The organism is Ilumatobacteraceae bacterium (assembly GCA_033344875.1).
In the GTDB taxonomy this organism is placed as follows: Bacteria; Actinomycetota; Acidimicrobiia; order Acidimicrobiales; family Ilumatobacteraceae; genus Ilumatobacter.
Map to the genome: position 1 here is coordinate 687,631 of JAWPMO010000001.1, position 57,671 is coordinate 745,301.

Sequence of the window (57,671 nt, forward strand, 5' to 3'; positions counted from 1 at the left end):
TGCCGAGTACACGGTGCTGCGCCCGACCCTCGAGGACTATGTCCTCGAGATGCCGCGGGGCGCCCAGGTGATCTACCCGAAAGACCTGGCGCCGATCTGCATGCTCGCCGACATCGGACCCGGCATGAAGGTGTTCGAGACCGGCGTCGGCTCGGGTGCGCTGTCGATGACGATGCTGCGGTGGGGTGCCGACATCGTCGGGTACGAGGTGCGCGAGGACTTCGCGAACCGTGCCAAGGCGAACGTCCGCGAGTTCCTGGGCGAATCGGCCATGGAACGGTTCGACGTCCACATCGCCGACAGCTACGAGGGCATCGACGAATCCCACGGACCGTTCGACCGGGCCGTGCTCGACCTGCCGGAGCCCTGGCAGGTCATCCCGCATCTCGAGTCGGTGCTCGCGCCCGGCGGGGTCTGTCTCGCCTACACGCCGTCGATCACACAGGCGATGCAGGTCAGCGAGCAGTTCAAGGGCCGCTGGATCGATGTGCGCACCGTCGAGGTGCTGCACCGTGGCTGGAAGGTCGACGGTCAGGCGGTTCGGCCCGATCACCGAATGGTCGCCCACACGGCGTTCCTGACGGTGGCACGGTTCCTCGGCCAGGGCAACCGGGCGATGCGTACCGACCGCAAGATCGAACGCGTCCGTTGACCGGGCGCGCCAGGCGCGAAGTCAGCTCGGTGTGCGTCGGCGATAGGTGAGCGCGTGCTCGACGCACAGCCGGAGGCGGTCGAGTTGGAGGTCGTCGCCCGGCCGGAACAGGATGCCGCGGTTGCCGTCGTAGTCGAAGTCGTCGGGGAACGCCGCCCGGAAGTCGGGCACGACCGACGACTGGCAGTGGCAGAACAACCCGAACCGTTCGTCGTCATTGACCATCGCCAGTCGGACCGGCGTGCTCTCGTGCCGGTGCGCAGCGGTGTAGCTCGGTTGGCCCCACTTCAGTTCTTCGCGAACCGGTGCAGCACCCACCTCGTCGGCGACGTCGAAGACCAGCTGTCGCAGCCGGCGGAGCGCTGTGCGCTGGGGCTCTGGAGCAGCGTCGAAGGCCGCCTGGACCTCGGGAGCCGGCGAGTGTGCGGCTCCGGCACTCATGTGCCGCAGAACGTTCGGTAGCCGCGGTTGAAACCGTCGGGGGCCGGCTGCTCGTACTCGTCGCTGTCGGGCTGCGGTGTGTACGGGTCGGACACCACGTCGAGCAGTCGCTCGAACGGGGCGAGGTCACCGTCGGACACCGCCGCTTCGAGCGCGCGTTCGACCAGGTGGTTCCGCGGCACGTAGATCGGGTTGGCGCTGCGCATCGTGGTGGCGGCGTCGGGGGTGAGCCGGGCGCTCCAGCGATCGAGCCAGTCGGTGATCGAGCCGTCGAACAGGGCGGTGACGCCGACGCGGTGTTCCAGCGTGCCGTCGGCGGCCTCGGCCAGTCGGCGGAACGCCGTCGTGTGGTCGACGTGGTCGGCCTCCAGGAGTGCGAGCCACTCGGTGGCCAGGCGATGGTCGCCGTCGTGGGCTCCGGCGAGGCCGAGCTTCCGGCGCATGCCCGCGAGCCAGGCGTCGTCGTATCGGCCCTGGTAACGATCGAGCGCCTCGGTCGCGAGTCCGACCGCCCGGTCCTGATCGGCGTCGATCAGGGGGAGCAGGGCCTCGGCGAGACGGGCCATGTTCCACAGTCCGATCGTCGGCTGGTTGCCGTATGCGTATCGGCCGGCGTGGTCGATCGAGCTGAACACCGTGCGCGGATCGTGCGCATCCATGAACGCGCACGGTCCGTAGTCGATCGTCTCGCCGGAGATCGTGACGTTGTCGGTGTTCATCACGCCGTGGATGAACCCGAGATGCATCCACTGTGCGATCAGTGCCGCCTGTCGCCCGATGACCGCGTCGAGCAGCGCCAGCGGCGGGTTGGGAGCGTCGGAGAGATCGGGGTCGTGCCGGGCGATCGTGTAGTCGACGAGCCGACGCAGGCGATCGACGTCGCCGCGGGAGGAGAAGAACTGGAACGTGCCGACCCGGAGATGGCTGGATGCCACCCGTGCGAGGACCGAACCCGGCAGCATGCCGTCGCGTCGTACGAGATCGCCGGTGGTGGTGGCGGCGAGCGCTCGTGTGGTCGGCACCCCGAGTGCATGCATGGCCTCGCCCATCAGATACTCGCGGAGGATCGGGCCGAGCGCCGCCTTGCCGTCGCCGCCCCGCGAAAACGGCGTGCGGCCCGAACCCTTCAGGCTCAGGTCGTAGCGGTGGCCGGCCGGATCGACGATCTCGCCCAGCAGCACGGCGCGGCCGTCGCCGAGCTGCGGATTGAAGTTGCCGAACTGGTGCCCGGCGTACACCTGGGCGATCGGCTGCGCGTCGGTCGGTGCCGCTGCGCCGGCGAGCACCCGGACGGCATCGTCGGACCGGAGCCGTTCGGGGTCGAGGCCGAGTTCGGTCGCCAGCGCGGTGTTGAGCTGCACGAGTTCCGGCGCAGGAGCCTTGGTGGGTTCCCACGGCGCGCCGAATCCGACGAGTTCGTCGGCGTACGTGTGCTCCAACGGCAACCAGGCCATCTCGACCTCGGGCCGTGTCCGCTCGCTCGTCATGGCGTCACCCGCTCGGCCGCCGCCGTCCGTGTCGCTGAGAAGTGCGTGGTGAGCCCGAATTCGCGACACGGAGCCGTGTCGCATCGGCGAGCGTCGGCGGGCGCGCAACGGCCCGACGTCGCGGGACGTCGGGCCGTCGACATGAGATGGTTCAGCGAGCGCTCAGGGCTCGATGAAGATGCACTCGCCGGGGCACTCCTCGGCGGACTCGATGACGGCATCGAGCTGGCTGTCGGGGAACTCGGCGAGCCCCTCGGCGCCCTCGGGGTTGCCCTTCGCCTTGGCGAAGATCTTGTCGCCCTCGACCACATAGGCGAGGCCGTCGTCGAGCAGGGTGAACACGTCGGGGGCGATTTCTTCGCACAGACCGTCGCCGGTGCAGAGATCCTGGTCGATCCAGACCTTCATGTGATTTCGTGTCTCCTTGTGAGGGGATCGTGATACCCGGGCAGTTTACCCGGTGTCGTTCGTGGAAACATAGATGCTGGGAACGAGCCGAAGTCTCCGTGTAAGTTCCCGGACAACGGCACGACCACCCCGGGGAGGGCCTGTGGCAGATCCGACTCCAGACGACAGCGGCGACACCGGCGAGGCGCCGATCGGCGCGGACGTGGCAGCGCTCGAGGCGCAGGTCGCCGTGATGGTCGAAGAGGTCTCGCACCTCCGGTCACGGCTGGCCGACACACCCAATCGTGTGCGCTCGCTCGAGGAACGACTCCTCGAGACCAAGGGGCAGCTCGCCCAGGCGACCGCCCAGAACGAGAAGCTCAGCTACACGCTTCGCGAAGCGCGTGAGCACATCGCGTCACTCCGCGACGAGGTCGACAAGCTCACCCAGCCACCGAACGCCTACGGCGTCGTCGTCGGCAAGAACGACGACGGCACGGTCGACGTGCTCGCGAGCGGCCGCAAGATGAAGGTGCAGCTGCACCCCGACGTCGACCACGAGATGCTGGAGCTGGGCGCCGAGGTAGCGTTGAACGAGAGCTTCGCGGTGATCGAGGCTCGGCGACCCGAGTCGATCGGCGAGGTCGTCACCCTGAAGGAGGTGATGGACGACGGCATCCGCGCCATCGTCGTCGGCCGCGCCGACGAGGAGCGCGTGTGCGAGCTCGCCACCGTCCTGCGTGGTCACCGGCTCCGCAACGGCGACATGATGCGGCTCGACCCGCGCTCGAACATGCTGCTCGAGAAGCTGCCGCGGCCCGAGGTCGAAGATCTCCTGCTCGAGGAGGTGCCCGACATCTCCTACGAGGACATCGGAGGTCTCGACACCCAGATCGAGGCGATCGCCGACGCGGTCGAGCTGCCGTTCCTGCACCAGGAACTCTTCGCCGAACACCGGCTGCCGGCACCGAAGGGCATCTTGCTGTACGGGCCGCCCGGGTGCGGTAAGACCCTGATCGCGAAGGCCGTCGCGAACAGCCTGGCCAAGAAGGTCGCCGAGACGATGGGCGAAGGCAAAGGGCGCTCGTACTTCATCAACATCAAGGGCCCTGAGCTGCTCAACAAGTACGTCGGCGAGACCGAGCGCCAGATCCGGCTGGTCTTTCAGCGGGCGCGCGAGAAGAGCGAGGAGGGCTGGCCGGTCATCGTCTTCTTCGACGAGATGGACTCGATGTTCCGGACCCGCGGCTCGGGCATCAGTTCCGACATGGAGTCGACCATCGTGCCGCAGTTGCTGGCCGAGATCGACGGGGTCGAGGGCCTCCGCAACGTGATCGTGATCGGTGCGACCAACCGCGAAGATCTGATCGACCCCGCCATCCTGCGGCCCGGTCGACTCGACGTCAAGATCAAGATCGAGCGTCCGAATGCGGTGGCCGCACGGCAGATCTTCGCGAGGTATCTCACCGACGAGATCCCGATCGCCGCCGCGGAGTCGGTGCCCGAGATGATCGATGCGACGGTCGACGAGATGTATCGCGACGACGACGCGAACCGGTTCCTCGAAGTGACCTACCAGAACGGCGACAAGGAGGTCCTGTATTACAAGGACTTCTCGTCGGGGGCCATGATCGAGAACATCGTGCGCCGTGCCAAGAAGCTGGCGATCAAGCGGGTCATCGGCGGCGGCGATCGAGGCGTGTGCACCGCCGACCTGGTCGCGTCGATCAAGCAGGAGTACAAGGAGCACGAGGACCTGCCGAACACGACGAACCCCGACGACTGGGCCAAGATCTCCGGCAAGAAGGGCGAGCGGATCGTGTTCATCCGCACGCTCGTCTCCGAAGAGACCGATTCGGGTCCGATGGGCGGTCGCACGATCGAGCGCACCCAGACCGGCCAGTACCTCTGATCAGCGGTGCCGCCGATCACCCTGAGGTTGTCCTGGCGGAGTTGGGTGAAGGCCGCCGTCGCGTCCGTCGCGACGTTCGCCGCCGGGGCGACGAGCCTGACCGCCGGCGTCGCGTGGGCGGTTCGGCTCCCCGCGACCGTCCTGTTCGTGGTCGGCCTCTACTGGTTGCTCGACCTGATCATCTTCACCTCGTCCTGGCGGGTCACCGCCGATGCGGTCAAGATCCCCACGCTCGCACAGCGTCGGCGACAGGTGTCCGGGGCCGACCTCACCGTCGAGTTCGTCGCTCGGAGGTTCTCGGCGGTCCGGATCAGCGGCTCGAACGGTGAGCGCGACCTGATGACGAACCCGATCGTCAGCGACCGCGACGTCCGCCGGTGGTTCGAACGAATGGCCGACTGATCAGCGCAGCGCCGCGTCGATGAGTTCGAGGCTGCGCACACGATCGGCGACGTCGTAGGTCGCTGCGGTGAGCATGAACTCGTCGGCCTTGGTGCGGGTCCGGAGTGCACGGAGACCCTCGGCGACCCGCTCGGCCGACCCGATCAGCTGGTCGGTCGGCATTCGACGCGCCGCATCGGCGTCGGGATGCTCGGCGGCGGCCTCCGGCGTGACGAGGGGGTGCCGGCGGTTGGTCCGAATCCCCAGGCGGAGGATCCGTCCGGGCAACCCGATCCGCTCGGCCTCGACGTCGGTGTCGGCGGCCAGGGCCCCGACGCCCACGATCAGGTACGGCTCGTCGAGGACGGGCGACGGTGTGAAGTGGTCGCGATACAGCTGCGTGGCGACGTCGGTCGCTCCCGTGTCGAAGTGATGGGCGTACGCGAACGGCAGGCCGAGCATGCCGGCGAGCTGGGCGCTGAACCCCGACGAACCGAGCAGCGCGATCATCGGCGACGACGTCAGCACCGGTGTGGCCCGGAACCGGGTCCACATCCCGTCCTCACGGCGACGGTCGCCGAGCATGCCCATCACCTCGATCAGATCTTGCGGGAACTGCTCGACGCTCTGGTGCGGCGGCCGCCCGAAGGCCGAGGCGGTCATCGGGTCGGTCCCCGGAGCGCGTCCGATGCCGAGGTCGATGCGGTCGGGATGGAGCGCCTCGAGCAGCCCGAACTGTTCGGCGATCGCCAGGGGAGCGTGGTTGGGCAGCATGACGCCACCCGAGCCCACCCGGATCTGCTGGGTGGAGGCGGCGAGGTGGGCGATCAGCACGCTCGGTGACGTGCTCGCGACCGTGGCCATGTTGTGGTGTTCGGCCACCCAGAACCGGACGAAGCCGAGCCGGTCGGCCGCACGGGCGAGTTCGGTCGTGTCGTGCAGTGCCTCGCCGGACGTACCACCTTCGCGGACGACGGAGAGATCGAGGACGGACAGGGGGATCACGGGATCCACGTTACGGCGACGCCGTTCAGAACTCGCCGGTGGGCACCATGTCGGTCGGCACACCGGGGGCGCCCTCGCTGAGGATCCAATCGCCGCCGTCGGAGGCGAGCAGGTATTGCGAGTAGCGCGACGGGCAGCAATTCGGCTCGTCGGGATCGGACACCGCGGTGTAGATCCACACGCCGAGGTTCGCTTCGGTGGAGGCGATGCCCCGGTCGGCCCCGGGCACGTGGGCGACGACCGACGGGTTGCCACCGATCGCGTCGATGACGTCGATGTCGAGGTAGCCGCCGGTTCCCTCGGAGCGGATGCCCGAGATCAGTTCTTCGTTCGGACCGCCGTCGATGTCGGCGGCCCGCAGGACGACCGACGACCAGGTGCCGGCGGACGGTTCGAGCAGGCGGAGACGGGGGACCCACTGGGACGAGCCGGTCTCCTGCCACACCACGGCGAAGAAGCGGTCGGTGGCGCCCTTGGTGACGGTCCAGATGCGGCGACCGCCGAGGGCGTTCCACTCTCCGCACGCCGAGTAGCCGGTGGCGCCCATCGCCTCGTAGAAACCCAGGCAGTTCACGCCGTCGCTGGTGACCTCGGGGTCACCTTCCTCGACACCCTCGATCCACGCCGAGGCGCTCGGATCGGTCGCCGACGCAGGTGCCGCGGTCGTGGTCGTCGTCGTGGCGGGTGGTGCCACGGTGGTCGCGGCCGTGGTGGTGGTCGTGGTGGTGGTCGTGGTGGCGGTCGTGGTGGCGGTCGTGGTGGTGGATTCCGGGGCGGCGGTCGTGGTCGGGACGATGGTGGTCGTGGGCGGGGGAACGGTGGTCGCCTCCGACGTCGTCGGATCGGCTGCGGCCGTCGTGGGGGTCGCGACGATCGTCGTCGTGGTCGCCTCGGGCACCGTCGGGAGCGCGGCCGGTTCGGACGCTCGGGCGCACGCCGAGAGTGTCACGGCGGCGGCGAGGCCGACGAGCGTGGTGCGGCGTGTGAACGAGAACGGTGATGGCATGTCGATGGCTCCTCGGTGTGTGTCGATGCCGGTCCAGAGCACGATGCGACGACCTTCTCACAGTTTTTTGCGGATCGCCTCGGTTTTCGGGACGCCGGCGCACCACGCTGCCGGGCCGGGCGGCAGTAGGGTCGCGTCATGGCGATCCGGAAGGTTTGCGGCATCGAGACCGAGTACGGCATCGTCGTGCGCGGCGCCGACAACAACCCGGTCACCGCCTCGTCGCTCCTCATTAACGCCTACGTGAGCGCCACGTCGAAGAAGGTCGGGTGGGACTTCGAGGACGAGTCACCCGCCAACGACGCCCGGGGATTCAACCTCGACGACGTGTTCCCGCCCGAGATCGAATCGTCGCTGGTCAACGCGGTGTTGCCCAACGGTGCCCGCTACTACGTCGATCACGCCCACCCCGAGATCTCGTTGCCCGAGGTCACCACGGCGCTCGACGTCGTGCGGTGGGATCGGGCCGCCGACGAGATCATCCGCTCGTCGATGACCCACGCGAACGAGATCCTCGGCCCCGGTGCCGAGATGGTGATCTACAAGAACAATTCCGACGGCAAGGGCAACAGCTACGGATGCCACGAGAACTACCTGATGAACCGCGAGACCCCGTTCGGGCGGATCGCGAGCCAGATCACCTCCCACTTCGTCACACGGCAGGTCTTCTGCGGTGCCGGCAAGGTGGGCTGCGAGGAGCCGAACCGCACCGCCGGTGAGGTGCCGTACCAGCTGAGCCAGCGCGCCGACTTCTTCGAGGAGGAGATCGGTCTCGAGACCACGCTCAAACGACCGATCGTCAACACCCGTGACGAGCCGCATTGCGACCCGCAGAAGTATCGCCGGCTGCACGTGATCGTCGGCGACGCGAACATGAGCGAGGTCGCCACCTATCTCAAGGTGGGCACAACCCTGATCGTCCTGGCCATGATCGAGGACGACCAACTGGGCGACGACCTGCTCATCGCCAACCCGGTGTCGTCGATCCGTCGCATCAGCCACGATCCGACGCTCACCCGGACGGTCACGATGCGTGACGGACGCCGGGCCACGGCGCTCGAGATCCAGTGGGGGCTCCTCGAGCGGGCCCGCAAGTACGAGCAGACGCACGGCCTCGAGTCGGTCGATGCCGAGACCGGCGCCGACGTGCTCGAACGGTGGGAGACGGTGTTGACCGGCCTCGAGTCCGACCCGTCGTCGGTCGGCCACTGGGTCGACTGGGTCGCCAAGCGACGCCTGGTCGACGGGTTCCGCGAACGCCACGGGCTCGACGCCGACTCGCCGAGACTCAAGGCGATCGACATCCAGTACCACGACCTGCGCGCCGACCGCTGTCTGGCCAACCGGGTCGGTCTCGACACCCTGGTGTCGGCCGCCGACGTCGAGTCGGCGATGACGCAGCCGCCCACGACCACGCGCGCCTACTTCCGAGGGCGATGCCTCCAGAAGTTCCCCGACGACGTGGTCGCCGCCAACTGGGACTCGCTCGTGTTCGACGTCGGCCGCGACCCGCTCAGGCGGGTGCCGATGATGGAGCCGTTGCGTGGCACCGCCCATCACGTGGGTAACTTGATCGACGAGTGCGATACTGCTGCAGAACTGCTCGATCGACTCGGGCAGTGATGCCCGACCAAGGGGAGGATTCGACATGGCTGAACGAACACATCGACAGAAACCGACCGGCGATCGTGATGCCGAGGTGGTCGACGAAGCCGCCCCGGCCACCAGCGAGTCGGGCGAGAAGCTCAAGGCCGAACTCGACGATCTACTCGACGAGATCGACGAGGTGTTGGAGACCAACGCCGAAGACTTCGTGAAGTCCTACGTGCAGAAGGGCGGTCAGTGACGGTGGCGATGCCGTTCTTCGACCCGACCACCGACCCCGGCTCGAACTTCCCGGAGCTCCTCCGGCGCAGCGGCTTCGGCGCCGCCGCCGACGTGCATGGCCCGATCGACGTCCCCCACGCCACCACCTGCGTCGCGCTGCGCTACGCCGACGGCGTGGTCATGGCGGGCGATCGTCGAGCCACGTCGGGCAACCTGATCTCGCACCGCACGATGGAGAAGGTCGTCCAGGCCGACCGGTACAGCGGCGTCGCGATCGCCGGAGCCGCCGGCCCGGCGATGGAGATGATCCGGCTGTTCCAGCTGCAACTCGAGCACTACGAGAAGGTCGAGGGCACCACCCTCAGCCTCGAGGGCAAGGCCAACCAACTCTCCGGCATGGTCCGCGGCAACCTGCCGGCGGCGATGCAGGGCATGGTCGTCGTGCCGATCTTCGCCGGCTACGACCTCCGACGTCGGATCGGGCGCCTGTTCGCCTACGACGTGACCGGTGGTCGCTACGAGGAGCGTGAGTACGTCGCCACCGGATCCGGCAGCCTGCACGCCAGCACCGTGATCAAGGTCGGTTTCAGCTCGTCGATGACCCGTGATCAGGCGATTTCCCTGGTCGCTCGGAGCCTCTGGGAGGCCGCCGACGCCGACTCCGCCACCGGTGGGCCCGACGCGCTGCGCGGGATCTACCCGGTGGTGGCCACGGTCACCGCCGAGGGCTGGACCCGCGTCGACGACACCGAGTTGACGACCACGTTCGAGGACATCGCCTCCGAGGTGCTGGCCCGATCCGAACCGATCGCCCCGGTGATCGCCGACGGAGACGAATCATGAGTACCCCGTTCTACGTCGCCCCCGAACAGGTGATGAAGGATCGCGCCGACTACGCGCGCAAGGGCATCGCCCGGGGCCGTGCGCTCGTCGCGATCCGGTACGTCGACGGCATCGTGGTCATCGGGGAGAACCCGTCCGAGACCTTGCGCAAGATCAGCGAGATCTACGACCGGATCGCATTCGCCGGAGTCGGGAAGTACAACGAGTACGACCAACTCAGGGTGGCCGGCATCCGCGCGGCCGATCTCAAGGGGTTCCAGTACTCGCGCGACGACGTCGATGCGCGCACGCTGGCCAACCAGTACGCCCAGATCCTCGGCAACATCTTCACGCACGAGATGAAGCCGATGGAGGTCGAGATCCTGGTGGCCGAAGTGGGACACGAGGCGCCCGGCGACCAGATGTTCCACATCCTCTACGACGGGACGGTGGTCGACCAGCGCGACACCGCGGTGCTCGGTGGCGACACCGACGTGATCGGTGAACGTCTGACCGAGGGTTTCGCCGACGGCATGTCGCTCGACGCGGCCGTGCAACTCGGCGTCGCCGCGCTCGCCACACCCGATCGTGAGATCCCCGCCGGTGACCTCGAGGTCGGGGTGCTCGCCCGGGGCAACGGGCGTCGCTGCTTCCAGCGCTTGTCCGACGGCGAGATCGCCGACCGACTGGCCACCTGACCGCACCAGATCGTGGCGGACGACCAGACCTTCCACGATGACATCGAGGGGTACTGCACGCCACTGAGCACCGCCGGCGAGCCGGTCGGGCTGCGCGTGTCGACGCGAGCCGAGCGGTACGACGTCGTCGTCGAACGGTGGGGAGGCCGACGCGAGACGGTGTGGCGCCACGCCGACCTGCCGGGGTCGTACACCGCTCCGCCGCCCGACGCCGACGCCGCCGGTTGTCGCTGGTCCGTCTCGGTGGAGATCCCCGTCGACGCGTCGTGGCGCTCCGGCTTCTACCTCGTCACCCTGACCGCCGCCGATGCCCCCGCCGGTCGTGACGTCGCGCACGCCTGCTTCGTCGTGCGGGGCGGCGCCACGGCCCGGTCGCGAGCGTTGTACGTGCTCGACACCAACACCTGGAACGCGTACAACACGTGGGGTGGCCGGAGCCTCTACACGGGCGGGTCGACGGTGTCGTTCGACCGGCCGTTCGCGCGCGGGATGCTGTGCCGCAGGGAGGTCGAACGCGACGATCGGAAGTCACGACCGGTCCGGCGCGGCGAAACCCCCGACGCCGACGGGCTGATCTTCCAGGAGTACCGAACGACCAATGCGTTCCCGTCGGCGATCGGCTCGGCCGGTTGGTTCACCCACGGCCGCCGGTTCGTCGAATGGGCCGAGCTCGCCGGCTACCAGTTCGACTACGCCGTCTCGGCCGACCTCGACGACGATCCGAGCCTGCTCGACGACCGAGACGTGGTCATCAGCATCGGCCACGACGAGTACTGGTCCGCCGGCCAGCGAAACGCCGTCGAGACGCACCTTGCCGCCGGCGGCGGCTTCGTCAGCTGCTCCGGCAACACGATGTTCTGGCAGGTCCGTCTCGAGCGCGCGGGCGGCGCCACGAACATGGTCTGCCACAAGTACCGGGCGCACCGCGACGATCCGGTGATCGCCGACGGTCGCCCCGATCTGACGTCGGGTATGTGGGCCGACCCGGTGGTCGGCCGACCCGAGTGGAGCGTGCTCGGCGCCGGCTCGGCCTTCGGGTTGTACCACCGGTTCGGCAACGCCACGGCTCGCGGCGTCGGCGGCTTCATCGTGTACCGGCCCGATCACTGGCTGGTCGAGGGCACGGGGCTCGGTTACGGCGACGTGCTCGGTGCGGACCACGGCGTCGTCGGGTACGAGACCGTCGGATGCCCGATCCAGCTGGACGAGTTCCAGCGGCCGATCGTAGCGCCGGGGCACGACCTGCCGACCGACATCGAGATCGTCGGTCACGTCCCGTCGAGCAACCTCGGCGTCGGCGACTACCCGACCTCGATCGCGGCGCTGAGCGACCAGGGCGACCTGGAGTTCATCGCCGAGCGGATCCACGGGCGCAACGACGAACCGAACCGGCGCAAGGTCCGACACGGCAACGCCGTCATGCTCACGTGTCGACCGTTCGGTCCCGACGGTGGAGAGGTCGTCACGATCGGGACCACCGACTGGGTGTTCGGGCTGGCCGACGACGCTTCGGTCGCACGGGTGACCGCGAACGCCCTCGACCGCTTCGTCCGCTGATCGTGGGACGCGACGGACGTCGCACCCGTTTGTCGGATCGTGGTCCTGGGTAGGCCCTTGGGTGACGAACCAACACGAAAGGGAAGTTCGATGCGACACCGACACCCGCAGCCCCGACACTCAGCCGACGATCAGCGCGATGCCACGGAGCCGGCGCTGGACGAACTCCGCGATCAGGTCGCCGCCCTACGCGAGGAGCTCGCGTCGATGCGGAGCGGGAGCTCGGTGCCCGACCGCCCGGACGACGAACCCGCAGCCGTGATGGGTTCTCGACGCCAGTTGTTGCGGGTCGCTGCAGGAACCGCCGCCGGACTCGTCGCCGGGACGGCCGTCGGCGGCGGGCAACGCGTCGCCGCCGCGGATCCCGACGACGTCGTCAAGAATCTCTCCAACGCCGTGACCGACACCACCACCCTCGACGGCTCGTTCCCCGGCCCCACGTTCAGCCTGTTCAACGACGGCACCTCCGGCAACTCGTCGGCGCTCTACGGGTCGAGCCGCACCGGGACGCCGACGGTCCGGGCCGACAACGACGCGACCGACGGTCTCGGCGGCGTCGGCGTCGCCGGAAACGCCCCGGGCGGACGTGACCTCCTGGCGCTCGGCTCGGGTCGTATCGCCATGAACGACCATACGTTCGGCAACGCCGAGGCCTACTCGTCCGGTGAGATCCACCAGACGGGCGGCACCGTCTACGCCATGGTCAGCCCGACCGATCGCCGGGAGATCGCCGGTCCGGCATCGGCCGGAGCGCTCCACCCCGTCACGCCGACGCGCGTGTACGACAGCCGTGTCCCCGTGGCGCCGTTCGGCCGACTCGACCCCGGCCAGGCGCGAGCGATCTCGGTCGCCGACGGTCGAGACGTCGTCACCGGTGCGGTCACGGTGCCCGGGCTCGTGCCCGAGGGAGCGACCGCGATCCTGTACAACCTCACCGTCGACCAGACGGTCGGACCCGGCTACCTCCAGGTGACGCCGGGTGCGGAAACCGGCATCACGGCCTCGACGATCAACTGGACCGAGACCGGCACGACCTTGGCCAACTCATCGATGGTGGGGATCGGTGCCGATCGCCTCATCCGCGTCTACTGCGCCCCTTCGGCTTCGACCCACTTCATCGTCGACGTGCTCGGGTACTACGCCTGAGTCACGGCCGTCAGGGGAGCGGCCGCGAATCGTACACCCGGCCCGACCGTTGGTTGATGAGCCAGAACCCGACGAAGAACGGACGGAATCGGCGCGGTCGCACCGCGAGCGCGTCGCCGGCTGCGGCCAAGGTGGACCGGACCGAGGGTCCGGTCAGGGCGATCGCGGCCCGATGGGGGAGTTCGACGATTGCGGTCATGGTGCCGACCGGGCGGATCAGCGAGATCTGTTCGAACGACAGGACCAGATCCTCGACGCCCAGGCGACGGGCGTACGCCGACACCTCCACCACTGCCGGCGTGCAGATCCGCAGGTGGGTTCGGTGCACCTCGAGCGACGCTCGCACCGTCCGGACCGCGCTGGCCAGGAACGCCGCCCGACATCCGGCCAGGAGGTCGCCCGGCAGCGGTGAGGGAGGCAGGGGAGGGAGCGCCGCCGGTGGTTCGGACACGTTCGCCATCTTGGCACCCGGCCGTCGACCGGTCCGAGCGACCGTCGCCGTCGATGCACCTCGTCTACGCTCGGCTGCGTGCCAGCGATCGACCTCAACTCGGACCTCGGTGAATCGTTCGGTACCTGGAAACTCGGCGATGACGAGGCGATGCTCGACCTCGTGACGAGCGCCAACGTGGCATGCGGCTTCCACGCCGGCGACCCGTCGACACTCCGACGTGTGTGCCAGGCGGCCGCCGATCGCAACGTGACGATCGGCGCTCAGGTCTCGTATCCGGACCTGGTCGGCTTCGGGCGCCGATTCATCGACATGGACCCGGCCGAACTGCGCGACGCCGTGCTCTACCAGCTCGGTGCACTCGACGGGTTCGCCCAGGTCGCCGGTACCGGCGTCGGCTACGTGAAGCCGCACGGCGCGCTCTACCACGCCTGTATCACCCACCCCGAGCAGGCCGAGGCCGTCGTCGCTGCAGCGCACGAATACGACCCGTCGATGGCCGTGCTCGGTGCTCCGGGTTCGCCGCTCCTCGCCGTCGCCGACGCGATGGGCATGGAGCCGGTTGCCGAGGCGTTCGCCGACCGTGGGTACCTCGCCGACGGTCGCCTCGTGCCGCGCTCGGCGGACGGCGCCGTCCTGACCGATCCGGCCACCGTCGCAGCCCGTGCCGTCTCGATCGCGGTCGACCATCGCGTCGAGGCGATCGACGGCACCGCGGTCGAGGTCCATGCTCGTTCGATCTGTATCCACGGCGACACGCCCGGAGCCGTCGAGATGGCCCGGGCCGTCCGCGCCGGTCTCGAGGTCGCCTCGGTCGGTCTCCATTCGTTCGTGATCTGACGGGGGCGAACGTAATGCGGATCCTGCCGATGGGGCTCGCCGCCGTCATCGTCGAGGACCTGCCGGCGCCGCCGGCTGCGTGGGCACTCGGTCTGCGAGCGCTCGACGTGCCGGGAGTCGTCGACGTCGTCCCGGCGGCGACGACCGTGCTGATCGAATGCGCCGACCCCGTCGCGTTGGACGCCGCCGTCGCCCGGCTCGACGAGGTCGTTCCCCTGTCGACGGTGGCCGACGCAGCGACGGTCACGATCGACGTGGTGTACGACGGTGCCGACCTCGCCGAGGTCGCGACGGCGTCGGGCCTGACCATCGACGAGGTCGTCGAACTGCACGCCGCCGGCGAGTACCGCGTGGCGTTCTGTGGGTTCGCTCCCGGGTTCGGCTACCTCGAGGGTCTCCCGGCGGCGCTGCACCTGCCGCGTCGGGCATCTCCCCGCGCCCGGGTGCCGTCCGGCGCGGTGGCGATCGCCGCCGAGTACACCGCGGTGTACCCGCGCCCGTCGCCCGGCGGCTGGCACCTCATCGGCACGACCGATCGGCCGATGTTCGATGTCGACCGCGACCCTCCGGCCGTGCTGCAACCCGGCGTCGTCGTGCGATTCCGGCGGGCGACATGAGCGCGCCCGCGTTCGAGGTCGTACGACCCGGGATCGCCACCACGTTCCAGGACCGGGGCCGACCCGGTCTCGCCCACCTCGGGGTGGGGGCCGCGGGCGCCGTCGACCGCGGCCTGGCGGCACTGGTCAACCGCCTGGTCGGCAACGATCCCGCATCGGTCGTGATCGAGACCTGTGGTGGTCTCGAACTCGAGGCCACGGCAGCCGTCGTCGTGGCGACCAGCGCCGACCTCGCACCGACGACGCTGGCAGCGGGGGAGCGGATCGTCGTGCGCCCGGGGGCACGCGGCCGGCTGTGGCACTACGTCGCGGTGAGCGGAGGATTCGACGTCGAGACCGTGCTGGGTTCCGCCTCTCGCGACACGCTGGCCGGGCTCGGGCCTGCACCGCTGACCGAAGGGCAGGGCCTCGAGCGGCGGCTGGCGTCCCGTGCGTACACCGCGGTCGACCACGTGCCACTCCGCGAGCTCGACCTCGTCGTCCGCGTGGCACCGGGCCCGCGGCGGGACTGGTTCTCCGATCGCTCGTGGGACCATCTGGTCTCGACCGAGTGGACGGTGACGACCACGAGCCGGATCGGCGTCCGGCTGGCCGGTGACGGAATCGAGCGCATCGTGGAGCGCGAGCTGCCGAGCGAAGGGCTGGTCAGCGGAGCGATCCAGGTCCCGCCCGGCGGTGAGCCGGTCGTGATGCTCGCCGATCACCCCACGACCGGTGGGTACCCCGTGATCGCGGTCGTGCACCCCGACGACGTGTCGACGGTCGGGCAGCACTCCGCTGGGAGTCGGATCAGGTTGCATCGCTACGGTTGAGATGTCCGTCGAATCACTGGGGGTGTTCGTATGTCAGACCGTCTGCGCTTCGGAATATTCATGGCGCCGTTCCATCAGGCCGGCGAGAACCCGACCTTGGCGATCGAGCGTGATCTCGAACTGGTCGCGCACCTCGACAAACTCGGTTGGGACGAGGCGTGGATCGGCGAGCACCACTCGGCCGGCACCGAGATCATCGCCTCGCCGGAGATCTTCATCGCTGCCGCTGCCGAGCGGACCAAGCACATCAGGCTCGGAACCGGTGTCGTGTCGCTGGCGTACCACAACCCCTTCATGATCGCCGAGCGAGCGGTCCAGCTCGACCACATGACCCGTGGGCGATTCATGCTCGGGCTCGGCCCCGGCTCGTTGCCGACCGATGCGATCATGCTCGGTCTCGACCCGACCGAGACGCGTCCCCTGCTCGAAGAGGGACTCGACGTGATCATGCAGTTGCTCACGACCGACGAACCGGTGACGAGCCAGACGAAGACCTGGAACCTCGTCGATGCCCGTCTGCACCTGCGGCCCTACTCGGATCCGCTGTTCGACATGGCGGTGCCGGCGGTGGCGTCGCCGACGGGTCCCCGACTCGCCGGCAAGCACGGCATCGGGCTGTTGAGCATCGGGGCGACGATGGAGGCCGGTTTCGACGTCCTCGCGTTGCACTGGGACGTGATGGAGGAACGAGCGGCGACGTTCGGCACGGTCGCCGATCGTGCCAAGTGGCGTCTCGTCGGCATGATGCACATCGCCGAGAGTCGCGAGCAGGCCTATCGCGATGTCGAGCACGGCATCGTCCCGTGGTTCGACTACTTCCAGCACACCGCCGCGTTCCCGCAGATGGACGTGGGCGACGCCGGAGCGGTCCGGGAGGCGATCGACTTCGTCAACAACTCGGGGCTCGGCTCGATCGGGACGGCTGACGATGCGGTGGCACAGATCGAGCGGCTGCAGAAGCAGTCGGGTGGCTTCGGGTGCTACATGACGTTGGCCCACGAATGGGCGAACCCGGAGGCGACCAAGCGCAGTTACGAACTGATCGCGCAGCGTGTGTTCCCGCACTTCCAGGGGCAGGCCTCCAGCACGCTCGACGCCAAGGCCCGGGCGCGTGAGGGCCGGACCCATCTCGCCGAGCGCAACATGCAGGCGGTCACCGACATGACCGAGAAGCACGCCGCCGAACTGGCCGCCAAGGAATCCTGACCGGAGGGGGACCGACCGCTCCGGCTGTTACGGTTCGCGCATGGACCGCCGGATCTTCGGCATCGAGAGCGAATACGGCGTCACCTGCACTCTCCGTGGGCAGCGCCGCCTGAGTCCTGACGAGGTCGCGCGATACCTGTTCCGCCGGGTGGTTTCGTGGGGGCGCTCGTCCAACGTCTTCCTGCAGAACGGCGCTCGGCTGTACCTCGACGTCGGGTCGCATCCCGAGTACGCGACGCCCGAGTGCGACTCGCTCTACGACCTCGTCGTCCACGACAAGGCGGGGGAGCGGATCCTCGAGTCGCTCGTCGAGTCGGCCGAGCAGCGGCTCGAGGAAGAATCGATCCGCGGCACGATCTACCTGTTCAAGAACAACACCGATTCGGCCGGCAACAGTTACGGCTGTCATGAGAACTACCTCACGCGGCGTGACGACGACATGGCGCACTACGCCGAGGTGTTGATCCCGTTCTTCGTCAGCCGGCAGATCTACGCCGGTGCCGGCAAGGTGCTGCAGACCGCTCGGGGTGCGACGTTCTCGATCGCGCAGCGGGCCGAGCACATCTGGGAGGGGGTCAGCTCCGCCACGACCCGGAGCCGGCCGATCATCAACACCCGCGACGAGCCGCATGCCGACGCCGAGAAGTATCGGCGACTCCACGTGATCGTCGGCGACTCCAACATGAGCGAGTACGCCACGTTCCTCAAGGTCGGCGCCGCGGCGTGCATGCTGCGCATGCTGGAGGACAGCAACGTCGTGCTGCGCGACATGACCCTGGAGAACCCGATCAGGGCGATCCGCGAGATCAGCCACGACATCACGTGCCGCCGAACGGTCCGCCTGATGAACGGGCGGGAGGTCAGCGCGCTCGACATCCAGCGGGAGTATCTCGATCGGGCACTCCGGTACGCCGACAGCCACGGATTCCCGCCGCTCGAACAGCGGGCGCTCGAGATGTGGGAACACTGCATGACCCAGCTGGAGAACGATCCGCTCAAGCTCGACCGGGAGGTCGACTGGGTGATCAAGTACAAGCTGCTCGAAGCGTTCCGCGAACGTCATGGCCTGTCGCTCGGGCACGCCAGGGTGCAGCTGCTCGACCTGCAGTACCACGACGTGTCGCGGGTGCGCAGCCCCTTCTACAAGCTGCAGCAACGAGGTCTGGTCGAACGTGTCTGTGTCGACGCCGACATCGACACGGCGATCGACCTGCCGCCGCAGACGACGCGGGCGAGGTTGCGCGGCGAGTTCGTCAAGCGGGCCAAGGAGCGCCGACGCGACTACACCGTCGACTGGGTGCACCTGAAGCTCAACGATCAGGCGCAACGGACGGTCTTGTGCAAGGACCCGTTCAAGAGTCGTGACGAGCGGGTCGAAAAGCTCATCGAATCCCTGTAGCGGTGATGACGCCGAACCGGCGTTCGCCTCGGGTACCGTGACGGCTCCGTGACCGAACTCTCCGACGCCCCCTCCGACCGTCCGGTCGCCACGGCGAGGGATACCGACGTTCCCGTGAACGAGCCCCGGAGCACCGGCCTCCCGCCCGGCGCTCGGGCATTCTTCGACTGGGTCGTCGTCGTCGGCGTGGCGCTGCTCGTGGCGGTGCTGGTCCGTACGTTCCTGCTCGCACACTTCGTCGTCGAGGGCACGTCGATGTACTCGACGCTCGACACCGGCGACCGTGTGTTCGTGAACAAGATGTCGTATCGCCTCCGCGACCCCAACCGCGGCGACGTCGTCGTGCTCCACGAACTGACGGGGACCACCGAACGCGACCTGATCAAGCGTGTGATCGCCCTGCCGGGCGAAGAGATCCGGATGGAGAACTGCGAGGTCTTCATCGACGAGGACCCCAGCGACTCGGTGCCGGCGCAACGGCTCAACGAGCCCTACCTCGACCCGACGGTCGTGACCCCGGGCAACTGCGGCTTGTCGGTCCAGCCGCTGATCGTCGAAGAGGGGCACGTCTTCGTCATGGGCGACAACCGACCCGGATCGCAAGACAGTCGGGCGCTCGGCACGATCTCCTACGACGACCTCGTCGGGCGGGCGTTCGTCGTGTTCTGGCCGCGTTCGTCGTGGCAGTGGCTCTGAGCCGTCAGCCGACGTCGCCCGAGCCGATCTCCGCGTCGAACGCGTCGACCATGCGGTCGACGTAGTCGCTGTACACCGCATCGATCCCCATACGGAACGCCGGGCGCAACACGTGCTCGTGCTGGAGGTCCCACGAGAACGCCGTGCGACCGAAGCGGTGGAACAGGGCGACGAGACCGCCGTTCCAATCGGCCTTGCGGAGGTTGATGCCGTCGATGCCGATCTCGGCCAGGCGGGCGGCCCGGCGCTCGGGGCCCTCGTCGATCCGGTGCAGGCGGGTCGAGTCGACGAGCTTGACGTCGTCGTCGAGCCCGCGCAGCTCGGCCAGGGCATCGAGTTCGTGGTGACACAGCCACACTCGGGGGAGCAGCTCGGGAGCGTGCTCCCGGACGGTCCGGATGACCTCGTGACCCGTGCCGGGCCCCTTCAGATCGAGTGAGAGGTGGTAGTCGGTGCCGCAGGCCTCGAACAGCTCGGTCAGCGTGGGAATGTGCTCGGGGAGTTCGGCGCGGCGGAGCTCGCCGATCGGCCGCTTCTTGAAACGACCGACGCGGATTTCACCGTCGTGGTCGAGCACCGCGATGCCGTCGGCGGTGATCCAGACGTCGCTCTCCAGACCGGTCGCTCCGAGCTTGAGCGCGAGCGCGAACGACTCGATCGTGTTCTCCGGCGCGTACGCCTTCGCGCCCCGGTGGGCGAAGGTGATCGGCGGGTCGAGGAGGGAGGGGAGTCGCTGCTGCACGCGTTCCTATCCTGCCAGCCTCATAGACTGCGCTCCGTGTTCAACCTCCAGGGCAGCGAAATCATCATCGTGCTGCTGCTCGCACTCGTGGTGCTGGGCCCGGAGAAGTTGCCCGACGCGATGCGCAAGATGGGGCAGGCGTACGCCGAACTGAAGAAGATGTCGTCGGGGTTCCAGAGCGAGTTCCGGGCGGCGGTCGACGAGCCGATGCGCGAGATCCGAGACACGGCGAACGTGCTGCGCGACTCGGCCGACTTCACGAAGCTGCAGGACGGCGAACGCCCCGAGAAGCCCAAGTCCGGTGAGATGGCAGACCTCGCACCCGCCGACGCCGACCAGGTACCGACCGACGACACGCCGACGTTCGACACGCCGAGGGCCGAGGCGGCCAACGGGCCGGGCCCAGCGACCGATTCGAAGCCGTCGCCGTTCGCCGACACGGAGCAGGACGAGGCGCCGAGCGCCGAGCGGCCACCGACCGGACGGACACCGATCCCGGCGCCGCCGCCGCCCTTCAGCGGCATGCGTGCGCCCGTCGACCCGGATGCGGCACCGGCCGAGCCGGATGAGGCCGCGGTCGACCCGACCACGACCACGGCAGCGGAGCCGGCCGCACCGGAGGCGGCCGGCGACGTGGCCGACCCCGACGGAGCCTCGACCCTCGACGACGAGGCCGACACGACTCGATGAGCAGATTTCGTCGGTCGGCCAAGCCCGACCCCACGGCGCCCATGAGCTTGTTCGAGCACCTTGCCGAACTGCGTATGCGCATCATCCGCTCCGGTCTCGCCGTGCTGATCGGCGCCGTGATCGTCGTCGCGTTCTACGACACCGTGCTCGGATGGCTCATCAAGCCGTACCTCGACCTCTGCCGACGCCGCGAGCCCGGCTACTGCGGCGATTCGTACGACCCGGCGGCCGACCAGGTCGACCTGTTCATCCTCGACCCGGTGGAGGGCCTGACCACCCGGCTCCGGGTGGCGTTCTACGGCGGCATCATCCTCGCGCTGCCGGTGCTGCTCTGGCAGCTGTGGAAGTTCGTCGTCCCGGCCTTGCACAAGTCGGAGCGGCGGTACGCAGTCGGATTCGTCGCCTCGTCCGTCCTGCTGTTCCTCACCGGTGGAGCGATCGCGTTCAGCACGTTGGGTCGTGCGCTCGAATTCCTGATCGACTGGGCCGGGAGCGACGTCGACCAGGTGTTCCAGGTGACGGCCTACATCCGACTGGTCACGTTGATGGTCGTGGCGTTCGGCGTCGGTTTCACGATCCCGGTCATGCTGGTGTTCCTGCAGCTCCTCGGCGTCCTCACGCCGCAGGTGCTGCTGGGAGCTTGGCGGTACGCAATCGTCGGCACGTTCCTCGTCGCAGCCGCGATCACCCCGTCGGGCGACCCGATCTCGCTGCTCGCCCTGTCGGTGCCCATGGTGGTGCTGTACTTCGTCGCCATCCTGATCGGCCGCATCGTGCAGCGTCGCCGAGCACGCAACGAAGCCACCTGAGCGATGGCAGGCCTGGCACACTGACGTGGTGCGGCCCGACCGGGACGACATCCTCGCCCGCTACTCCTTCGATCTCGACCAGTTCCAGCTCGACGCGCTCGACGCGCTCGACGACGGGGAACACGTCATCGTCGCGGCGCCGACCGGCAGCGGCAAGACGGTCGTCGCCGAGTACGGCGTCGAGGTGGCGCTGCGAACGGGTCGCCGTGCGTTCTACACCGCGCCGATCAAGGCGCTGTCGAACCAGAAGTTCCGGGACCTGACCGAGATCCACGGTGAGGATCGTGTCGGTCTGCTGACGGGCGACAACTCGATCAATGGCGATGCCGCCGCGGTCGTGATGACGACCGAGGTGCTGCGGAACATGATCTACGGAGGCCGCGACCTCGACGACCTCGCCGTCGTCGTGCTCGACGAGGTCCACTTCCTCCAGGACACCTACCGCGGCCCGGTGTGGGAAGAGGTGATCATCCATCTGCCCCAGCACGTGCAGCTCGTCTGTCTGTCGGCGACGGTGAGCAACGCCGACGAACTCTCCGAGTGGATCAGCACCGTCCGTGGACCGACGACCGCGGTCGTCGAGACCAAGCGGCCGGTGCAACTCGACAACATGTACTTCGTGGCCGATCGCACCAACGACCGGCTCCGACTGCTCCCGACGATCGTCGACGGGCGTCCGAACAACGACGCCCTGCGGCTCGACGCCAGCGGCGTCCGGCACGGCCGCAGTCGGCGTCACGAGCGCAACGTCAAGGGGAGCGGCACGCGCAAGCTGTCGACACCGACGCGGATCGAGACCGTCGAGACCCTGCACGAGCACGACCTGCTGCCGGCGATCTTCTTCATCTTCAGCCGTGCACAGTGTGACGAGGCGGCTCGATCTTGTGTCGATGCCGGCTTGCGGTTGACCGACGACACCGCTCGCTCCCGGGTGCGGGAGATCGCGGCCGAGCGGCTCGGGAGCCTGCTGACGGCGGATCTCGACGTGCTGGGCTACGACCAGTTCATGACCCAGCTCGAAGCCGGGGTGGCCGCCCACCACGCCGGCATGGTGCCGCCGTTCAAAGAGGTCGTCGAGCGCTGTTTCATCGAGGGGCTGATCCGCGTGGTCTTCGCCACCGAGACGCTCGCCGTCGGCGTCAACATGCCGGCCCGCAGCGTCGTGATCGAGAAGCTGACGAAGTTCACCGGCGACCATCATGAGTCGCTCTCGCCGGCGCAGTACACGCAGTTGACCGGTCGCGCCGGGCGGCGCGGCATCGACGAACTCGGGAGCGCCGTCGTGCTGTGGAGCCCCTTCGTGCGCTTCGACCAGGCGGCCGACCTGGCGATGAGCCGGAGCTTCCACCTCCGGTCGGCGTTCCGGCCCACCTACAACATGGCCGCCAACCTCGTGCGTACGTACGACGCCCAGACCGCTCGCCAGTTGCTGACGCTGTCGTTCGCTCAGTTCCAGGCCGATCGTGAGGTCGTACGGACCGAGCGTCGGCTCCAGCGTCAGCGAGACCGACTCGAGTCGCTCCGGGCGACCGCGGCGAGCCCGTTCGGTGACATCGACGAGTACCGCAGCCTCATGAACGCCGCCGAGGCGCCGCGTCGGCTCGACGACCCGATCGAGGTCGCGATGGCGGCGTTGCGGCCGGGAGCCGTGATCCACGCGTCGAAGGGAAAGGCCCACGGACCGGTTGCAGTGGTCGCCACCGCGCACCGTTCGAGCGGCCTCCGGCTCACGGCGATCACCCCGTCGGGTCGGTCGATCCACCTGGTCGCCGGCGATTTCGACCAACCGCCGCAGCAGCTCGGCACCGTGGTCCTGCCCGGCACCTACTCACCCAACCGCAAGGACTACCTCGCCGAGGTCGGGCTCCGGGTGAAACGCGCCAAGCTGCGGCCGAGAGCACCGCAGCGCCCGGCCGAGCTGCACCGCGACGGTTCGACGGAACATCCGATCGAGCGCGACCCCGATCTGCGCGAGCGACTCAAGGCAGCGAGCCAGGCCGATCGTGTCGCCCGCGAGGTCGCCGAGCTCGAGCGGAGGATGGATCACCAGAACGCGACCCTCGCCAGGGAGTTCGACGGAGTGCTCGCCGTCCTGGCCGAACGCGGCCTCCTCGACATCGACGCCTGGACACTGACCGACGGCGGCGAGATGCTCGCCCGGGTCTTCCACGAGAGCGACCTGCTCGTGACCGAGACGATCCGGACCGGGTTGCTCGACGGCGTCGATGCCGCCACCCTGGCCGGTCTGGTCTCCACGTTCGTGTACGAACATCGCTCGCCCGACGACCCGCCGATGCCGTGGTTCCCCGACAGCGCCATCCGCCGCCGCTGGCGGTCGATCCAGCGGCTGAGCGAGGAGTTGTCCCACCTCGAACTGGTGCAGGGCATCTCGCAGCATCGCCCGCCCGACCCGACCTTCTTCGCCGTGGCGTACGCCTGGGTGGCGGGGGAGGGGTTCGCCGAGGTGGTCGCCGAGGAGGAGCTGACCGGCGGCGATTTCGTCCGGACGATCAAGCAACTCATCGACGTGCTCCGTCAGGTCGCGATCGTCGCGCCCGACCCGAAGACGCGAGCCGCGGCCCGGACGGCTTCGGAGTCGGCATTCCGCGGGGTGGTCGAGGACGCATCAGCGGTGGAACCCGGGTGACGATCGAGAAGGGACAGCCGTGGGGCGAGCCGGTCGACCGTCCCGACGACCTGCTCGTGGTCGATTCCGACGCGGCCGTCGCGTCGGCGATCATCGACGACCCTGCGCACCCGATCGGTGTCTCGGGCGGTGATCTCCACCGATCGCTCGGCAGTCCGGCGCCACGGCGGGAGATGCAGCGCCTGCCGATCGACCTGCTCTCCTGCAGGTTCGACGGCCGGTCCACCGTTGCGGTCGCCCACGTCGTCATCAGGGGGAGCTGGTGGCGCGGGCCGATCGTCGCGGTGATGAACGTCGACCATGTCGGCGACTGGAATGTCGCCCCGCGAGCCCACCCCAACGACGGTCGCTGTGACGTGGTCGAGGTGGCCGCGACGATGACCGTGCGCGAGCGTTGGCAGGCCGCTCGCCGGCTCGCCGGGGGGACGCACGTGCCACACCCGGCGATCACGACGGCAGCGGTCCGCGAGCGCTCGTGGGAGTTCGAGCGGCCGATGACCGTGTGGGTCGACGGGGTGCGAGCAGGAACCGCACGAACCGCGTCGATCGAGGTCGTGTCGGACGCCGGAGCGGTCTACGTCTGAGCGCTCACCGGGTGGTCCCCGACTGATCGCCGTCCGCCTCCTACGATGACGGCTCGTGAGCGTGTACGTGCCCGAGGAATTCACTTCCAGCGAGGAAGATGTCCTTCGTCGGTATTTCACCAACCTCGACGGCCCGGTGTTCGCACTGGTCAACCTGCCCGAGGTCGTGAAGGGTGCGCTGTTCGCCCGCTACAGCCGTAGCGCCAAGAGCCTCCGGCGCCTGTTCCTCGACGAGTTCGTGAACGACCTCGACATCGAAGGCGACGAATCGATCGACGCCACGATCGGTCTGGAGCGGGCCGAGGACCTCTACGAGAAGGTGTTCCTCGAGTACGGCGACGACTCGGTCGCCCAGCTCGGTGGAGTACACCTCGCCTGCGAACAGGCGTCCAACCTGCTGACCAAGATCCTGGAGTGGGGTCGCCTGATGAGCTATCTCGAGCAGAGCACGAGGTACATCTCGTACGACGCCCGGCTCGGTGGCCGTTACCGCTTCTTCCGTGACCCGGCCGTGCTGGCGAGTTCGCTCGGCACCCGCTACGTGGGCGACATGGACCGAATGTTCGACGCGTACTCGACCGCGGTCAACGCGGTGACCAACCACGTGCGCGACACGATCCCGCGCGACCCCGACGACAGCGAGTTCATCTACCGTCAGGCCACCCGGGCCAAGGCGCTCGATGCGACGCGCGGCATGCTCCCGGCGGCGTCGCTGTCGAACCTCGGCATGTACGGCACCGGACAGGCGTACGAGGCGCTGCTGCTGCGCATGCGGGCGCACCCGCTGCCCGAGGCACAGCACTACTCGACGCTGATGCTGCACGAGCTCCGTAAGGTGATCCCGAGTTTCCTGCGCCGCGTCGACCTCCCCGATCGCGGCGGGCGGTGGATCGACTACCTCTCGACCACGCGCACCGAGACCAGCGAACTCGTCGAGCAGCTGTTCGGTGGCGTGCCGGTCGAGACGGTGCCCGAGGTGCAACTCGTCGACTTCGACCCCGACGGTGAAGACAAGCTCCTCGCAGCGATCTGTTACAGCCGTTCGACACTGCCCGAGTCGATGCTGATCGAGCGGGTCCGGCAGCTCGGCGTCGACGAGCGGGTGGCGCTGCTGCGGGCGTACGTGGGGGAGCGCGAGAATCGCCGTCATCGCCCCGGACGCGCCTTCGAGCGGGTCGACTACCGATTCGACGTCCTGTCCGACTACGGGGCGTTCAGGGACCTCCAGCGGCATCGCCTCCTGACGATCGAGTGGCAGTCGCTCACGCCGAACCACGGTTTCACCCGCCCGGAACTCGTCGAGGAGGCCGGCATCGGCCCGTTGTTCGACGAGACGATGGACCGGTCGGCGCGATTGTTCGACGCGATGCGCGAGCCGTTTCCCGAGCAGGCGTCGTACGCGGTGTCGATGGCGTATCGATTGCGGTACGTCATGCAGTTCAACGCCCGCGAAGCGATGCACATGCTCGAGTTGCGATCTGCACCGCAGGGGCACCCGTCGTACCGGCGGGTCGCGCTGGAGATGCATCGTTTGATCGGTGAGCAGGCCGGGCACCATGCCATCGCCGGAGCGATGAGCCACATGACGACCGAGGCGCCCGAACTCGAGCGCCTCGCGTCCGAGCGGCAGGCGGAGTCGAGACGTCACACCTGACCATCTCGAGCTGTAGTGTGACGGTTGTCACACATGCGGCCCAAGGCGGCATGGCACAATCCCCCTAGTATCCGGCGCGACCAGCGCATCGAGGATGGACACATGGCAGACGACGACAACGAGATCGAGGAAGAGACCGACGAGGAAGTCGAGGACGGTGACGACGTCGATCCCGACGCGGATCTCGACGACGACGATCTCGACGGCGATCTCGATGACGACGACAGCGACGACGACGACGACGATGACGACGACGATGACGACGATGACGATGACGACGACTCGTCGGCGCGAGCCCGCAAGCGCAAGGGTTCCGACGACGAGGACGATGACGACGACGACATGGTCGCTCCCGACGACGTCGAAGCCGATCTCGACACCATCCTGAAAGACCGGATGGTCACGGCCGACGACGATGACGACGACGACGATGACGACGACGGTCCGGCTGCGGCTCCCGCCGAACGGGGCGAAGCGGTCGACGGCATCCAGCCGAAGCGAGCCGACGAGACACTCTGCACCAGCTGTTTCCTGCTCGTGCGACCCAACGCTCCCGGCTGCCCGGTCGAGGACGACGACTGCCCGATCTTCACCTGACATGGCTGGGCGACGAGCACCGATCGATCGGCTCGTCGACCTTGCCGTCGCGGTTCCGACCTGCACCCTCGTCGCCGCGCGGCGCGCCGTGCCACTCGCAGCACGCCTCGGCACACTCGGTACGGCCCGGCTCATCGGCCGCGTCAGCGAGGCGGTGCACGAACGCCGCAGCGAACACGAGGTCGATGCGATGCTGTCGGCCGTGGTCGACGAGGCCGACACCGGCGTCGATGACGCCCGTCCCCCGGAGACCGTCTCACTCGACGAGCTGCCGATCGACGGCTACGACGACCTCGCGGCCCGGCAGGTGGTCGATCGGCTCGACGACCTCGATCTCGCCGATCTCGGTCGGATCGAGACCTACGAGCGCGAGCACCGGAACCGCAGCACCGTGCTCGGCAAGATCGCCATCCTGACCGCATGATCGACCCCGACGTCCGGCCGGCCGGCCCGCACGACGTCTCACAACTCGCCTGGCTGGAGGCCGAGGCGCGGTCGGTCCTGATCGAGCAGCGGGGCGGCCCTCGCTGGCTCGACACACATCCGGCACGGGGCGACGCCTGGTCGGCAGCCATCGGTGCCGACGCCGTCTTCGTGGCGCACATCGGCGACGTGGTCGTCGGTTACCTGGTGTTGGTCACGACCGGGCCGATCGCCGTCGTCGACGATGTGTACGTCACACTGCAGGCTCGTGAACTCGGCTTCGGCGACGCGATGCTGGCGGCCGCGATCGATCGCGCTCGGGCGGCCGGTTGCGAACTCCTCGAGGGGTCGTCGCTGCCCGGTGACCGCGACACGAAGAACCTCTACGAGCGTGCGGGGATCAAGGCTCGCCTGATCACGGTGTCAACGCCGCTCTGAAGCTCAGCGGCCCTGCCAGTCGGGCGTCCGCTTCTCGATGAAGGCTGCGAGGCCCTCCTTGGTGTCGTCCGATCGCATGATCCGTCCGAACGCCTCGTTGGTCATCCGGATGAGCGTCTCGTCGTCTTCCGTGGCGGCAGCCCGCACGATCGCTCGTGATTCCCACACCGCCAGGGGAGCGCAGGCGGTGATCTGTTCGGCGAGGCGGAGCGCTTCGTCGACGGCCGCTCCCGGCTCGACCAGACGGGAGAGCAGGCCCAGCGCATGCGCTCGCTCGGCCGGGATCGGTTCGCCCGTGAGGATCGCCTCCATGGCCGCCGCCTGGCCGATGGCGCGTGGGAGTCGGAAGAGGCCGCCGGCACCGGCGGTCAGGTTGCGTTTGGCCTCGGCGAGGCCGAAGGCGGAGCGCGTCGTCGCCACGACCAAGTCGGCCGCGAGCACGATCTCACAGCCTCCTGCGGTCGCCAGGCCGTCGACCGCGGCGATGATCGGTTTGGTGCGCTCGCGATAGACGAAGCCGGCGAACCCGCCGCGTTCGGTCGCGAGCGATGCCGCGTCGCCGCTGTTGATCGCCTTGAGATCGGCACCTGCGCAGAACACCGGTCGTTCCTGGCCTTCGGTGTTCGCTGCGAGGACACCGACCCACACGTCGTCGAACGGCCTCGAGCCGGTCGATCGCCGCCTCGAGGCCGTTCGCGACGTCACCGTTGACGGCGTTGCGGGCCTCGGGGCGATTCAGGGTGATGACGGCGACGCGGCCGACCGCGTCGTAGGTGACGATCTCGGACATGTCCGTGATCGTAGGAGTGGGCCCCTCGGCCCGACGAAGTCAGGTGTTCTGCTGCTCGTCGGTCGGCGTGTCGCCGTCGTCGCCGGTCGCCTCGGGAGCCGGTGCTTCGGCTGCGGGCGACTCGGTGGTGGCCTCGGGTGCCGGTGCTTCGGCTGCGGGCGTCTCGGCAGCCGTTGCCTCGGTCGGCGTGACGTCGTCGGTTGGGGAGTCGTCGATCGGCGCTGCCTCCGGCGCAGGAGCCTCGACGGCCACGTCGGCCGCGGGAGCATCGGCCACATCGGGAGCCGGTGTCGTCTCGGCGTCGGCGACAGGAGCCTCGGTGGCCTCGGCCGGCGTCGGAGCCGCCTCGGTCGGTGCGTCGGCCTTGGTGCCCGGCGATCGATCCTGGTCGGACGCCTCACGCTTCGGGCCGCCCTTGCCCTTGCCGTCACCCTTGCCGTCTCCCTTGCCGTCTCCCTGGCGCTGACGGCTCGGACGTTGGCTCTGATCGCCGTCGCGGCCGCCCTTCTTGCCTCGGGGGCCCGGCCGGAGTGGCTTGGGCATCGGTGCCTTGGGGTCGACCTCGATCTCGAACAGCGCTGCAACCTGCGGGAGTGCCGGCGCGAGCCGCTTGACCGTGGCCAGCAGTTCGTCGTTGACCACATCGGGCTTGCGGGCCGGGACGATCGCGCTCCGGACGGGCGAGAAGGCCGCCGCTTCGAGCATCGCGATCCAACGCTCGGGACTGTCCATCGGCGCCAGCGACGCGTTGGCGCTGTCGACGAGCCGCTGAGCGATGTCGGCGGGGAACGGCACGCCGGCCTTCGGCGGCTGGGACGACAGACGCAGCGCGCGGATCACCCGCCCGACGGCAAGGGCGGCATCGACGTCGCCGAACCAGAGGAGAAGCTCCTGCTCCTGTTTGGCGACGAGCGCGGCGCTCAACTCGCCGGCGAGTGCCGAGGTGGTCTCGTCACGAGCCACGGCGGGATCGCCGGCGGCGGCCACGACGCTGCGCAGGTCGCGCAGGTCCAGATGCTCCATCTGGCGCTGGGCGGCTTCGGCGCGGTCGCGCCACTCGGCGACCCGGAGCTTCGGGATCAGGTCTTCGGCCAGCTTGAGCACCGATGCCTCGGGCATCGGTGAACGGCCTTCCTTGGCGGCCTTCTCGTTCTCTTCGCGGAGACGTTGCCGAACGGCACCCATTCCCTGGAGCGCGAGCTCGGCGATCGGACGCTGCTCCTCGGGCAGCTCGGCGAGCACCGCGTTGCGATTGCCCTTGCCCGGCTTGAGCCGCTTCGGCTTCGGGCGCTGCGGGATCTCGGGCGGGGGAGTGAACGACGGGCCGCCTCGACGTCCGCGCCCGCGACCGTCGCCGCGACCGCCTTCGCCCCGTCCGCCTCGGTCGTCGCGCCCACCGCGGTCGTCGCGTCCACCGCGGTCGCTTCGGCCACCCCGGTCGTCGCGATCGCGCCGGGGCCGGCGATCGCGGTCGCCGCGTCCACCGCGGTCGCCGCGGCCACCGCGGTCGTTGCGGTCGCGCTTCGCCTTGGTCTCGATGACCGGCTTGAACTCCTTCTCCGACGGCAGCAACTCGAGGAGGTCGTTGCGTTCCTCCTTGGCGCGGCCACCGACGACGGACAGCACCGTGATGCTGTCGATCCCCTGCTCGACCTCGACCTTGATGACGTCGCCGACACCGGCGCCCGGCGACAGGATCGATCCGTCGAGGGTTCCCTTCGGTTGCTTCGCGCCAGCGGCGCGCCACGTCCAAGAGTTGTCAGCGAGCGCGCTGGTGAGTTCGATGTCGATCCGGCGAGACATGGGACGAAACCGTACCGTCTCCGAAGCCCGGCGCACCATTGTGTTGTGGTGAGCTCGTGTTCCCCGCCGGGCCCGTGCAACGGCTACCGTCGCTCGACGTGCCCATCTACGCCCTCGGTCAACAGGAACCCGACATCGCCGGCGATGCCTTCATCCACCCGGACGCGGTCATCATCGGATCGGTCATCATCGGATCGGAGAGTTCGGTCTGGCCGTGCGCGGTGCTGCGCGGCGACGAGGGGGAGATCCGGATCGGCGACCGGACGAGCGTGCAGGACGGGTCGGTCCTGCACACCACACCCGAGGTTCCGACGATCGTCGGCAGCCGCTGCGTGATCGGCCACATCGTGCATCTCGAAGCGTGCACGATCGAGGACGACGTGCTCGTCGGCAACGGATCGATCGTCTTGCACCGAGCGATCGCCCGGTCGTGGTCGATCATCGCGGCCAACTCGGTCGTGCTCGACGGCACCGAGATCCCGTCGGGCGCGATCGCTGCCGGGTCGCCGGCGGTGATCAAACCCGACCGCGCCAAGCCCGCTCTCGTCCAGATGGGGGCGCAGGCGTACATCGACCGCGCCAAACGTTTCCGGACCGACCTGCGGCGGCTCGACTGAATGCGGATCATCGCACTGACCGTTCCCGTCGCCGCGGCCGAGCTCGCGGCCGACCGGCTGTGGACGGCCGGTGGGCAGGCCGTCGAGCAACGTGATCTGCCCGATGGGCGCGTCGAACTCCGCACGTCGCTCGGGAGCGACGACGACGTGGCCGCAGCTCGCCTCGGTGAGGTGCCGCCTGGCTGGTCCGTCGGCTTCGTCGAGCTCGATGCCCGGCCGGCGGAGACCTGGCGGGAGTTCGCGCGTCCGATCGTCGTCAGTGACCGGTTGGTCATCCGGCCCGCCTGGCAGCCGGGTGGGGAGGTACCGGGGGTGTTGGATGTCGCGATCGAGCCCGGCGGATCGTTCGGGCTCGGTGACCACCCGACCACACGTTCGACCGCGGCGGTGCTCGACGAGTTGATCGTCCCCGGTCAGCGTGTGCTCGACGTGGGCTGCGGATCAGGGGTGCTCGCGATCATCGCAGCGCTCCGTGGTGCCGCTCGGGTGGTCGCGATCGACATCGCCGAGCCGGCGCGCGAGGCGACCGACGACAACGCCCGGCGCAACGGTGTCGCCGAGGTCGTCGAGGCGTCGACGACGCCGCTCGACTCGGTCGAGGGACGGTTCGACCTCGTCGTGGCGAACATCCTGGCGCCCACCTTGGTGGCCTTGGCACCCGATCTCCGTCGGGTGACGGCGATCGGAGGTCGCCTCGTGATCTCCGGGGTGCTGACCGACGGGTACGACCACGTCGTGGCGGCCTTGGCTCCGATGCGCGTGGTCGCGGCCGAGCAGGTCGACGGGTGGTCAGCGGTGACGCTGGCTCACCCGGAGGCGAGCGACTGAGTTCGGACCGACGAGGTCAGCCGGCCGACCGGGCGCGGACGCCGATCGGGGCGATCAGGCGGAACCCGGCGGCGTGACGCTCGTCTTCGCTCTCGCCACCCCAGAACCCGTACTCGTGCTCGCCGCGCGCGAAGTCACGACACATCGTTCGCACGGAGCAGCTGCCGCACACCTCGCGGGCGGTGGCCTCACGTCGTTCTCGAGCCTGCGGCCGCTCGGCTGGGCTGGGGAAGAACAGGTGGGTGAGGCCCTTGCACGCCGCTCGGCGCATCCAGTCCTCCTCATCTGCCGGTGCTGCTGACGTGATGATGTCGACGTTCGCCACGAATGATCCCCTCACACTGGTTGGCTCGGCCCGAGGTGTCCTCGGCGCTGAGGGTCGCCCCTACACGACCTTCGGCAGCAGGCAGCGTACGGCCACCTGATCGGCCAGTCAATTGCATCCTGCAAGTAGTGTGGGCGGGTTGCTCGATCCTGTTCGATGGCGGCGCGTGGCGACGGGTACGCTGGGCGGCGTGGACGTCGCCGAGCGGATCAGGGAGCGCGGGGCCGACCTGACGGCGGCCGAGCGACGCATTGCGGAGGTGGTCCTCGACGCTCCGCAATCGATCGGATTCGGCACGGTCGCCGATTTGGCGAAGGCCGCCCAGGTCGGGGCAGCATCGGTCGTCCGCCTGGCCACCAAGCTCGGGTTCGACGGCTACTCCGAGCTCCAGCAGGCGGTGCAGGCCGAGCTGATGCAGCAGCTGCGACCGGCCGTCGAGCGGATCCAGACCGCCGACCTCGGTTCGCGTTCGGGTCACGTGGCGGCCGAGTTGGGCAATGTCGAGACCACCCTCACCGCCGCCGATGACGCGACGCTGGCGGCGCTGGTCGACCGGCTCACCGATCTCGACCGCCCCGTGATGGTGCTGTCGAGCGACGCGTCGGCCGGTGTCGCCCAACAGTTCGTGACACAGCTCCACCAGCTCCGCCCCCACGTCGCGATCCTCGGCGGAAGCGACGTCGAGGTCCGTCGCGAGCTCGCCGTCGCCGACCAGCGGGCGACGCTCGTCGTGATCGACCTGCGGCGCTACGAGCAATGGGTGCTCGACGCACACCAGATGGCCGTCGAACGCGGCATCTGGTCGGCTGGGCTCACCGACAGCATGCTGTCGCCGATCGCCTCGGCGGCCGACGTGACGTTCGTCGTCGGTGCGGCGTCGACCGGACCGTTCGACAGCTACGTGGGCATGCTCGCGCTGCTCAATCTGGTGGCGATCGACGTCGCCGCGCAACTCAAGGACTCGGCGACCGAACGCCTGGCGGCGATCGAGGCGTCGTGGACGGAGCGGGCGAGTCTCACCACCGGCCGCTGAGCGGGCTCACCGTCGAGCAGGGGGGCGTTCGTTCGGCGTCGCCATCGGTAGCCTGCCGCTATGTCCGTCACCTCAGAAGCTGCTCGTCGACGGACGTTCGCGATCATCAGCCATCCCGACGCCGGCAAGACGACCCTCACCGAGAAGTTCCTGCTCTATGCGGGCGTGCTCGCCGACGCCGGCTCGGTCAAGGCCCGTTCGGGTCGCCGATCGGCCACGAGCGACTGGATGGAGATGGAGCAGAAGCGCGGTATCTCGATCAGTTCGACCGCGCTGTCGTTCGAATACCGCGATCATCAGCTGAATCTGCTCGACACGCCCGGCCACCGTGACTTCTCCGAAGACACCTACCGCGTGCTGTCCGCCGTCGATGCCGTCGTGATGGTGCTCGACAGCGCCAAGGGCATCGAGCCGCAGACCCTCAAGCTCTTCGAGGTCTGCCGGTCGCGCAACCTGCCGGTGATCACGTTCCTCAACAAGTACGACCGTCCCGGTCGTGACCCGCTCGAACTCCTCGACGAGATCGAGGACCAGATCGGTCTCCGCCCGACGCCGGCCACGTGGCCGGTCGGCATCTCCGGCGACTTCCGCGGCGTGGTGGACCGGAGCACGGGCGAGTTCACGCGGTTCACACGGACGACCCGGGGGAGCGCGATCGCTCCTGAGGAGATCGTCGATGCCGATCGCGCGGCAGTCGAGGAAGGGAACGCGTGGACGCACGCGCTCGACGAGAGCGGCCTCCTCGATGCGGTCGAGGCCAACGTCGATCTGCCGTCGTTCCTGGCGGGGGAGTCGACGCCGCTGTTCGTCGGGTCGGCGCTCACCAACTTCGGCGTGCGGCATGTGCTCGACGCGATCGTCGACCTCGCGCCGGCACCGAGTCCGCGCCTCGACGCAGAAGACGTCGCACGACCACTCGACGCGGACTGTTCGGCGTTCGTGTTCAAGGTGCAGGCCAACATGGATCGGTCCCACCGCGACCGGATCGCGTTCGTCCGGGTCTGCTCCGGTCGGTTCGAGCGCGGGATGGTGCTGACGAACGCCCGGACCGAGAAGCCGTTCGCGACGAAGTACGCATCGACGGTGTTCGGCGCGGAGCGTACGACCGTCGACGAGGCATATCCCGGCGACGTCGTCGGCCTCGTCAACGCGACCGGCCTCAACATCGGCGACTCGCTCTACGAATCGACGCCGGTGACCTTCCCGCCGATCCCACGCTTCTCGCCCGAGGTGTTCGCCAGCGCACGCCCGCTCGACTCGGGCAAGTCGAAACAGTTCCGCAAGGGACTCGCCCAACTCGACGAAGAGGGCGTCGTCCAGGTGCTGCGCGACCCCGACATGGGTGACAGCGCGCCGATCCTGGCGGCGGTCGGCCAACTCCAGTTCGACGTGTTCGCGGATCGGCTCGACGTCGAGTTCAACTCGCCGATCGAGATCCTCTCCAGCCCCTACGAGTCGATCCGTCTGACCGACGAGCAGTCGGCGAAGCGGCTGCGTGAAATCGGTGGCATCCGTGTGATGGAGCGTGGCGACGGCCACCTCGTGGCGCTGTTCGAGAGTCGCTACCGGCTGCAGCGGATCGAGAGCGACGAACCCGATCTGATGCTCGCCCACATCGTCGCCGGCTGATCGCTCGCGATGTCGTAGTGTTTCGTCATGACGGAAATGCGGCGGTGCCGATGGTGTAGGAGAGTGTTGCCCGAGCGGGCGGGGCCGGGCCGCCCTCGCGAGTTCTGTTCGCAGCGGTGCCGGCAGTGGGACTGGGTGTCGCGTCAACGTGCGGCCGAACTCGAGTTGAGTGAGAACGAGTTGGTGATCGCTCGCGACGAGCTCGACGCGCTGCACGACGATCTGTACGTGTTGGCCTGCGCGGTCGGCGATGCGGAGGCCGATGTCGATTCGGCCGGAGCCCGCCCGAGCGTCCGCGAACTGCAACTCGTCATCGATCACCTGCTCGCGGCCGCGAAACCGCTCCGTGACCGCGAACTCTCCGCACCCGTCGTACCACCCGACAAAACGTCATGACGGAATTGCGCCTGGGCGGGCGGGGACCCGGAGTCGGGCGCGGCGTGCGGTGGTGCGTGGCGACGATCGAGTCGTAGCCGGATGCCCTGATCTCCAGAGCGCCGAGCCGACGCAGCGCAGCGCCGGGCGAAGGTGGAAGCAAGTCGTGGGGCGAGCTCGGGGCCGAGTGACGCGAGGGCGTTCATCGCAGCGCCGGCGGGAGCGGACGCGTGCCGCGGTCGAGGCGGCCCAGCCACGCTCGGGCGCAACGCCCATAATGTCGGTTATGTCAACCCGAAGTCACCCGACTGTCATGGTCTCTGGAAATCGTCAAGACTGCGGAAGCCGGAACCATACGGTTCTGACGTCGAGTGCTCCCGTTCGCCGTCATCGGCGATTCGAGGGGCGCTGCGGGCGGGCCGATAGCCAACTGTCCCTGTTGGAGGAGGAACCGCAGTCATGCACAACACGTCACGCTCACGCCGCCATGTGATCGCTTCGATCTCGATCGGAGCGCTGTTGGCGTTGGGGCCCATGTTGCCGTCGTCCGCGCCGGTGAGCGCCGATGCGCCGGCCGTGTCGGTCACCGGTCTGTCGCGTGGCTCGCGTGGTGATGCGGTCAAGTCGGTTCAGCAGGCGCTCGTGGGTCAGGGCCTCGAGGTGACGGGTGGTGTCGATGGCATCTTCGGCCCCGGGACCGAGTCGGCGTTGAAGTCGTTCCAGCAGCAGCAGGGTCTGAGTGCCTCGGGTGTCGTCGACGACGCCACCGCGCTCGCGCTCGGGCTCACCTCCAGTTCGCTCCTCGGCCTCACACAGGGCAACCGTGGCAAGGCCGTCACGAAACTCCAGCAGCGGCTCGTCAATGCGGGGATCGACGTCGCCGGCGGCGTCGACGGCATCTTCGGCCAGGGCACACAACGTGCGGTGAAGTCGTTCCAGAGCAAGCAGGGCTTCTCCCCCACGGGTGTCGTCGATGCGGCGACCGCTGCGGCGCTCGAAGCGGTCAGCGGGTCGACCCCGGAACTCGAGGCGCCCGAGGTCACCGACGAACCGGCAGCGCAGGACGACACGTCCTCGTCGCTGGTCGGCCTCAAGATCGGTTCGCGGAACGACCGCGTGAAGGAGCTCCAGCGCACGCTGATGGCGGCGGGCTTCACCGTGGTCGGCGGTGCCGACGGCATCTTCGGCGCCCTGACCGCGAATGCGCTCAAGTCGTTCCAGAACGCCAACGGTCTCGGTACGACCGGCGTGGTCGACGACGCGACCGCCAAGGTGCTCTCGACGATCGGTAGCGACGGTTCCGAGCACGATCCGGAAGCCACGAACCCGTTCGTCGGCCTGCAATACGGTTCGATCGGTGCCGACGTCAAGGCGCTGCAGTCGGCCCTGATCGACGCCGGGATCCACGTCCGCGGCGGAGCCGACGGTGTGTTCGGCACGGCCACCCAGGCCGCGGTCAAGGCGTTCCAGGTGAGTCAGGGCCTCGACCAGAGCGGCAAGGTCGACGAGAAGACCGCATCTGCGATCTCGTCGGGGGCCACGTCCTCGGGCGGGTCGGCGTTGACCGGACTGAAGACCGGCGCACTCGGCAACACGGTCAAGAGCCTCCAGCAGGCGTTGATCGACGCGGGCATCAACGTCCGCGGCGGCGCCGACGGCATCTTCGGCCCGGCGACCGCCAACGCGGTCAAGGAATTCCAGACCTCGCAGGGTCTCGAGGCGACCGGTGTCGTGAACGCCAAGACCGCCGAGGCGCTCGCCGATCCCCAGAAGCCGACCCCCTCGACGCCGGCAGCCGCCGGCGGCTTCGCGGCCTACGGTGAGAAGGGTGCACGCGTGATCGCGCTGCAGTCGGCACTGGTGCGGGCCGGAGTCACGCTGCGCGGTGGCGTCGACGGCGACTTCGGTGGCGGTACGAGCGCCGCAGTGATGGACTTCCAGCGGGCGAACGGTCTGGGCGTCACCGGCAAGGTGAGCGACGCGACCGCCGAGAAGCTCGGCCTCGAACGCATGCCGGAGCCGTCGGCTCCGGACCCCTCGACCGTCGAGCTCGAGGTCTTCCCGGTCCAGGGCAAGTGCTACTACGGCGACAGCTGGGGCTACCCCCGCGGCGGCGGGCGCGTGCACCTCGGCGTCGACATCATCGCTCCCGAGGGCAAGCTGCTCTACGCCGTGGCCGACGGCACGATCACCAAGGTCTACGCCGACTACCCCGGTTCGCTCTCGGGGAACGGTGTGCGGTTGACGATGGCCGACGGGACCTACTTCTTCTACGCCCACATGGTCGGCGTCGCCGACGGCATCGACGTCGGGACCAAGGTCAAGGCCGGACAGATCGTCGGAGCGGTCGGCAACACGGGCAACAGCGGTACCGCGCATCTCCACTTCGAGGTCCACCCACAGGGTGGTGCGGCGGTCAACCCGTACCCGATGGTCAAGGCGATCGACGCCTGCGGCAACGAGACGCCGCTCCCCCAGCCCTGATCCGGCCGGGTCATCGCCTACCCTCCTCCGGGTGATCGTCGACCTCCAAGTCAGCCCTGCCGTCCTCGACTGGTCGGAGATCCGGGACATCGCGCTCGCGGCCGAATCGGCAGGTTTCGGGGCGTTCCACGTCTTCGATCACCTCGCCGGGCTCCCGCTGGGCGGCACCTCGATGATCGAGTGCTTCTCACTTCTCGGTGCGCTCGCCGAGGCGACCGAGACGATCGAGTTGGGCACGATGGTCGTCAACGTGTGGAACCGTCAGGCCGGCACGCTGGTCTCCGGTGCGGCCTCCGTGACGGCGCTCTCCGGCAGGCAGTTCCATCTCGGCATCGGCGCCGGAGCCTCCCCCACCAGCCCGTGGGCGGCCGAGCAGCATGCCGTCGGGGCCTACGTCGAAGCCGATGTCGCCGCTCGGCACGAGCGCGTGCTCCGGGTGCTCGATCTCGCCGGTGCCACGTGGCGGTCCGACCGCGTGGAGACCCTGGCGACGTTCCCGCTCCCCTCCCCTGCCCCGTCGATCATCATCGGGGTCAACAGCACCGTGCTGGCCCGCATGGCCGGTGAGCGCGCCGATGGCATCAATCTCCAATGGAACCGCCCGCGCCGCGACGACTACCTCGCCGCGGCGAACGAGGCAGCCGGCGACCGTCCGTTCGCTCGCACGGCGTATCACACGTACGACCGAGCCCTGCTCGACCCCGATCACCCGACACGCCGGGAGATGGCAGACCGCCGCATCGACCGTCTCATCCTCGCCGACTTCGACGGGTCCCCCGATCTGCCGATGCGCGTCTCGTGACCGAAGCGATGCGCCCGCGCTTCGACGCGTCGCCCCTCGCGATCAGTCGGTGTACCAGACGGCGAGCGTGAGGTGCGACCACTGCATGTTCGGCTGTGACAACTCGTGCGTGTTCTCGATCGTGATGGACGGGCGTTCGGCGAGCCACGCGTTCACATCGGCCTCGAGCGCTTCGAGGTTCGGCTTCCTGTTTCCGGGTTTGGTCGAGAAGATCTTCAGTTTCATCGCTGGGCTCCTGGCGGTGTCACGGTTGGGTTCGGAGCGACGGTACCGGGGCCCGAGGATCTCGTGGTGGTCGTGCCCGAGCGTGTAGCGTTCGAGATGTCGCAGAACCCGCTCGGGAGAGTCGGCATCACCGCCAGTGATGACGACGCCGAAGGAGCAACCACCCCGGAATCTCTCAGGCAACCGGACCGGACGGGCGAGGCAACGCTGGAAAGCAGTCGGCAGAGCCGGCTCGCCGAAGGGGAAAGCCCTGGTCACGGGTGAAGCTCTCAGGCATCGATGACAGCGGGGGCCGATCCACCAACTGGAGGCCTCCATGAATCCATCGCTCGCCGACCTGTTCGCCGCCGACGATTTCGTCGCCCGTCACATCGGTCCGAGGCCCGACGACCTGCGCACGATGCTCGCCACGATCGGGGTCGAGTCGGTCCAGCAGTTGGTCGACGAGACCGTGCCCTCGCCGATCCGCCTCAACGGCGAGCTGGAGCTGCCAGGCCCCCGAACCGAGACCGACGTGCTCGCCGAGCTGCGGGCGTTGGCGGCACAGAACGTGGTGGCCACGAACCTGATCGGCATGGGGTACTCCGGCACGATCACTCCCCCGGTCATCCAGCGCAACGTGCTCGAGAACCCCGCGTGGTACACCGCCTACACGCCCTATCAGCCGGAGATCAGCCAGGGGCGGCTGGAGGCGCTGCTGAACTACCAGACGATGGTCGCCGACCTCACCGGGCTCGACATCGCCAACGCATCCCTGCTCGACGAGGCGACCGCGGCCGCCGAAGCGATGGCGATGGCCCGGCGGGTCACCCGCGGCGCCGCCGACCGGTTCTTCGTCCATCACGACGTGCATCCGCAGACGCTGACGGTGCTGACCACACGGGCGGAGCCGACCGGGATCGAGCTCGTCGTCGGCGACGTCGACGCACTCGACGGCGACGGCTTCTTCGGTGCGCTGTTCAGCTACCCGACCTCGACCGGAGCCCTCACCGACTGGACGGCTGCGATCGAGCAGGCACATCAGCTCGGTGCCCAGGCGATCGTGGCCACCGACCTGCTGGCGTGTGTGTTGCTCCGCTCCCCCGGCGCTCTCGGTGCCGACATCGCCGTCGGTTCGTCGCAACGGTTCGGTGTGCCGCTCGGCTACGGCGGACCGCACGCCGGATTCATCGCGGTTCGCGACGGGGCGTCACGCTCATTGCCGGGTCGCCTCGTCGGCGTGAGCACCGACGCTGCCGGCCGCCCGGCCCTCCGGCTGGCGCTCCAGACCCGCGAACAGCACATTCGGCGGGAGAAGGCGACGTCGAACATCTGCACCGCCCAGGTGCTGCTCGCCAACATCGCCGGATTGTACGCAGCGTGGCACGGCCCCGAAGGTCTCCGGCGGATCGCCGGGCGCGTCCACGGGCTCGCGACGATCCTGGCGAGTCACGTCCGACAGCACGGCGGCACGCTGCGCCACGACGCATGGTTCGACACGCTCACGGTCGACGCGGTCGACGCCGGCGCGACCGTGGCCGCGTTCGCCGAGCGCGGCATCAACGTGCGTCGGGTCGACGACACATCGGTCGGCGTCTCGCTCGACGAGACCACCACGCTCGACACGCTGGCAACGGTCGCCGAGATCCTCACCGGCGTTCCGCTCGACGTCGACACGGCAGCCCCGGCACCCGCCGTCGTGCCCGACGCCCTGCGACGTGACGGTGAGATCCTCCCCCAGGCCGCCTTCCGGAGCTACCACAGCGAGCACGAGATGCTCCGCTACCTGCGGCGCCTCGCCGACCGTGACCTGGCGCTCGACCGCACGATGATCCCGCTGGGCTCGTGCACGATGAAGCTCAACTCGACCAGCGAGATGCAGCCGATCACGTGGCCCGAGTTCGCCGCGATCCACCCCTACGCACCCGACGACCAGACGGCCGGCTACCGCACGATGATCGCCGATCTCGAGCGCATGCTCGCCGAGATCACCGGGTACGACGCCGTGAGCGTGCAGCCCAACGCCGGGAGCCAGGGTGAGTTCGCCGGTCTGCTCGCGATCCGGGCCTATCACCGCAGCCGTGGCGACGATCAGCGCACCATCTGCCTGATCCCTGCCAGTGCGCACGGCACCAACGCCGCCAGCGCGGTGATGGCCGGCATGGAGGTCTGGGTCGTCGCGTGTGACGACCAGGGCAACGTCGACTTCGCCGACCTGGCGACCCAGATCGACTCGGCCGGCGAACGCCTGGCAGGGATCATGGTGACCTACCCGTCGACGCACGGCGTGTTCGAGACCGGCATCCGCGACCTGTGCGCCCGGATCCACGACGCCGGCGGCCAGGTGTACGTCGACGGAGCGAACCTGAACGCGCTCGTCGGGCTGGCGCAACCCGGCAAGTTCGGTGCCGACGTCAGCCACCTCAACCTCCACAAGACGTTCTGCATCCCCCACGGCGGTGGTGGGCCGGGTGTCGGACCGGTGGCGGTTCGAGCGCACCTCGAGCCCTTCCTGCCCGGCGACCCCCTGGGTGATGCATCGCAGGCCGTCGGCCCGGTGTCGGCCGCCAGATACGGCTCGGCGGGCATCCTGCCCATCCCGTGGGTGTATCTCAAGCTGATGGGAGCAAGCGGTCTGCGGGCCGCGACCGAGACGGCGATCGTGTCGGCCAACTACGTCGCCCGCCGGCTCGATGCGGCGTACCCGGTGCTCTACACCGGTGCTGCGGGTCGGGTCGCCCACGAGTGCATCATCGACCTGCGCGACATCACCAAGCGCACCGGTGTGAGCGTCGAAGACGTCGCCAAACGGTTGATCGACTACGGCTTCCACGCCCCCACCATGAGTTTCCCGGTCGCCGGCACGCTGATGATCGAACCCACCGAGAGTGAGGAACTCCGCGAACTCGACCGGTTCTGTGACGCCATGCTCTCGATCAAGGACGAGATCGATGCGATCGCCGACGGCTCGGTCGAGGTCGGCGACAGCCCGCTCCGCCACGCACCGCACACGGCCGCCGACCTCATCGGTCCGCTCGATCGCCCCTACTCCCCCGCTGCGGCGGGCTATCCGCTCGATTCGTTGCTGGTCGACAAGTACTTCCCGCCGGTCTCGCGCATCGACGGTGCCTACGGCGACCGTCATCTGGTGTGCAGCTGCGAGCCGCTGGAGGCACTCGCCGCCAATCGCTGATCGTGGCCGGATAACGTCGCGCTGTGGCGATGATCGTCGAGCGACTGCGCGCGCTGCCGCGCCACTGGCTCGTCGCCGGGCTCGTGGCTCTGGCGATGCTGCCGATCATCGCCATCATGGTGGCCGGTGGTGGTTCGGACCGGCTGGCGATCTCCGACTCGACCGAGGCCGGCACGACGACCGACGGGGTGACGACCACCGGTGCACCGGCATCGGCGACGACGACCGCACCGCTTCGATCGACCACATCCGTGGTGACATCGACGACCGTCGGTCCGCCCGTCACCTATGACGTCGAGGTGGGGTACACGATCACGCTCGACGACGACGTGCCGGCCGTCGAGGGTCGGACGATCCCGACCGAGCCGCCCGACGACGAGCCGCCACCGGTCACCGTCGCTCCCCCGCCGTGGGCTGCGAGCACCCGGACGCTCCCGGGTCGGCACCTGGGTGCCGACGTCGGCTGCGCCACCGACACGTCGGCGGCCTCGCTCGACGTGTTCCTGTCGAAGCGGGTCGGCCCGGTGCTCGGCTGGGACTACCAGCACGTGTACCCGCTCGGTGGCGACCGGTATCTCTGGCTCTTCCAGGACGTCTTCCTCGATCACAGCGGCACCAAGACCACGCTGGGCTCGTCAAGCTTCATCCACAACGGAGCGATGATCCAGGAGGGCTCCTGCTTCACGCTGGTGCACGGCGGCACCGCCGAACGTCCACTGCCGTTCGAGAACGGCGACGGGTCGTACGACGTCCGTTCCAAGTGGTTGTGGCCGATGGGTGGCGAACTCGTCGGTGACCGCCTGTACGTCTTCTGGGCCGAGATGATCAAAGATCCGTACGATCCCGACCCGCCCGACGGTCTGGGCTGGCACCCGCAGCAGGTCTTCCTGGCCTCGTACGACGCGGGCACCCTCGAACGGCTCACCTGGGAGTCACCTCGCAACAGCGGCGTGCTGCCGATCTACGGCTACGCGGTCGCGTCCGACGAGACCCACACCTACTTCTTCGGGAACACCTTCGAGCAGAACATGCTGCGCGAGGGCGGGTTCTGGAACGGGCCGCACTCGGCCACGAAGATGTACCTCGCGCGAGTACCGCTCGGCAAGATCACCGAATGGCCCGAGTACCGGACCGCCGACGGTTGGTCGTATGCGCCCGAACACGCCGTGCCGATCGTCGAACGGTTCTACGCCGAGAACCCGATGCAGCCTCGCTACCTCGACGGTCAATGGGTGGCGGCCACAGCCGTCGACGGCTACTGGGGCGACGCGCTGGCGGTCGATGTGGCCGACGACCCCTGGGGGCCCTGGTCGACCGTGCAGTACGGCCCGCTCGCACCACGCAATGCCGACCCGAAGATGAACACCTATCACGCCCAGCCGCTCCCCTGGCGCGACTCGTTCGGGTCGGTGCAGATCACGGTGTCGAACAACGCCCGCAACATGCAGCGAGACGCGTGGAACAGCCCGCACCGGTACCGGCCGATGGTGATCTTCGCGCCGTTCACCGCGACCCCACCGCCGCCGACCACGACCACCACCGTCGCCACGACGACCACCACGACCGTCGCGCCGACGACCACGACCACTGCGGCACCCACGACGAGCACCACCACGACGGCCGCGCCCACGACGACGACCACGTCGACCACGGTCCCGGCCACCACCACGGTCCCGGCCACCACCACGACCACCACGACCACCACCACCACCACGACGACGACGACCAGCTCGACCACCACCACGTCGACCACGAACCCCACGTCGAGCACGTCGACCACGGTCGCGCCCGGCTAGGGCTGCCGCCGACGATGCCGTAGCCTGCGGGCATGAGCGACGACTCCAGGCACGACCCCTTGGCCGACGTGATCAACGTGCTGGCGGCGCCGATCGCAGGGGGGCTGCGCTCGGTCGAGCAGTTCCAGCGCGGCATCGGCGAACTGTTCCGGGCGGTCGAGAACCTGAACCGGACCCTCGAGAACCTCAACGAGACCGCGACCAGGGTGAACCGCCTGGTTGGCGACATCGAAGAGCCGATTCGGGCCATGATGCCGCAGGTGACGCGCACGATCCAGGCCGCCGACGAGATGACCAAGATGCTCCAAGGCCCGGTTCGGGTCGCCGCTCCGAACATCGAGAGGATCGTCGAGACGCTGAGTTCGCCGGGCTTTTCGACCCTGCCCAATCAGCTCGGTGAGTTCATGGACTCGATCGGTGAGGTATCCAAGCGCCTCGCCCCGCTCACCCAGTTCGCCGAGAATGCGGGCGGATTGTTCGGCGGGTTCAAGCTGCCCGGGATGGGCGGCGCACCCAAGCCGCCCGCGGCGACGCCACCACCGCCGGCGACGCAACCGGCCGAGCCGGCCGCCAAGAAGACGACCGCCAAGAAGACCGCCAAGAAGACGACGGCGAAGAAATCGGCCGCCAAGAAGACGACGGCCAAGAAGTCGACGGCGAAGAAGTCAGCAGCCAAGAAGTCGACGGCCAAGAAGACCGCCGCCAAGAAGACGGCGTCGAAGTAGACCGGGGTCAGACGAACGGAAGGTCGGTGACCGTGCCCGGCAGCGCGGTGCCGCGAACGTCGACGTCGACGGCGGTGCCGACCTCGGTCTCGGGCGGCAGGAATGCCATGGCCACGCCGTGGCCGAGGACCGGCGAGAAGTTGCCCGACGTGACCTCGCCGACCACGGCGCCGTCGATCGACACGGCGCAACCGGTCCGAGGTGGTCGGCGCCCCTCGGTGGAGATACCGCGCAGTCGTCGGCGAACACCGGCGTCGCGCTGTGCCGCGAGTGCTCCCCGTCCCCGGAAGATCGGTTTCGACCAGGCGACCACCCAGCCGAGACCGGCTTCGAGCGGCGTGATGCCCGGCCCGAGTTCGTTGCCGTGGAGTGGCAGGCCGGCCTCGAGGCGGAGCGTGTCACGGGCGCCCAGGCCGGCGGGGCGGACTCCGGCGTCGGTGAGTGCGTTCCACACGTGTTCGGCCGCAGCGGCCGGAACCGCGATCTCGAGGCCCGGCTCGCCCGTGTAACCGGTACCGGCGGCGGTGACGGCGACGCCGTCGAGGTCGCAGGCGGCCACCCGGAAGCGGCCGACGTCGGCGAGGGCCGGATACGCCGCTCCGGCAAGCGTGCGCGCCTCAGGGCCCTGCACGGCGATGACGGCGCGTTCGGCGGTGATGTCGTCGCCGCCGATCGCCTCGATCACGCGGTCGGTGTTGGACGCGTTGGGCATCACGTCGAAGACGTCGGGTGAACCAGGGTGCCACCAGACGATGATGTCGTCGAGCACCGACGCGTCGGTCTCGTCGAGCAGGTGGGTGTACTGGGCGCGCCCTGGCTCGATCTTGCCGAGGTCGTTGGTGAACGCGGCCTGGAGCCGATCGAGTGCACCGTCGCCGGTGACCCGCACCGTGCCCAGGTGGGAGACGTCGAACATCACGGCCGACGACCGGCATGCCAGGTGTTCGTCGATCGTCCCCACGTATTCCAGCGGCATCTCCCAGCCGCCGAACGGAACCATCTTGGCGCCGAGGGCGCGATGAACAGCGTCGAGAGGCGAACGCTTCGTCACGACTACAGCGCGATGGGGGCGTCGTCGCCGGATGCGGCTGCATCGTCGTCGAGGCCGAGGGGCACGAGTTGAGCGTCGACCTCGTCCTTGACGCCGGCGAGCGAGAGCACGTTGAGCACACCCTGCCCACGGTTCAACACGTCGATCAGTTCGTCGCCTCGTGCGAGCACGACCGAGTTGCCGTTGATCACGAGGTGCGCCGACGCGATATCGGTGCCGACGTGCTCACGGAGGTAGCTGAAGACGTCGCGCACGGACTCGAGCTTGATGCCGGCGTCGAGCAGGGTCTTGATCACGCGCAGCTCCAGCAGGTCCTTGTAGCTGTACTGGCGGCGGCTGCCGCTGCCGGAGGCGTCGGAGACCGAGGGTCGGATCAGATCGGTCCGTGCCCAGTAGTCGAGCTGCCGGTACGTGATGCCGACGACCTTCGCTGCCTGTGTCCCGCTGTATCCGACACTCATGTCAACCTCTTTCCGTTGTGCTGCGAGATCGCAGCTGCCTGCCCAACACAGGGTCCGTCGCCCCCCGAACACGGGTGTAACTACGGACGTGTGAGCATACGCGCGGGCGCGCGCGGCGTCAACGGTGCAACAGGAATGCGCGGCTGACCAGGCCCGATGGATGGTTCAGGTGGCGAAGTCGTCAGGGCTGACGCTCTCGATGAAGTCCTTGAACTCATCGATGATCTCCTCGGCCTCTTCTTCCGGCTCCGGTTCGGGGACCTGCCCCACGTCGTCGAGCAGGGCATCGGAGGCGAAGAGCGGGGCTTCGCAACGGACCGCCAGGGCGATCGCATCGGAGGGTCGGCTCGAGATGATCTGTTCGTCGCCGCCGACGTCCAGATGGAGTTCGGCGTAGTACGTGTGATCGCGAACCTCGGTCACGACGACCTTCGAGAGGCTGGCGCCGAGCTGGCCGATCACCGACACGAACAGATCATGCGTGAGCGGCCGCGGCGGATCGATGCCTTCGAGCGCGTAGTGGATCGAGGCAGCTTCCGGGCTCCCGATGTAGATCGGCAGGAGTCGATGCTCGCCGTCCTGCTCCTGGAGCAGCACCATCGGAGTGTTCGCCGGGATCTCCACCCGCACGCCGACCAGTTCCATCGGGATCACGTCACCGACCTTACTCCCATCGGCCGCAGACCATGGGGTCGCGTTTCAGGATTCGAAGTGACGCCGCAGCGCCTGCTTCGTCATCGCCGAGCGGAGGGCGCTCCCCAGGGAGTCGAGCCGCTTCAGTTGGGCCAACGCCTCGGCGTGCGACTCCGGGTTGCGCTGCCGGAAACGCGGTGTCACGAGCTGTTCGTACAGCGAAGCCTCACGCTCGGCGGATGTGCGGAAGTTGCGCAGGTGGCGAGCGTCGACCCCGGCACGCAGGAACTCGCACGCCGGCTTGGCCACCGACACCGCGTCGTCGCCGTAGAGCGCCGGCGACGAGCCGTCGCGGGCGACGACGATGCCAAAGCTCTCGAGCTGTTCGAGTTCGGTGGGAGTCATCCCCACCATCGAACACAGCTCGGAACGATCGAGCAGGACACCGGGCATCAACTGCGCGGTCGCCTCGGTCGGGGACGGGTCGGCGGTCTCGGCGGGTTCGGGAGCGTCGGCGGGCGCCGCAGAGGTCGACGGCTCGTCGGTCGGCGGTGCGGACGGCGTTGCGGCCGTGCCGGTGCCGTTGTGGTTCGCCGTGCCCGAGCTGCCCTGACGGGCTGCGGGATGGGAGGCCACGCTGGCCGATGGCACGTCGACCTGTTCGGCGTCGGCGTCGGTGTCGCCGTGATCGTCGTGGTGATCGTCGTCGTGATCGACCTCTCCGTCGGGCCGGAGGTGTTCACCGGTCGGGTCGATCTCACCGGTCTCGAGACGATCTTTGATGACGCGCAACGGCAGGTAGTTGCTGCGCTGTTCGGTGAGGATCACGCGCAGCAGTTCGACGTCGGCCTCGTAGAACTTCCGATAGCCCGACGAGGTCCGCTCGGGTGAGATCAGACCCTGACTCTCGAGAAATCGGATCTTCGAGATCGTGACGTCGGGGAAGTCCTCGAGCAGCAGCCCGAGCACCTCACCGATCGACAGGTATCCGCTCACCTGGGTGGTCTCAGCCATCGGCTCGCTCGAAGAAGACCAGGCGGAACTTGCCGATCTGCAGCTCGTCGCCGTGTTGCAGCATCGCTCGTTCGACCCGCTGCTGATTGACATACGTGCCGTTGAGCGAGCCCGAGTCGGCGACGGCGTAGCCCTGCTCGGTGTGCTGGACCTCGGCGTGTCGGCGCGACACCGTGATGTCGTCGAGGCTGATCTCGCTGTCGGGATGACGCCCGAGGCGGGTGATGTCGGTGTCGAGCACGAAGCGGTCGCCGGCCTGCGAGCCCGCCCGGACGATGAGTACGCCGACACCCTGGTCGAGTTCGCCCATCGGCACCTCGAGGTCGTCGGACGGCCCGGGAGCGTCTTGCAGCGGGTCGACCGCGGTCAGCGTGATCGTGCGGTCGTCGAGCAGATCGAGCGCGGAACCGCAGCTCGAACAGAAGTTGCTGTCGGGCGGGTTGCGGTGCCCGCACTGATTGCAGAATGTGTACGACATCTGATTCACCCCTCGGTCAGTGCGACGTACGCGACGGCGTCCATCATGGCACCGATCGACGCGACGTCCGTCACGGCGATCTCACACAGCCAACCCTCGCCGTACGGATCCTCGTTCAACAACTGAGGATTGTCGGCCAGGGCCTCGTTGACCGCGGCGATCGTTCCCGACACCGGGGCGTACATCTCCGAGACCGACTTGGTCGATTCGACCTCGCCGACCGAGGCGTTGGCCTCCACGGCGTCGCCGACCGTCGGCAGATCGACGTAGACGACGTCGCCCAGTGCGTCCTGTGCGTAGTCGGTGATACCGACCCGAACCGTGCCGCCGTCGGCGAGCGGGCGCACCCATTCGTGTTCGGCCGTGTACCGCAGATCCTCGGGGACAATCATGCCAACACCGTACCGTCACCGAGCCCGCGCGAAAGAACGTTCACGACGCCGAGCGGCCGGCACGGATGCCGTCGCGGATCAGGGGAATGTAGGCGACCGCGGTGTAGTAGCTCAGCACCAGTCCGGGGATGCCGAAACACCATGCTGCGACTTCCCAGGCGCCCGGAGCGGGCGCAGCGCTGTTGGCCATCAGGAAGCCCGGCACGGCGAACATCAGGAGGAACGTGGCCGTCTTCCCCCACCAGGTCACGTCGAATCGCTCCATCCGGAACGCCAGCGTGGCGACGACCATCGCGGCACCCACGATCAGTTCGCGTCCGAGCACGAGCACGGCGAACCACACCGGGATCGAGTCGTTGATGATGATGGACACGACCGCGACCACGAACCACAGGCGATCGACCGTCGGGTCGAACTTCTTGCCGAACTCGCTGGTCTGTCCCAAGCGGCGCGCGAGGTAGCCGTCGATCCAGTCGGTCATCCCGAGGATGCCGAGCATCCACGCCGCGGTCTGCCGCGACGGCAGACCGAACAGCACCCACACGAACACCGGCAGGAGCAGCAGCCGGATGAGCGTGACCAGGTTCGGAATCGTCCACAGGGTGTCGACGGTGCCGGTCGGCTCCGACGTTTCGACTGCTTCTCCCACGAGCGTGAGCCTACGCCGCCCGTGGCCGACCGGCAGGCCCGAAACCGCACGCTCTACATTGGGTCGCATGCCCACGATCTTTTCCCGCATCATCGCCGGCGACATCCCCGGGACGTTCGTCTGGCGCGACGAACGCTGCGTGGTGTTCATGTCGATCAATCCGATGGCGTACGGCCATGCGCTCGTCGTGCCGATCGAGGAGGTCGACCACTGGGTCGACGCCTCCCCCGAGCTCGCCACGCACCTGTTCGAGGTGACGCGCCTCATCGCCCGGGCCCAGCACACGGCGTTCCGGCCGGAGCGGGTGGGCGTGATCATCGCCGGCTACGAGGTGCCGCACACGCACATCCACGTCATCCCGACCAACGACATGGCCGAACTGTCGTTCGCGAACGCAGCACCATCGGTCGAGCGGACCGACCTGGAGGCATCCGCCGACGCCATCCGCACGGCGCTCGCTGCGGCCGGACACGGCGAGCACGTCGCCGGGCTGCCAAGCTGACCCGCATGCCGCTCCAGCTGTCCGATCCGACCGAGGTCGGGTTCGATCCCGACCGGCTCGCCAACATCGATCGCCATTTCCAGCGCTACGTCGACGACGGCAGATTGACCGGGTGGCAGGTGGCCGTCATGCGCCACGGCAGGCTCGTCCACCACTCCACCGCAGGTCAACGGCATCGTGAGGACGGTGTCGATTGGGCGGACGACACGATCGTCCGGCTGTACTCGATGACGAAGCCGATCACCTCGGTGGCGGCGATGATGCTCTACGAAGAGGGCGCGTTCGAGCTCAAGGACCCGGTGTCGAAGTTCATCCCGTCGTACGCCGACGCCGGGGTCTACCGGGGCGGCTCGGCGTTCAAGCCCCTCACCGACCCGCTGACCGAACCCGTGCGGATCTGGCATCTGCTCACCCACACCTCCGGGCTGACCTACGGGTTCCACCACCAGCAGGTCACCGACGCCCTGTACCGAGCCGCCGGTTTCGAGCGGGGACAACCATCGGGGATGGATCTCGAGAGCGCGTGCGATGCGTGGGCCGCGCTCCCCCTCGCCTTCCAACCGGGTTCCGAGTGGAACTACGGCGTCTCGACCGATGTGCTCGGTCGCGTCGTCGAGGTGGTCTCGGGGCAGTCGCTCGCCGAATTCTTCGACGAGCGGATCTTCCGGCCCCTCGCGATGAATGAAACCGGGTTCCACGTCCCCGAGGAGCGAGCCGACCGCGTGGCCCGCCTCTACGGACCGAACCCGGCCACCGGCGAGGCCACGCCCAGTCCGCTCGACTTCGTCGTCACGAAGCCGCCGACGATGCTCTCCGGTGGCGGCGGACTCTGGGGTACCGCCGCCGACTACCTGCGCTTCACCCAGATGTTGCTCGGACGCGGGGAGCTCGACGGGAACCGGCTGCTCGGCTCCCGCACCGTCGAGTACATGACGCAGAATCACCTGCCCGGCGGCGCCGATCTCGAGGCGTTCGGTCGCCCGCTGTTCGCCGAGACGTCGTTCGACGGCGTCGGGTTCGGACTCGGCTTCTCGGTGCAGATGGACGCCGCGGCCAACAAGGTGTTGAGTTCGCCGGGCGAATACGCGTGGGGCGGCGCAGCGAGCACGGCGTTCTGGTGCGACCCGAACGAGGACCTCGCCGTGGTGTTCCTGACGCAGCTGCTCCCCTCGAGCACCCATCCGATCCGGCCACAGCTGAAACAGCTGGTCTACCAGGCACTCGTCGACTGAATCACGAGTTGTGCCAGGAGGTCGAGCGGATAGGTGAGGCTCTGCCGAACCTGGCCGCTCGACACTCCCAATGGATACGGGGAGGAATCAGCGGAATGAACAGGAGCGGAGCGACCTATCCGCTGATCCTCCAGGCACAACTCGTGATGGTCAGGTGGGTTCGATGAGGTGTCCGCCCTTGTTGCGGACGTTGTTCACGTCGGTCGACACCTCGTGCATCGTCAGCAGTTCGTCGGGTGCCGGCACGAGGAGTTTCTGGAGCATCTCGATGTTCTGGTTGGCGGGGTCGAGCCAGATCGGCCACATCGCTTTCGGCAGGATCACCGGCATCCGGTCGTGCACCGGGCTCATCGTGTCGTTGGCCGCCGTGGTCACCACCGTCGCGCTGTGCAGCCACGGTGCGTCGGGGCCCTCCGACTTGTCGCGCCACGCGGACCACAGGCCAGCGACCGCCAAGGGCTCGTCGTCGGTTCGGTGGATGAAGTGCGGTCGCTTGGCGAGCTTGCCCGCCTTGGTGACCGGGCCCCCCTCGACGCCGGCGGCCCACTCGTAGAAGCCGTCCATCGGGATGATGCAGCGATGCTTCTTGAACACGCCCTTGAACGCGTTCTTCTCGGCGAGTGTCTCGGCGCGGGCGTTGATCATCCGCTGCCCGATCTTGCGTTCTTTCGCCCACACGGGGATCAGCCCCCAGTGGAACACCTGCAGCTCGGGCGGGCCGTCGGCCTGACCGACGACCCCGTAGATGTCGTTGGTGGGCGCGACGTTGAAGTTCTCGCCGAGCGTCTCGACGGTCGACTCGGCGCCGAAGTACTTCGCGATCCGCTCAGGTGCCGACGACGACACGAAGCGGCCGCACATCGGCCGACCTCAGGCCGTCTGGTCGTCGAGCTTGGCGTCGGGCGCGTTCTTGCGGATCGATTCGATGCCGTTGACACACGCCTTCTTGGTCGTGTATCCCTCGCCGGTGGCGATGGTCTGGCCGTTGCCGGCCTTCAGGCGGAAGCGGTACTCGCCCTTCTTGTCCTGGTAGACCTCGAATTTTCCTGCCATGTGTCGGTACCTCGCGAGTGGCGGTCGGGAACGTCGGTCAGCTTAGTCGACCGCGCTCGATACCCGGATCGACCGGTGCCTCGCCGCTGGGCACGTTCCGACCGACGATCGCCGGCACTGCGATGACGTCGAGTTGCTCGAGCAGCTGTGTCGCCTCGGCGCGCCGGCCGTCCCGAGGGTCGCCGGTCGGGCGATCGAGTTCGTCCCACACCATCAGGGTGATGGCCGTGGTGTACCGGTCGTTCGCCTCGCGTGCCGAGTCGAGCGCTCGCCGCAGCGTGTCGGCCGCCGTGACAGCGTCGCCCGACCTGACCTGGGCCAAGCCGAGCATGGGCAGGAGCTGGACGAGGAGCTGATCGTCACCCGCCTCGGAGGTCAGGCGCCGTTCGATCGCCTCGGCGAGCGACAGCGCCGACGCCGTGTGCCCCCGCAGGAGTTGACACTCGACCCGACGCACCGCCATCTCGTTCACCAGGGCCGAGGCGCCGAGCTCCGACAACGCGACGGTGGCCTCGTCGAGGAGGGTGATGCCCCGCTCAGGGTCGCCGGAGCGCGCCATCGTCATCGCGAGGTTCGACCCGGCGTACGGCACGCCGACGGTGAACCCGGCCTGCTGCCACGCCGCCGACGCGTGTTCGAAGAGCTCGACGGCCTCGTCGTGACGGCCCTGGAGGCTGAGGATCTCTCCGATGTTGTTCGCGACCATCGCCTCACCGACCACGTCACCTGCCTGGCGACGAAGCGTCCTGCTGCGCTCGTACTCCGCGATCGCCGACCGCCACTGGCCGTCGAAGTGATGGCGGACCCCGCGGTTGTTCAGGACGTTCGCCTCGCCGACGAGGTCGCCGGACCCGGCGAACATCTCCAAGGCGAGATCGGAATACCGGGCGGCATCGGGGCGGCCGAGGGTCCGGTACGCGACCTCGACCATGTTGAACGCCCGTGCCATGGCCAGCTGGTCGCCCGTCCGTTCGGCGCTCTCCGCAGCGAGTTCGGCCTGCGCGGCGCACAGACGCAGGCGGCCCTGCCGATGGAGTGCTCCTGCTCGCAACCGTGCCGTCTCCGCGGTCTCCAGGTCCCGAGCCCGGGCATTGTCGATCTGTTCGACAGCGCGCACCGCACGGGTCAGCCAGGACAGCGACTGGCTGAGGCGTCCCTCGTTGAGTCGTACCTCGCCGATCTTGCGGAGGAGCCGCGCCTGGTGCTCGGAGCCGGCGTCGCGGGCTCGGCTCTCCTGGTAGGCGGCGAACGCCTCCGGGTAGTGACCCATCAGTTCGTGGACGTCGCCGAGCGACTCGGCGACACGCGCCCGCGCCGCTTCGTCGGCGGCGGTCACGTGCTGTGCGTTCCGAAGCGCTCGTTCGAACAGTGTCACGGCCTCGGCGTTGGCGAATGTCCGCCGTGCCGATTCACCGCCGGCCACCGAGTAGATCCATGCACGCTCGTGGTCGCGGGCCCGGTCGAAGTGGTCGGAGAGCAGCGGCATCACGGTCGTGAGGTTGCTGCCGCGCCGGCGCTCGAGCGTCGTCCCGATCGCCAGGTGCATCTGGCGTCGTCGTCGATAGGCGAGGCCCTCGTACGCCACGTCCCGGTAGATCGACTGACGGAACCGGTAGATCCCGGGACCTTCGGGAACGAGGAACGACCCGAGCGATGCCCACCGATCGGGCGACTCGAGTTCTGGCTGGTCGAACGCCGTGGCGAGCAGTGGTGCGTCGACGGTGTTGCCTCCCACCGAGACGTCGCGGAGGAGCACCCGATCTCGGGGCGGGAGCAGGTCGATCCTCGTCGTGATCAAGGACTCGATCGACTCGGGCAGTGCGTCGCCACTGCCCTCCTCGAGTGCTGCAACGAGTTCGAGGACGAACAGCGGGTTGCCGGCGGCGCGTTCGACGAGCGCCTCGACGTCGGATGCCGCGGTCGTCGTGTCGCCGACGCCGACCTCGACGCCGGCGGCGGCGAGCAGGTCGACGACGTCTTGGACGCCAAGGCTCGTGAGTGACACGGTTTCGAGCGGCACCTCGGACCCGAGCGCGAGTCCTTCCGACCCCGTTCGGCGCGTCATGACGATCATCGTCGAACGTTGTGCGACGCGACGCGCCAACTCGCACAGCACGTCGACGGAACCGGGATCGAAGAGGTGGACGTCCTCGGCCAGCACGGCCGTCGGTTCCCGGAGCGCACGGTCGATGGCGTCGGCCGTGACGGACAGCATCCGGTCGCGCCGGAACTCGTCGGCCAGCCGTTCGACCGCCGAGGTCATGCCCACCTCGGCCCCCACCGGCAGCGCCAGCAGCGGGAGCCACCTCATCAGTTCGGGTGCGTTCGTCGCCGACCATGCGATCAGTTGTTCACCGAGGTCAGCCGGATCCTGCCCGTGGAGTTGGAGGACGTCGCGCAGCAGGCCCCTGATCATGAAGAAGGGAGTGTTCTTCGCATACTGACCCCCGCGCATCCGATGGACACGGAGTCCGGGGTGGTGCAACAGCGTCTCGTCGGCGAGGCGAGACTTGCCGATGCCCGGCTCCCCCACGATGTCGACCACCGAGCCTCGACCGGCGAGGGCAGCGTCGGCGAGCAGGTCCAGACGCGTTCGCTCGTCGGCTCGCCCCACGAAGCCCACGTGGCTCACGTGGTCGGCGTCGTCGACCGACAGTGCATCGCCCAACACCGCTGCACGGATCGGCTCGGACTTCCCCTTGACGTGGAACGGCGGCAGTTCCGCGATGTCGAACTTGGTGTCGGCCCGGCCCAGCACCTGCCTCGACACGATGATCTGTCCCGGCTCGGCGCGCTGCATCAGGCGCGCCGCGAGGTTGACGGCGTCGCCCATCACGGTCAAGGTGCGTCGGGTCGGTCCTCCGAGGTCACCGACGAAGACATGCCCGCGGTTGACGCCCGCCCGGATCGGCAGCGTGGTCTCGAGCGAGAACAGTTCCCGCAGCCCCAGGAGCATGTGGTCCTCGTCGGCATCGGTCGACGTCGGCGCTCCGGCTGCGAGGATCAACTTCGTACCGTTGACGTAGACGTCGCTCGCGAGCAGGTGGATCGGATGATTGCCGAGCACCTGGCGCACGTTCGCCGCGAGTCGCTGGGACGCCTCGTTGACGGCGTCGGCGCCGTCGGCGGCGAACAGATCGTCGGTGCCGGTCATGTTCACGAAGGCCACCACCACCTGTCGGTGCTCGCCGGGCACCCCGGCGACGATCTGGTCGGCCAACGCTGCCGGGAGGTACCGACCGAGGCCGGCGAGGCCGCGTCGACCGGACGAGCGCGCTCCCGAGTCCTCCTGGTGCTGCACTCGGCGGCGGGCGAGTTGCCACGCCCCGCCGTCGGTCTCCTCGCCGAGCCAGGACGCAGGCAGGAGCCTGGCCGTGGCCTCGCTCACGAGGATCTCGCCGCGAGCGGCATCGCCCTCGCACCGCACCGTCATCGAGACGGTGGGCCCTCCGACGAGCAACTCGAGGTGTCCGGCGTCGGCGAGCGAGCAGCCGATCGTGCCCGAGTGCGCACCCTGCGAGATGCCCAGCTCGACGCGCTTGACCGACTCCGTCGACCACGATCGGCTCACGATCGTGTGCATCGCGCTCATCGCCTCGGCGGCGTCCTCGGCGTGTCGTTCTCCGCCGAACAGGACCAGGAGTGCATCTCCCCCGAACTTGACGATGTCGCCGTCGCGCCGTTCGCACGCGGCGATCATCTCGGTGAAGCAGCGATTCAGCAGATCGGTCAGCTCTTCGGCTCCTTCGTGACCGAACGCAGCCAGGCGCTCCGACAGTGCGGTGAAGCCGCTGATGTCGGCAGAGACGAGCGTGCCCGACGCGAACAGCAGCTGCTCGTTCGACCCACTGCGATGGTGATCTTCGACCAGACGGGGAACGTAGGTCGCGAGGAGCGAATCTCGGTCTGTTGCCGACGTGCGGCGTTCCGTGGTCACCGTCGCAGCGTGAACCGAGCGCTGCCTTGCGCCGGCGGCGGGTGCTGGAGGTCGGGCACCGGCGCGGTCGTGAAGTTCAACGTGTAGCTGCCCGGGGCGACATACGGGAACGAGGTGGTGTCGAGGTTGTAGATGTAGCCCTTCTGCGCGTAGCGGAACTCGTAGCCGTTGTTCGAATTCCCCGAGTCGTTCGGGCCCGGAGGGAAGCTGACGCCGTCGGAACCGGTGACCGACACGGCGGTGAGCACGATGTTCCTCGACGAGATGTTGCGCCCGGTGGCATCACAGAGTTGGATCTTGATCGTGTAGTTCGATCCGATCTGCTTGGACTGGGTGTGGTCGTACTGCTCGATCACACACAGGTTCACCGTGTAGCTCGCCGTCGCGGTGGTCGTCGTCCCCGCGCGGTCGGTCGCGGTGACGACCACGTCGTAGGCACCGGCCTGGGTCACCGGTACGGGGATCGTTCCCGTCTCGGAGTCGTCGGAGAGCACACTCGATTCGCCGCGCGGACCGGTCAGCTCGACCGTGCACGACTCGATGCCCGAGCCGTCATCGGTGCAGGCGAACGTCGCGCTGTTCGTCTCACCGATCGTGGCGGACGAGGTCGCCAGGCTGACGACGGCGGTCGGTGCGATCGTGTCGACCACGGTGTACGTCGCCTCGACGGAACCGACGTTGCCGCTCATGTCGGTGGCCGTGACGACCACACGGTGGGTGCCCAACACGTCGACGGGGAGGGAGACGCCGATCGCTCCGCCGGTGTCGGTCTGGGCGACGTCGCCGTCAGGTCCGATCACGGTCATCACGCACGATGCCACACCGGACCCAGCGTCGGTGCAGGAGTAGTCGGCGGTGTTCGTCGCAGGCATCTCGACCGACGTCCTGGCCAGCGTCAGATTGGCTTCGGGTGCGGTGAGGTCGGTGACCTCGTAGCTGGTGTCCGTGCTCCGGACGTTGCCGGCCATGTCGGTGGCGGTGACGCGGACGGCGTAGGTGCCCAGTCGGTCACTCGGCAGGGCGACGTCGTCGCCACCACCGACGTCGCTGTCGATCAGGACGAGTTCACCGGTGTCGAAGGCAACGAACAGCTCGCACGATCGGATCCCGGAGAGCTCGTCGCCGCAGGAGTAGTCGGCGGTGATGTCGTTGCCGATCGCGACCGTGGAGGCGACGACCAGCGTGGGTTCGATCGGATCTTCGCGGTCGATCAGGACGGTCACGGCGTCGTCTCCGATCGCCGAGCCGAGGTTGCCGGCGAGGTCGGTGGCCCGTGCGGTGAACACCGTGACGCCGTCGACCGCGAAATCGAACGGTTCCGTGTACGGGAGGTACGTCGCTCCCCCGTCGATCGAGTACTCGACCCCGGCGATGCCCGAACCGGCGTCGGTGGCATCGATCGTGATCGTCACCGGCTGGTTCGTCCACACGGCGGTCGATGCAGAGATCGAGACCGTCGGGGCCACCGTGTCGATCCGGATCGTGACGGGATCGGAGACGCTCGGGTTGCCGGCGAGGTCGGACGCTCTCGCCGTGACCGTGGTCGTCGACGCGACCGAGAACGGAGCGCCGTACGGGACGTAGGTGGCGCCTCCGTCGGTGGAGTACTCGAACGACGTCGGGTCGACGCCCGATCCGTCACCGTCGTCGGCCTGGAGCGTCACGAGCACCGGACCAGATGACCACTCGCCGGCCGGCCAGGTCTGAACGGACACGTCCGGGCCGAAGGAATCGAGCCG

The 57,671-nt window shown here is 68.5% G+C and carries 57 protein-coding genes and 1 riboswitch (2 of these 58 only partly in view); of the genes, 35 read left to right on the forward strand and 22 right to left on the reverse strand.

The annotated features are described in order from the left end of the window. On the forward strand, nt 1-652 hold the 3' portion of the coding sequence (locus tag R8G01_03295) for a tRNA (adenine-N1)-methyltransferase (GenBank protein ID MDW3212995.1). 167 nt of this gene lie to the left of the window's left edge; the window shows 652 of its 819 coding nt (coding positions 168-819); the start codon falls outside the window, past its left edge; its stop codon occupies nt 650-652. Nucleotides 653-673: 21 nt separating this feature from the next. Here R8G01_03295 and R8G01_03300 read toward each other — a convergent pair whose 3' ends face one another. The 3 genes from R8G01_03300 to R8G01_03310 form a co-directional block, all read right to left on the reverse strand. Continuing rightward, a complete protein-coding gene (locus R8G01_03300) occupies nt 674-1,093 on the reverse strand; it encodes a DUF1801 domain-containing protein (protein ID MDW3212996.1) in 420 nt (139 codons plus the stop codon). After that, complete coding sequence (locus R8G01_03305) at nt 1,090-2,580, reverse strand: YdiU family protein (GenBank protein ID MDW3212997.1); 1,491 nt, start codon at nt 2,578-2,580, stop codon at nt 1,090-1,092. Before R8G01_03305 ends, R8G01_03300 begins: the two co-directional genes overlap by 4 nt. 162 nt (nt 2,581-2,742) lie before the next feature. Beyond that, nucleotides 2,743-2,988: a ferredoxin gene (locus R8G01_03310; protein ID MDW3212998.1), complete on the reverse strand. Its 246-nt coding sequence runs from the start codon at nt 2,986-2,988 to the stop codon at nt 2,743-2,745. 142 nt (nt 2,989-3,130) lie between these two features. On the opposite strand from R8G01_03310, the gene arc reads away from it, so the two are divergent. Both arc and R8G01_03320 read left to right on the forward strand, forming a co-directional pair. Continuing rightward, nucleotides 3,131-4,879: a proteasome ATPase gene (arc, locus tag R8G01_03315; GenBank protein MDW3212999.1), complete on the forward strand. Its 1,749-nt coding sequence runs from the start codon at nt 3,131-3,133 to the stop codon at nt 4,877-4,879. 45 nt (nt 4,880-4,924) lie between these two features. Next, nucleotides 4,925-5,281 (forward strand): hypothetical protein, encoded by a 357-nt coding sequence (locus R8G01_03320; protein MDW3213000.1) that lies wholly within the window; start codon nt 4,925-4,927, stop codon nt 5,279-5,281. Here R8G01_03320 and R8G01_03325 read toward each other — a convergent pair whose 3' ends face one another. Then, nucleotides 5,282-6,265: an LLM class flavin-dependent oxidoreductase gene (locus R8G01_03325; protein MDW3213001.1), complete on the reverse strand. Its 984-nt coding sequence runs from the start codon at nt 6,263-6,265 to the stop codon at nt 5,282-5,284. It abuts the gene before it with no gap. Nucleotides 6,266-6,290: 25 nt separating this feature from the next. Continuing rightward, the gene (locus R8G01_03330) at nt 6,291-7,271 is read right to left on the reverse strand and encodes a hypothetical protein (GenBank protein ID MDW3213002.1); all 981 of its coding nucleotides are present in this window, start codon (nt 7,269-7,271) and stop codon (nt 6,291-6,293) included. 138 nt (nt 7,272-7,409) lie between these two features. On the opposite strand from R8G01_03330, the gene dop reads away from it, so the two are divergent. From dop to R8G01_03360, 6 genes are all read left to right on the forward strand, one after another. Beyond that, nucleotides 7,410-8,894: a depupylase/deamidase Dop gene (dop, locus tag R8G01_03335; protein MDW3213003.1), complete on the forward strand. Its 1,485-nt coding sequence runs from the start codon at nt 7,410-7,412 to the stop codon at nt 8,892-8,894. A gap of 25 nt (nt 8,895-8,919) precedes the next feature. Further along, nucleotides 8,920-9,117 carry a ubiquitin-like protein Pup gene (locus R8G01_03340; protein ID MDW3213004.1) on the forward strand — a complete coding sequence of 66 codons (198 nt, stop codon included), beginning with the start codon at nt 8,920-8,922 and terminating at the stop codon, nt 9,115-9,117. Between the two features lie 8 nt (nt 9,118-9,125). Next, nucleotides 9,126-9,941, forward strand: coding sequence for a proteasome subunit beta (gene prcB, locus R8G01_03345; GenBank protein MDW3213005.1), 816 nt, complete (start codon nt 9,126-9,128; stop codon nt 9,939-9,941). Then, entirely contained in the window at nt 9,938-10,618 is a 681-nt protein-coding gene (gene prcA, locus R8G01_03350; protein MDW3213006.1) for a proteasome subunit alpha, read from the forward strand. The genes prcB and prcA overlap by 4 nt, the downstream gene beginning before the upstream one ends. 12 nt (nt 10,619-10,630) lie before the next feature. Next, nucleotides 10,631-12,175 (forward strand): DUF6605 domain-containing protein, encoded by a 1,545-nt coding sequence (locus R8G01_03355; protein MDW3213007.1) that lies wholly within the window; start codon nt 10,631-10,633, stop codon nt 12,173-12,175. Between the two features lie 90 nt (nt 12,176-12,265). After that, entirely contained in the window at nt 12,266-13,321 is a 1,056-nt protein-coding gene (locus R8G01_03360) for a hypothetical protein (protein ID MDW3213008.1), read from the forward strand. 10 nt (nt 13,322-13,331) lie between these two features. Here the strand turns inward: R8G01_03360 and R8G01_03365 are convergent, their stop codons facing one another. After that, complete coding sequence (locus R8G01_03365) at nt 13,332-13,772, reverse strand: hypothetical protein (GenBank protein ID MDW3213009.1); 441 nt, start codon at nt 13,770-13,772, stop codon at nt 13,332-13,334. Nucleotides 13,773-13,850: 78 nt separating this feature from the next. Here R8G01_03365 and R8G01_03370 point away from each other — a divergent pair, with 78 nt between their 5' ends. Genes R8G01_03370 through lepB form a run of 6 tightly spaced genes read left to right on the forward strand, consistent with a single transcriptional unit; the run spans nt 13,851 to nt 19,342 of the window. After that, nucleotides 13,851-14,612 (forward strand): 5-oxoprolinase subunit PxpA, encoded by a 762-nt coding sequence (locus tag R8G01_03370; GenBank protein ID MDW3213010.1) that lies wholly within the window; start codon nt 13,851-13,853, stop codon nt 14,610-14,612. Between the two features lie 14 nt (nt 14,613-14,626). Beyond that, entirely contained in the window at nt 14,627-15,229 is a 603-nt protein-coding gene (gene pxpB, locus R8G01_03375; GenBank protein MDW3213011.1) for a 5-oxoprolinase subunit PxpB, read from the forward strand. Next, on the forward strand, nt 15,226-16,041 hold the full coding sequence (locus R8G01_03380; GenBank protein ID MDW3213012.1) for a biotin-dependent carboxyltransferase family protein: 816 nt from the start codon (nt 15,226-15,228) through the stop codon (nt 16,039-16,041). Before pxpB ends, R8G01_03380 begins: the two co-directional genes overlap by 4 nt. Before the next feature lie 30 nt (nt 16,042-16,071). Next, the gene (locus tag R8G01_03385) at nt 16,072-17,247 is read left to right on the forward strand and encodes an LLM class flavin-dependent oxidoreductase (GenBank protein MDW3213013.1); all 1,176 of its coding nucleotides are present in this window, start codon (nt 16,072-16,074) and stop codon (nt 17,245-17,247) included. A gap of 40 nt (nt 17,248-17,287) precedes the next feature. Continuing rightward, a complete protein-coding gene (gene pafA / locus R8G01_03390; protein ID MDW3213014.1) occupies nt 17,288-18,646 on the forward strand; it encodes a Pup--protein ligase in 1,359 nt (452 codons plus the stop codon). Between the two features lie 48 nt (nt 18,647-18,694). After that, entirely contained in the window at nt 18,695-19,342 is a 648-nt protein-coding gene (lepB, locus tag R8G01_03395; GenBank protein MDW3213015.1) for a signal peptidase I, read from the forward strand. A 4-nt stretch (nt 19,343-19,346) separates the two neighbouring features. Here lepB and R8G01_03400 read toward each other — a convergent pair whose 3' ends face one another. Beyond that, nucleotides 19,347-20,084 (reverse strand): glycerophosphodiester phosphodiesterase, encoded by a 738-nt coding sequence (locus R8G01_03400; protein MDW3213016.1) that lies wholly within the window; start codon nt 20,082-20,084, stop codon nt 19,347-19,349. A gap of 36 nt (nt 20,085-20,120) precedes the next feature. On the opposite strand from R8G01_03400, the gene R8G01_03405 reads away from it, so the two are divergent. The 8 genes from R8G01_03405 to R8G01_03440 all read left to right on the forward strand — a co-directional run bounded on the left by R8G01_03405 (nt 20,121) and on the right by R8G01_03440 (nt 27,926). Continuing rightward, nucleotides 20,121-20,774: a twin-arginine translocase TatA/TatE family subunit gene (locus R8G01_03405; protein MDW3213017.1), complete on the forward strand. Its 654-nt coding sequence runs from the start codon at nt 20,121-20,123 to the stop codon at nt 20,772-20,774. A 41-nt stretch (nt 20,775-20,815) separates the two neighbouring features. Further along, entirely contained in the window at nt 20,816-21,583 is a 768-nt protein-coding gene (gene tatC / locus R8G01_03410) for a twin-arginine translocase subunit TatC (GenBank protein MDW3213018.1), read from the forward strand. A 28-nt stretch (nt 21,584-21,611) separates the two neighbouring features. Then, nucleotides 21,612-24,230, forward strand: a complete 2,619-nt coding sequence (locus R8G01_03415) for a DEAD/DEAH box helicase (GenBank protein MDW3213019.1) — start codon at nt 21,612-21,614, stop codon at nt 24,228-24,230. Continuing rightward, nucleotides 24,227-24,814 (forward strand): hypothetical protein, encoded by a 588-nt coding sequence (locus R8G01_03420; GenBank protein MDW3213020.1) that lies wholly within the window; start codon nt 24,227-24,229, stop codon nt 24,812-24,814. Before R8G01_03415 ends, R8G01_03420 begins: the two co-directional genes overlap by 4 nt. A gap of 55 nt (nt 24,815-24,869) precedes the next feature. After that, nucleotides 24,870-26,468 (forward strand): FAD-dependent thymidylate synthase, encoded by a 1,599-nt coding sequence (locus tag R8G01_03425; protein ID MDW3213021.1) that lies wholly within the window; start codon nt 24,870-24,872, stop codon nt 26,466-26,468. A 102-nt stretch (nt 26,469-26,570) separates the two neighbouring features. Continuing rightward, nucleotides 26,571-27,065: a hypothetical protein gene (locus R8G01_03430; protein ID MDW3213022.1), complete on the forward strand. Its 495-nt coding sequence runs from the start codon at nt 26,571-26,573 to the stop codon at nt 27,063-27,065. 1 nt (nt 27,066) lies between these two features. Next, nucleotides 27,067-27,489 carry a hypothetical protein gene (locus R8G01_03435; protein ID MDW3213023.1) on the forward strand — a complete coding sequence of 141 codons (423 nt, stop codon included), beginning with the start codon at nt 27,067-27,069 and terminating at the stop codon, nt 27,487-27,489. After that, entirely contained in the window at nt 27,486-27,926 is a 441-nt protein-coding gene (locus tag R8G01_03440; GenBank protein ID MDW3213024.1) for a GNAT family N-acetyltransferase, read from the forward strand. The genes R8G01_03435 and R8G01_03440 overlap by 4 nt, the downstream gene beginning before the upstream one ends. A 3-nt stretch (nt 27,927-27,929) precedes the next feature. Here the strand turns inward: R8G01_03440 and R8G01_03445 are convergent, their stop codons facing one another. Together R8G01_03445 and R8G01_03450 are read right to left on the reverse strand one after the other, a co-directional pair. Then, on the reverse strand, nt 27,930-28,526 hold the full coding sequence (locus tag R8G01_03445; protein MDW3213025.1) for an enoyl-CoA hydratase-related protein: 597 nt from the start codon (nt 28,524-28,526) through the stop codon (nt 27,930-27,932). Between the two features lie 229 nt (nt 28,527-28,755). Next, entirely contained in the window at nt 28,756-30,519 is a 1,764-nt protein-coding gene (locus tag R8G01_03450; GenBank protein MDW3213026.1) for a hypothetical protein, read from the reverse strand. Nucleotides 30,520-30,617: 98 nt separating this feature from the next. Between R8G01_03450 and R8G01_03455 the strand changes: the two genes are divergently transcribed. Together R8G01_03455 and R8G01_03460 are read left to right on the forward strand one after the other, a co-directional pair. Further along, nucleotides 30,618-31,136: a gamma carbonic anhydrase family protein gene (locus R8G01_03455; GenBank protein MDW3213027.1), complete on the forward strand. Its 519-nt coding sequence runs from the start codon at nt 30,618-30,620 to the stop codon at nt 31,134-31,136. Next, a complete protein-coding gene (locus tag R8G01_03460) occupies nt 31,137-31,964 on the forward strand; it encodes a 50S ribosomal protein L11 methyltransferase (protein MDW3213028.1) in 828 nt (275 codons plus the stop codon). 16 nt (nt 31,965-31,980) lie between these two features. On the opposite strand, the gene R8G01_03465 is transcribed toward R8G01_03460, so the two are convergent. Then, the gene (locus R8G01_03465; GenBank protein ID MDW3213029.1) at nt 31,981-32,289 is read right to left on the reverse strand and encodes a WhiB family transcriptional regulator; all 309 of its coding nucleotides are present in this window, start codon (nt 32,287-32,289) and stop codon (nt 31,981-31,983) included. 190 nt (nt 32,290-32,479) lie between these two features. Between R8G01_03465 and R8G01_03470 the strand changes: the two genes are divergently transcribed. The 5 genes from R8G01_03470 to R8G01_03490 all read left to right on the forward strand — a co-directional run bounded on the left by R8G01_03470 (nt 32,480) and on the right by R8G01_03490 (nt 38,612). Further along, nucleotides 32,480-33,322 (forward strand): MurR/RpiR family transcriptional regulator, encoded by an 843-nt coding sequence (locus R8G01_03470; protein ID MDW3213030.1) that lies wholly within the window; start codon nt 32,480-32,482, stop codon nt 33,320-33,322. A gap of 60 nt (nt 33,323-33,382) precedes the next feature. Continuing rightward, nucleotides 33,383-34,951, forward strand: a complete 1,569-nt coding sequence (locus R8G01_03475; protein ID MDW3213031.1) for a peptide chain release factor 3 — start codon at nt 33,383-33,385, stop codon at nt 34,949-34,951. Between the two features lie 135 nt (nt 34,952-35,086). After that, entirely contained in the window at nt 35,087-35,347 is a 261-nt protein-coding gene (locus R8G01_03480) for a hypothetical protein (protein MDW3213032.1), read from the forward strand. Between the two features lie 438 nt (nt 35,348-35,785). Next, nucleotides 35,786-37,810, forward strand: coding sequence for a peptidoglycan-binding protein (locus R8G01_03485; protein ID MDW3213033.1), 2,025 nt, complete (start codon nt 35,786-35,788; stop codon nt 37,808-37,810). 31 nt (nt 37,811-37,841) lie between these two features. Continuing rightward, the gene (locus R8G01_03490) at nt 37,842-38,612 is read left to right on the forward strand and encodes an LLM class flavin-dependent oxidoreductase (GenBank protein ID MDW3213034.1); all 771 of its coding nucleotides are present in this window, start codon (nt 37,842-37,844) and stop codon (nt 38,610-38,612) included. 42 nt (nt 38,613-38,654) lie between these two features. Here the strand turns inward: R8G01_03490 and R8G01_03495 are convergent, their stop codons facing one another. Beyond that, a complete protein-coding gene (locus R8G01_03495; protein MDW3213035.1) occupies nt 38,655-38,837 on the reverse strand; it encodes a hypothetical protein in 183 nt (60 codons plus the stop codon). A 103-nt stretch (nt 38,838-38,940) separates the two neighbouring features. Continuing rightward, nucleotides 38,941-39,038: riboswitch (glycine riboswitch) on the forward strand. Nucleotides 39,039-39,153: 115 nt separating this feature from the next. On the opposite strand from R8G01_03495, the gene gcvP reads away from it, so the two are divergent. From gcvP to R8G01_03510, 3 genes are read left to right on the forward strand one after another with little or no spacing between them, the layout of a single operon-like run. Then, on the forward strand, nt 39,154-42,009 hold the full coding sequence (gcvP, locus tag R8G01_03500) for an aminomethyl-transferring glycine dehydrogenase (GenBank protein MDW3213036.1): 2,856 nt from the start codon (nt 39,154-39,156) through the stop codon (nt 42,007-42,009). A 23-nt stretch (nt 42,010-42,032) separates the two neighbouring features. Further along, a complete protein-coding gene (locus R8G01_03505) occupies nt 42,033-43,805 on the forward strand; it encodes a hypothetical protein (GenBank protein MDW3213037.1) in 1,773 nt (590 codons plus the stop codon). Between the two features lie 32 nt (nt 43,806-43,837). Then, nucleotides 43,838-44,530: a hypothetical protein gene (locus R8G01_03510; GenBank protein ID MDW3213038.1), complete on the forward strand. Its 693-nt coding sequence runs from the start codon at nt 43,838-43,840 to the stop codon at nt 44,528-44,530. A 7-nt stretch (nt 44,531-44,537) separates the two neighbouring features. On the opposite strand, the gene gcvT is transcribed toward R8G01_03510, so the two are convergent. From gcvT to R8G01_03545, 7 genes are all read right to left on the reverse strand, one after another. After that, nucleotides 44,538-45,581: a glycine cleavage system aminomethyltransferase GcvT gene (gene gcvT / locus R8G01_03515; GenBank protein MDW3213039.1), complete on the reverse strand. Its 1,044-nt coding sequence runs from the start codon at nt 45,579-45,581 to the stop codon at nt 44,538-44,540. A gap of 2 nt (nt 45,582-45,583) precedes the next feature. After that, nucleotides 45,584-46,042, reverse strand: coding sequence for a MerR family transcriptional regulator (locus tag R8G01_03520; protein MDW3213040.1), 459 nt, complete (start codon nt 46,040-46,042; stop codon nt 45,584-45,586). 165 nt (nt 46,043-46,207) lie between these two features. After that, on the reverse strand, nt 46,208-46,687 hold the full coding sequence (locus tag R8G01_03525) for a bifunctional nuclease family protein (protein MDW3213041.1): 480 nt from the start codon (nt 46,685-46,687) through the stop codon (nt 46,208-46,210). Between the two features lie 54 nt (nt 46,688-46,741). After that, on the reverse strand, nt 46,742-47,689 hold the full coding sequence (locus tag R8G01_03530) for a MerR family transcriptional regulator (GenBank protein MDW3213042.1): 948 nt from the start codon (nt 47,687-47,689) through the stop codon (nt 46,742-46,744). After that, nucleotides 47,682-48,167: an FHA domain-containing protein gene (locus tag R8G01_03535; GenBank protein MDW3213043.1), complete on the reverse strand. Its 486-nt coding sequence runs from the start codon at nt 48,165-48,167 to the stop codon at nt 47,682-47,684. Before R8G01_03535 ends, R8G01_03530 begins: the two co-directional genes overlap by 8 nt. Before the next feature lie 5 nt (nt 48,168-48,172). Beyond that, complete coding sequence (gene gcvH / locus R8G01_03540; GenBank protein ID MDW3213044.1) at nt 48,173-48,559, reverse strand: glycine cleavage system protein GcvH; 387 nt, start codon at nt 48,557-48,559, stop codon at nt 48,173-48,175. A 40-nt stretch (nt 48,560-48,599) separates the two neighbouring features. Continuing rightward, entirely contained in the window at nt 48,600-49,208 is a 609-nt protein-coding gene (locus R8G01_03545) for a CDP-alcohol phosphatidyltransferase family protein (protein MDW3213045.1), read from the reverse strand. Between the two features lie 67 nt (nt 49,209-49,275). Here R8G01_03545 and R8G01_03550 point away from each other — a divergent pair, with 67 nt between their 5' ends. Further along, on the forward strand, nt 49,276-49,710 hold the full coding sequence (locus tag R8G01_03550) for an HIT family protein (protein ID MDW3213046.1): 435 nt from the start codon (nt 49,276-49,278) through the stop codon (nt 49,708-49,710). A 5-nt stretch (nt 49,711-49,715) separates the two neighbouring features. Then, a complete protein-coding gene (locus tag R8G01_03555) occupies nt 49,716-50,942 on the forward strand; it encodes a serine hydrolase domain-containing protein (protein MDW3213047.1) in 1,227 nt (408 codons plus the stop codon). A 150-nt stretch (nt 50,943-51,092) separates the two neighbouring features. Here R8G01_03555 and R8G01_03560 read toward each other — a convergent pair whose 3' ends face one another. The 4 genes in view from R8G01_03560 to R8G01_03575 are tightly spaced (at most 37 nt apart) and all read right to left on the reverse strand, a layout consistent with a single transcriptional unit that may run on beyond the window. Then, nucleotides 51,093-51,803, reverse strand: a complete 711-nt coding sequence (locus R8G01_03560; GenBank protein MDW3213048.1) for an SOS response-associated peptidase — start codon at nt 51,801-51,803, stop codon at nt 51,093-51,095. A gap of 9 nt (nt 51,804-51,812) precedes the next feature. Next, the gene (locus R8G01_03565; GenBank protein MDW3213049.1) at nt 51,813-51,995 is read right to left on the reverse strand and encodes a YegP family protein; all 183 of its coding nucleotides are present in this window, start codon (nt 51,993-51,995) and stop codon (nt 51,813-51,815) included. Between the two features lie 37 nt (nt 51,996-52,032). Then, the gene (locus R8G01_03570) at nt 52,033-55,932 is read right to left on the reverse strand and encodes an adenylate/guanylate cyclase domain-containing protein (GenBank protein MDW3213050.1); all 3,900 of its coding nucleotides are present in this window, start codon (nt 55,930-55,932) and stop codon (nt 52,033-52,035) included. Further along, nucleotides 55,929-57,671: the final stretch of a choice-of-anchor Q domain-containing protein gene (locus tag R8G01_03575; GenBank protein ID MDW3213051.1), read on the reverse strand. The gene runs 5,595 nt beyond the window's last position; 1,743 of the gene's 7,338 nt are visible here — the last part of the coding sequence; its start codon lies beyond the right edge, outside the window; the stop codon is at nt 55,929-55,931. Before R8G01_03575 ends, R8G01_03570 begins: the two co-directional genes overlap by 4 nt.

Bases quoted from the DNA above. Each gene is read 5' to 3' on its own strand.
- R8G01_03300 (MDW3212996.1), bottom strand. From the start codon at position 1,093: ATGAGTGCCGGAGCCGCACACTCGCCGGCTCCCGAGGTCCAGGCGGCC.
- R8G01_03305 (MDW3212997.1), bottom strand. From the start codon at position 2,580: ATGACGAGCGAGCGGACACGGCCCGAGGTCGAGATGGCCTGGTTGCCG.
- R8G01_03310 (MDW3212998.1), bottom strand. From the start codon at position 2,988: ATGAAGGTCTGGATCGACCAGGATCTCTGCACCGGCGACGGTCTGTGC.
- R8G01_03330 (MDW3213002.1), bottom strand. From the start codon at position 7,271: ATGCCATCACCGTTCTCGTTCACACGCCGCACCACGCTCGTCGGCCTC.
- dop (MDW3213003.1), top strand. From the start codon at position 7,410: ATGGCGATCCGGAAGGTTTGCGGCATCGAGACCGAGTACGGCATCGTC.
- R8G01_03340 (MDW3213004.1), top strand. From the start codon at position 8,920: ATGGCTGAACGAACACATCGACAGAAACCGACCGGCGATCGTGATGCC.
- prcB (MDW3213005.1), top strand. From the start codon at position 9,126: ATGCCGTTCTTCGACCCGACCACCGACCCCGGCTCGAACTTCCCGGAG.
- prcA (MDW3213006.1), top strand. From the start codon at position 9,938: ATGAGTACCCCGTTCTACGTCGCCCCCGAACAGGTGATGAAGGATCGC.
- R8G01_03360 (MDW3213008.1), top strand. From the start codon at position 12,266: ATGCGACACCGACACCCGCAGCCCCGACACTCAGCCGACGATCAGCGC.
- pxpB (MDW3213011.1), top strand. From the start codon at position 14,627: ATGCGGATCCTGCCGATGGGGCTCGCCGCCGTCATCGTCGAGGACCTG.
- R8G01_03380 (MDW3213012.1), top strand. From the start codon at position 15,226: ATGAGCGCGCCCGCGTTCGAGGTCGTACGACCCGGGATCGCCACCACG.
- R8G01_03385 (MDW3213013.1), top strand. From the start codon at position 16,072: ATGTCAGACCGTCTGCGCTTCGGAATATTCATGGCGCCGTTCCATCAG.
- pafA (MDW3213014.1), top strand. From the start codon at position 17,288: ATGGACCGCCGGATCTTCGGCATCGAGAGCGAATACGGCGTCACCTGC.
- tatC (MDW3213018.1), top strand. From the start codon at position 20,816: ATGAGCTTGTTCGAGCACCTTGCCGAACTGCGTATGCGCATCATCCGC.
- R8G01_03430 (MDW3213022.1), top strand. From the start codon at position 26,571: ATGGCAGACGACGACAACGAGATCGAGGAAGAGACCGACGAGGAAGTC.
- R8G01_03435 (MDW3213023.1), top strand. From the start codon at position 27,067: ATGGCTGGGCGACGAGCACCGATCGATCGGCTCGTCGACCTTGCCGTC.
- R8G01_03440 (MDW3213024.1), top strand. From the start codon at position 27,486: ATGATCGACCCCGACGTCCGGCCGGCCGGCCCGCACGACGTCTCACAA.
- R8G01_03450 (MDW3213026.1), bottom strand. From the start codon at position 30,519: ATGTCTCGCCGGATCGACATCGAACTCACCAGCGCGCTCGCTGACAAC.
- R8G01_03460 (MDW3213028.1), top strand. From the start codon at position 31,137: ATGCGGATCATCGCACTGACCGTTCCCGTCGCCGCGGCCGAGCTCGCG.
- R8G01_03475 (MDW3213031.1), top strand. From the start codon at position 33,383: ATGTCCGTCACCTCAGAAGCTGCTCGTCGACGGACGTTCGCGATCATC.
- R8G01_03485 (MDW3213033.1), top strand. From the start codon at position 35,786: ATGCACAACACGTCACGCTCACGCCGCCATGTGATCGCTTCGATCTCG.
- R8G01_03495 (MDW3213035.1), bottom strand. From the start codon at position 38,837: ATGAAACTGAAGATCTTCTCGACCAAACCCGGAAACAGGAAGCCGAAC.
- gcvP (MDW3213036.1), top strand. From the start codon at position 39,154: ATGAATCCATCGCTCGCCGACCTGTTCGCCGCCGACGATTTCGTCGCC.
- R8G01_03510 (MDW3213038.1), top strand. From the start codon at position 43,838: ATGAGCGACGACTCCAGGCACGACCCCTTGGCCGACGTGATCAACGTG.
- R8G01_03520 (MDW3213040.1), bottom strand. From the start codon at position 46,042: ATGAGTGTCGGATACAGCGGGACACAGGCAGCGAAGGTCGTCGGCATC.
- R8G01_03525 (MDW3213041.1), bottom strand. From the start codon at position 46,687: ATGGAACTGGTCGGCGTGCGGGTGGAGATCCCGGCGAACACTCCGATG.
- R8G01_03530 (MDW3213042.1), bottom strand. From the start codon at position 47,689: ATGGCTGAGACCACCCAGGTGAGCGGATACCTGTCGATCGGTGAGGTG.
- R8G01_03535 (MDW3213043.1), bottom strand. From the start codon at position 48,167: ATGTCGTACACATTCTGCAATCAGTGCGGGCACCGCAACCCGCCCGAC.
- gcvH (MDW3213044.1), bottom strand. From the start codon at position 48,559: ATGATTGTCCCCGAGGATCTGCGGTACACGGCCGAACACGAATGGGTG.
- R8G01_03550 (MDW3213046.1), top strand. From the start codon at position 49,276: ATGCCCACGATCTTTTCCCGCATCATCGCCGGCGACATCCCCGGGACG.
- R8G01_03555 (MDW3213047.1), top strand. From the start codon at position 49,716: ATGCCGCTCCAGCTGTCCGATCCGACCGAGGTCGGGTTCGATCCCGAC.
- R8G01_03560 (MDW3213048.1), bottom strand. From the start codon at position 51,803: ATGTGCGGCCGCTTCGTGTCGTCGTCGGCACCTGAGCGGATCGCGAAG.
- R8G01_03565 (MDW3213049.1), bottom strand. From the start codon at position 51,995: ATGGCAGGAAAATTCGAGGTCTACCAGGACAAGAAGGGCGAGTACCGC.